Here is a 57,671-nt window from a genome sequence, read left to right as displayed (position 1 = left end):
GGCTCTCGTGATCTCTATTGCTGCTGGTACACAGATTAAATTGTTCGAAGAAAGTTTTGGTGAAAAAGCAGCCATTATCCGAACAATGCCCAATACACCTGCGGCGATCCGTCGGGGAATGATGGTTTCCTATGCAAATGAAAATGTTTCCGATCATCAGCGTAAGCTGTGCGATGTATTGATGCAGGCAATTGGTGACACCGCTTGGATTGAAGATGAAGGCCTGATGGATGCAGTAACAGGCCTCTCAGGTTCGGGCCCCGCTTATGTTTTTTATATGATCGAGTGTATGAAAGCGGCAGGTGTTGCTGCAGGTCTATCCGATGAGCTGGCATTGCAATTGGCGAAAACGACCGTTGCTGGTGCTGGAGAACTTGCTCTCGTTTCGACAGATGCGGTTGAGCAATTGCGGGTCAATGTGACAAGTCCAAATGGTACAACTGCGGCCGGCCTTGAGGTGCTGATGGCGGATGACGGTTTAAAACCCTTGATGGACAAGACCGTTAGAGCTGCTGCTAATAGATCGAAAGAGCTCGGAAAGTAACTTTAAAGTGTAAAATTTATAAAAATATACTCCTTTTTAGTGCTTAAGGAGTATGTGGTATGAAGTTTAAAACACTATTAGTTGGTTGTGGCAATATGGGGCAGGCGATGCTTCGGGGGTGGCTCAACAAAGGGTTTGCCCCTGGTTCTATTGCTGTTGTGAATAAATCACTGGATCGGTTGGGTGGATTTCAGGATGAAGGAGTCCATTGCTATGCGTCGTCAGTTGATATCCGCCGCGGGTTTAAACCCGACGCTATTGTCTTCGCTGTCAAGCCAAACCAGATCGCAGCAATCTCTCCAGAGTATAAAAAGTATGCAAAAAAAGGCTCTTTGATTATTTCTGTCGCAGCCGGGATCAAGCTTGCGGAACTGGAATCCTCATTGGACCAATCCTCTGCAGTTGTGAGGACAATGCCAAACACGCCTGCTGCCATTGGGCGTGGTATGCTTGTATCGGTCGCAAACCAAAATGTATCCGATGAGCAGAGAGAAATATGTGATCAGTTGATGGCTGCTTGCGGTGAAACAGCATGGATCGAAAAAGAAGAGCAGATGGATGCAGTCACAGGGCTATCCGGCTCAGGGCCTGCATATGTTTTTTATCTAATTGAGGCCATGAAAAAGGCTGGTGTGGCGAACGGTTTGCCTGAAGATCTGGCACTTAAACTTGCAAAACAGACCGTTCTTGGTGCCGGAGAACTCGCTTCGCAATCTGATCTGTGTGTAGGTACGCTCAGGGAGAATGTCACAAGTCCAAACGGAACGACAGCGGCGGGACTAGAGGTGCTAATGGCGGAAGACGGTTTAAAGCCGTTAATGGAGCGAACAGTTCGAGCCGCAACTACAAGATCTATCGAATTATCCAAAAACTCTTAAAGGTAGAAATAAAAGTGGCATATGCACTCTTTTAGGGAGTGCGTATGTCAATCAATGATGCGAATGGAACAGAAACCCATTTGGCTGGAAAGCTATTAATCCCCGATTTGACGGCTTTGCATGGAAGTCAGCAACACAGTTTTAAGGCGATGCAGACCGTTACTTCTGAAGTAGCAGCTGGTTTTGCTGAAATAACAAAGTCGCAGTCTTCTTTTTTGAATCAAGCATTAGCGGAATTTGAGAAAAACTTAAAAAGAGATATCGGATCTTCAAAAAACCCTGTGGACCTGAGTGCCATGCAGGAAAGACTTTCAAAAACAGAAGATCTGTCCAAGAGTATGGAGACTATATCGCAAACAGTACTCTCTATATCGAGGAAGTCCTCTGAAAATGTTATCAAGGCGGTTGAACAATCGATGGCAAAAATTGACCTAGCGGCAACTAAATTTTCGGGTGGTTAATCCTGAGCGTGTCTCTAGAATAACCCTTATTTTAATACTTAAAGAGGGTTTAATGTCTGATTTAGAGAGCGAGATAGCGTTTCAGGATTTCTTGAAAGTAGATATACGGGTGGGAAAAATTGTTGAAGCCGAGGAATTTCCGGAGGCTAGGAAACCAGCATACAAGCTTAAAATCGACTTTGGCGACGACATAGGGATTAAGAAAAGCTCAGCGCAGATTACGGTGCTATATACCCGCGAAGAACTAGTGGGAAAACGGATTGCTGCCGTTGTGAACTTTCCACCGCGCCAGATCGGACCTGTTATGTCTGAAGTCCTTGTTTTGGGGTTTAGTGATGCCAATGGGGCGATTTCTCTAATTAGCCCGGATCATGAAGTTCCTATCGGCGGTCGACTGCACTAAAGGAGAGAGGGCGGTTGGAGACAGAGACACATTTTACAATGCCACAAGCCCCTGATCTGAAGGCTCTGTTTAGGCAGCATCAGGAGGAATTGACTTCTGCACATCAAAAAGCAGATCAACTTCTCCAATCGTTACGAAAAAAAGATGAACAGACAGCCTCTCTTGTGGATGCCTATCAAAAAGAGATTGAACAGGTTCAACTGATTGCGAAAGCGGTTGTCAATCCACCCACTGCCATGGCAGCGGTTCCTGCTGTTTTAGCATTAGCAAACACGACCTCCGCCAAAGCACCGGCCTGTGACAACGGTCTACAGAAAATGTTCTCTGAGTGTATTAATGCGATAGAAGCTCACTCTACCACGGAAGGATAAGTTGAATTCGCAGTCCACCAAGTGGACTTTCCCCGAGGGCAATCTGCCCGCCATGGCTGTGAATAATATCCCTGGCGATGGTCATACCCAATCCGCTTCCACCTGTCTCTGAATTTCTGGAAGTATCCATCCGGAAAAAGGGTTTAAAGACATCCTGCCTTTTTTCTTCGGGAATACCTGGACCATTATCATCGATTGTGATGAGGATATATTCTTCTTTTGCGCTTAAGGTGACCTGAATTTCGCCCGCATAACGTCGCGCATTTTCAATCAGGTTCATCAGGCATCGTTTAATGCTATTAGGTCGTAACTTTTTAGAAATAGATCGCGGTCCTTCAAGAGAAATCAAAGCACCCTGCCGCCGGGCATTCTCGCAGACTTCACCAACAAGTTCCGCGAGATTTACCGGGCGCTCACTTTCCGCTTCCTGCCCTTTTGCAAAAGCCAAGTAGCCCTCCACCATATTGCTCATATCCTGAACATCACCGAGTAGATTATCCCTAGCCTCTTTATCGTCGAGCATCTCCAGCTGAAGTTTCATTCGGGTGAGTGGGGTGCGCAGATCATGGCTGACCCCAGCCAACATTTCAGTCCTTTGCGTAATTTGCCGGTGGATCCGGTTTTTCATTTCATGAAAAGCGATGGAGGCAAGGCGGATTTCTTGTGCGCCAGAGGGCTTGAAATCTTCAACTTCTTGGCCTTTACCAAATTTTTCAGCGGCTTCTGCTAGTTGTCGAATTGGTCGCATCTGATTGCGAAGGAAGATAACAGCAATAGCAAGCAACGTGATGGAAATTCCCACCATCCACATCACAAAGATATATGTCGTACTTGAAAAGAGGCGCTTGTCCCTAACGACAACGCTAAGAACATGATCAGGTAACTGTACGCGAATATTAACTGTTTCCAGACGATCATTAGTTTTGATGGTAAAGGCGCGACCGGGTAGGCTGTTCTGCAGTTCCCGAGCCATATGCTTCTCCAAAAACCCAAAATCATCTGAGTGGTCTTCGGGAATTCGGACTTCTGTGCCTTCTTCAAACGAAACTGTTAATCTCATTTGATCCCGTGCAATGCTCAGGATACTCTCGCGGGCTTCAACTCCTGGAAATCTGTCAGTCAATGAAATGACGCTTGCAATTTCCCCGGAAACTCCTTGAGCGAGGCGTCTTGCCACATTATTCCAATGTCGTTCATAAAAAATATAGGTTGCGAGAACTTGTAGCAAAATTGTTGGAAGCACCACGATTAGCAAGGATCTGCCAAAAAGAGTTCTTGGCATTATTTTTTTCAGGATCCCAACATATGGTGCATTTATTTTCATCAGCCGCGACCCGGTTTAATCTGCCCAAAGGACGTAACCTTCACCGCGAACGGTTTGAAGGTATCTGGGTATTTTTGGATCATCCTCGATTTTTCGTCGCAGTCTTGTAATTTGGACATCAACTGCGCGACCTTGCGTTCCGCTGTTTAAGGAAAGATCATCACGGGAAATCGGAACTCCTGGCGACGTAGCGAGGCTTTTTAAAAGGACCTGCTCGGTAGAGGTTAAGTTAATAACCTGATTATCCTTACTCAGCTCACCACGCGAAATATCGAAGCTGAAGGCACCGAAGTTTACTTCCGACACAGGTTCTTGTAAGGATCGCTTCAATATCGACGAAACCCTCAGAAGGAGTTCACGAGGTTCAAATGGCTTTGTCAGATAGTCATCTACACCGGCCTCAAGGCCATCTATGCGGTCCTCGGTTTCAGCCATAGCGGTCAGCATAAGGATAGCAATATTCTGATTAGGGCCTGTTGTGCTTCGAATAGTATGTGCAAATGACAGACCATCTTGCCCTGGCATCATTCGATCCAAGACCATTAAGTCAAAAGAAATTCCAGCCATTTTCTGGGCGGCAACTTCAGCTGTTTCGGCAACTGTAACTCGATATCCGTTGTCAGAGAGATACTTCCGGAGCAAGGACGCCAAACGCGTATCATCATCGACAACAAGAATATGAGGTGCGTTATCTTTCATAATGAACTGTCATATAGTGTCAGCAATGCTATTTTTTGAGTATCCGCTTCATGGTTTGTTCGCGATCAGACTCCTTGATCAAGCCCTCCAAGACTTTCCGGTAGCCAGCGACCGCTTCACCCCCCGCCTCTCGGAATGCTCTAGCAACCTGTTGTTGTTGAACGGTGCTGATTTCTTTTTCCAGTTTGACCCCTTTATCAGTTAAAGAAAGGAGCCTTTGGCGGCGGTCTGTAACCCCTGCTTTTTGAGCGACAAAACCACGTTCAACTAAAGCGTTCAACACACGGCTGAGGCTTTGCTTTGTAATTTGAAGAATGTCCAGAAGCTCTGAGACTGTAATCCCTGGGTTGCGACCAACAAAATGGATTACTCTATGATGTGCACGTCCAAAATTGTACTTCTTTAGGATTTGATCAGGGCCGTCTGTAAAGTCCCTGTATGCAAAAAAGAGCAGTTCAATACATTGTCTGAGTTCCTCTTCCCTAAGGAAAAGAGGATTAGTTCCTGTTTTTACATCAGCCATTTTTACTCAAACTTCTCAATACATTCGTATAAAGCATCAAATTAGGTCTTATAGCATTCCTCATGCGTTACGTTTCACAACTATAACTGAATAATTATCAAAGATGATAGGTGTTCTTTTTAGGTTTGTTTGGGGCGAGGGACCTTTTGACTTCTCAATGTGATGAATTAAGAGAGAATTAGCATATATACTGATCCAGATGGGTTGTGCCTGAAGCTCTCTTTTTCTTTTGAAAATAGGTGGTATAAAGGGTATTCATTACGTCAGTGTTGAACGAAAAAATATAGGTTAGGTCTTACTCACAATGAGATTGTTACGTACAGCTATACTGGCAGGAATGCTTGTTCTGCCGACGAGTTTGGCGTTTGCAACATATGAGGATGGACTAAAAGCGTATAACAGTGGCGACTTCAAACAAGCGGCTACGCTTTGGGAAGAGTTGGCGATCGCTGGAAACGTGAACGCACAGTATAATCTCGGTGTTATTTATGAACGCGGCGGTCAGGACCAACCAAAGGATTTGGCTGTTGCTTATGGGTGGTATCGTTTAGCTGCCGCTCAGAAGATGCCTGAAGCAGAGCAGGCGGTTTCCAGATTGCAGGAAATTCTGACATCAGGTCAGATCGAAGATGGGAACAAGTATGCGGTAACAGTTCTTGGCCAATGGTACCGTCAGACTGTGGGCTTGTCTGACGAAGATTATAAGAAAATCATTGAGGCCAGAGCAGCTCGTGAAAAGGCAAAAATTGAAGCTGAGAACCGACAAGCTGCGGAAAGAGCAAGGCGTCAACGCGAACTCATAGCAAAACGGGACGCTGACGCAAAGCTTGCAAAGAAGCTTGAAGAACAAAGTCGGCAGGCTGCTATTGAAGCTGCACGGCAACAGGCTGAAGAGGCTAAGCGCAAGGCATATTTAGCCCAGAAGCAGCGAGAAGAAGAAGAGCGGATGGCTCGCCTTCGCGCGGAGAAGAAAAAACAAGACGAGAGAAATGCAGCTCTTCAAAGGCTTGCAGAACTCAAAGCCAAACAAAAAGCGACGACACAAACTGGATCAACAAGCATGCAGTCCAGTTCGGTGACCTCGGAAGCTGCGCCGTTGACTTCTTCACAATCGACTACTTCATTGCAACAGCAAGTGCCGAAAACTGCTGTAACTAATCAGCCGGTTGCAAGAACCTCTGTTGAAAAAACAAGTCCGCCAAAACCTGTTCAATCGGTAAGCCAGGCGCCCAAGTCAGCTGAAGTTCAAGCGGATGCCCCTAAAACTGCAGCGAAACAGACTGTTGAGACCCGAAGGCAGCAGGCTACGGCATCAAAAACGACTTCTGAACCTGCTCAACCAGTGAAAGCGGCAGCTTCTGAAGCGAAAAAAGAGGAAGTTATTGCCTCCAATCCTGTTGTGGAGGCACCAAAGGTGGAAGCAAAACCAAAGGCTGCTCCAGTTACAGAAACTCAAAAAGAAAAGATCGTAACTCCAAAGGTTGAAGAGCAAAAACCTGCAACCGTTGCCGTTCTTCCAAAACCAAAGCCCGAACCAAAGCAAGAAGCCCCTAAGGCTTCGATGCCGGTTATTTCTAATGGATTGGATCAAGGAGTTGTTGCCCAGATCTTGGAAAGATCTGAAAGCACTCCTCTTGATACAGCTTCAGCCAAGGCAGAAATAGCGGCGAGCCGAAATGATATTGAAGCCTTGAAATGGTCGCTTATATCAGCAGCTCGTGGAAAAGCCGGAGCGAAAGACATGAACGAGCGACTTATGGCAAATATGTCTGAAGTGCAGATTGTAGAGGCAAATCGTCGTGCGGCAGATTGGATCTTGAAGCGTCAGGCGCGGCAGTAATCACTCCCACCTTTTTGCGGCATCTAGGTCTGAATGCCTTTCTTCTACCCAGCCTGAATTTCCATCTGTCTTTTCTTCAAGTTTCCAGAAGGGAGCCTTGGTTTTAAGCCAGTCCATCAAGAATTCTGCAGCTTCAAATGCGTCTTTTCGATGAGCTGATGCGGTAATAACAAGTACGATGGGCTCAGTGACTTCCATTCGGCCGTACCGATGGATGATGAGACAATCGTCTAACTCCCATCGTTTGCGAGCTTCTTCCTCAATCTGAGCCAGTTCCTTTTCTGTCATTCCTGGATAATGTTCCAGGGTTAAACTTGTGATCCCCGAACCATCATTAAAATCACGAACAAGACCAGTAAAGGTTACGACCGCACCAATATTCGTTGCGCCCGCGGTGAGTTTTTTGATTTCTTCGCCTGTATCAAAGATTTCAGACTGAACCCGGATCACTATCAGCCTCCTGTTACAGGTGGGAAGAACGCAACTTCTTCTGTTCCATTTAGGGGTATATCTTCCGTTACATATTCCTGATTGACAGCAATTCGAACGACGGAGAGATCTGAGAGAGCTGACTGGTAAGGCTCTCCTTTTGCTTTTAGCCAATCGATGAGCCCATAGAGAGTGTTCACTTCAGGAGGAGGGGTCACGTCTTCTTCTGGTGAGCCGATCTGCGTTCTAAGCCAAGCAAAATAAAGTATCTTCATCTATACAACTCTGACAGGGGTATGAATTTTACATTATCATCTTCTGAGACATGTGTGCAATCTGCGTCAAGTTCAATCAATCCATTGGCCCAGGTCAAGGAAGTAATCAGTCCAGATCCTTGACTGTAAAATTTTGCAACTCTGGGTGTGCCTTGTGCATCCATAGAATATTGTCCTCTCAACCATTCCATGCGTCCAGGTTTTTTCGTCATGGAAAAGGCGGCTTTAGCAATGATTGGCGTTGGCGGGCGATAGCTCTCCCCCCTGAGTTTGGCAATTATTGGCCGAATAAATTGAAGGCAACAAACCATAGCTGCAACTGGATTGCCCGGAAGCCCAACAAAAATAGCGGCTCCAATGTGACCAATTGCAAGTGGGCGCCCCGGCTTGATAGCAATTTTCCAAAAATGAAGGTTTCCTAGATTGCGAACTGCGCTCTTTACATGGTCTTCCTCACCCATTGAAACGCCCCCAGATGTGATCAATAGATCATTTTCAATTGAGGCTTCTTTGAGTTTTGATTGGAGCAGATCCGGATCATCTGGAAGAATGCCGTAATCTGTAATTTTAATGCCATATGATCTTAGGATTGCCTCAAGCATATAGCGATTACTGTCATATATGTGACCTGTTTCAAGTATGCTTCCAGGTTCCTGGAGCTCATTGCCTGTGGAAAAAAGAGCTACATTTAGAGGAGAGAAAACTGGGACTTTGAAAATCCCTAAGCTGGCCAAACGACCAATATGTGGTGGGCTCAATAATGTGCCTTTCGGGATCGCAAGCTCACCAAGTTTAATGTCTTCCCCGGCTATACGACGATTGACACCTTCTCTTAGTCCGGAAGGGAGGGTCACGGTATTTCCATCTACAGTTACGTCTTCTAACATCGCAACTGTGTCCGCGCCTCTTGGCATTTGAGCACCGGTGAATATTTTGATGCATTCGCCAGGTTGTAAATTTGAATGGGGAGCGTCTCCTGCAGCAGTGCGACCAACACATTTCAGGATGAGGTCCGAAGAGTTTTCATAGTCCGCATAATTAAATGCATAACCATCTACCGCGGAGTTATCAGCGGGAGGCAGGTTAATGGGGGACGCGATGTCTTCAGATATTATTTTACCGAGACTTTCATGTAGTGTTGAGGTTGTGTTTTCACTGATACAATTCGTTGTATTCAGAATAAGGGTTTGAGCTTCCTCTACACTGACCATCTGATCTGGTGCGGCATAGCAATCATTGATTTCTCTGGAAGGCCGTGTTTCGCTCTTTTTGTCTGCCAGGAAATCAACAATAAAATCCGCGATCGACTTTACGTTATCCAAGTCAAGAATTGGCAGGTCGGTGTCAAGCTCCCTTAATGTGGTTGCAACGGCTACAACATTCTTATTCTCTAAAAACAAGGGATCTTGGGTTCCAACACCACGGAAGACTTCAATTCTTGGAAAGTTTTCGCTTTTGAAGCCCTCTATCAAAATGAGATCAGTTTCGCTCATTGAAGTGAGAAGTTCTTTCAATGTCGCTTCGCTGGCTTCTTTGTTTTCATGCATGAGTGCCCAGCGGTGGGTTGAGGAAATTACAACTTCTTTTGCGCCCGCTAAGCGATGCTCAAAGCTATCTTTTCCCGGCTTGTCGATGTCAAATTTATGATGCGCGTGCTTGATTGTGGAGACACTGATGCCTCTTTCATTCAGCTCCGGAATAAGACGAGTAATGAGATGTGTTTTTCCATTCCCGCTCCAACCAGAAATACCAAATATCTGACGCTTAGCGACCATCCTGATCCATCATGTGCTGTAGGCCGAGCCGCAAGTAGTCATAACCAGTCCATACGGTTAAAAGCCCTGCAAGCCAAAGTAGGATATTCCCAACTAGCAATGCATCAAAACTCTTCTGAACAGCCGGGCCACCTAATAGGAAACAAAGCGCTAGAATCTGAAACGTGGTTTTCCATTTTGCCAACCGGCTAACAGGCATTCCAACCCTCAGCTCAGCTAAATATTCTCGAAGCCCGGATACCATAATTTCTCGGCATAGGATGATCACGGCGGGGATCAATTGCCAGTCAGTAATTCGATCTACACCAACCAAAAATAAGAGTGCCGCAGCGACAAGAAGTTTATCGGCTACAGGATCTAAAAATCGTCCAAGGTTTGAGGTTTGTTTATTGCGGCGTGCCAAATAACCATCGAAGAAATCCGTAATCCCAGCTGCTATAAATAGCCCCAGCGGAACCCAACTGGACGCATCGCCCGGCAGATAAAAGGATGCAAGCAAGAGTGGAATGACAGCAATGCGTGATAGCGTCAATAAATTTGGCAACCGAAATAACATGCCCAAGAACCCAACTGGAGTATTGATCTAGCGGGCAGTATAGGAGCAGGTTTTAAAGAGGGAAAGGAGTGATTTTTAAAAGATTATTCATGGAGATAATCGTGGATCTGCTTTGCAAGTTTTTTGGAGATCCCTTCAACGGACTCAAGATCTGCTAAAGCGGCGTCAAGGACACCTTTTGCAGAACCAAAATGATTAAGCAGCGCTTTTTTCCGTTTGCCACCTATGCCAGGAATTTCATCGAGAGGAGACTTCCCAATTGCTTTGGATCGTTTTGCTCTGTGGGTTGTAATGGCATAGTTGTGGACTTCATCGCGAAGACGCTGAAGAAAATAAAGGGTTGGATCATTTTGAGGTAAAGAAAAGGGTGATTTACCAGGTAAGAAAAATCTTTCCCGCCCGGCGTGTCGATCCGGGCCTTTGGCGATACCAGCAAGCTTAACATCTTGGATGTCGAGATTATTGAATACCTCAAGTGCTGCTGACAATTGACCAAGACCGCCATCAATTAGGACAAGATCAGGCCATTGCTCACGTGAGCCGGAGCCTTCGCCAATCCTATCAGGGTCTTCTTTTTGGAGTCTTGAAAACCGCCGCGACAGGACTTCCCGCATCATGCCGTAGTCATCGCCTGGTGCTAGGTCCTTGTCTTTAATGTTGAATTTACGATAACTTTTTTTCTCAAACCCTTCTGGTCCAGCGACAATAAGGGCGCCTACCTGATGAGAACCCTGGATATGGCTGTTGTCATAAACTTCAATTCTTTGCGGTGCTTTTTCCATTTCAAAAAGCTTTCCTACCGCCTCAAGCAGCCGTTTCTGAGATGCATTTTCTGCGAGTTTACGCTCCAACGCTCCCCGTGCATTCAAGAGAGCATGATCAAGCATTTCCCTCTTTGGGCCTCGTTTGGGAGTGGAAATTTCAATCTTTTTCTCCGCTCTGACGGAGAGAGCTTCGCTTAGTAGAGTCACCTCGGACGGTGTGTGGCTAACCCAGATATTCTTGGGCGCTGGATGCGTGTCGTAAAACTGCCCAATAAATGCACCCAGGACTTCTTCTGGGCCTTCCTCTTTTGTATGGCTTGGGTAGTGAGCTCGGTTTCCTAAGTTTTGGCCGGATCGAATAAAGAAGACCTGAACGCATGTTTGCCCACCTTCCTGGTGAGCCGCAATTACATCTGCTTCATCAATATTGGGAAGATTTATGGTCTGCTTGGCCTGGATATGGGCCATCGCTTTGAGGCGATCGCGTAAGACTGCAGCTAGTTCAAAGTCCAGATTGTCACTAGCGGTTTGCATCCGATCTGCCAGCTGTTGCTGGATGGCGTGGCTTTTTCCGGAAAGAAAGGAGCGCGCCTCATCAACAATCACTTTGTAGTCCTCTTCGGAAATTCGGCCAACGCAAGGCGCGGAACATCTTTTGATTTGGTATTGCAGACAAGGACGTGTACGCGTGTTGAAATCTGAGTCGCTGCAGGAGCGCAATGGGAAAAGCCGTTGGAAAGTTGCTAGAGTATCGTTGACGGCGCCGGCTGAAGCAAAGGGACCAAAATATTCCCCTTTTCGATTGCGAGCGCCACGATGTTTTGTAATTTGCGGCCAATCATGATCGCCTGTTATCAAAATGTAGGGGAAGGATTTATCATCTCTCAGGATGATGTTGTAGCGGGGTTTCAGCTTCTTGATTAGGTTTGCTTCAAGAAGTAGGGCTTCCACTTCAGTGTGCGTGGAGACAAACTCCATCGCATAAGTTAAGGAAACCATTCTCAGGATGCGGGATGATTGTCCTGTTATTTTTGTGTAGCTGCTGACCCTGTTTTTTAGGTTTTTGGCCTTCCCTACATATAGTACCTGCTCATTCTTATCGAGCATCCGATATACGCCGGGTGTGGACGGAAGTGTTTTCAAAAACCGCTTAATGACGTTTGAACCTCTGGCAAAAGAGGATTCTTGGTTTTCGAGTGCTGATTCTGTCATTTCCTATTGATTCAACGCTTCGTTTTAAGGGTCAAGATGAAAGGTTACTTTTAACAAGTTGGTCTAAGCTACTTAATAACAAGACACATTAGCGTTTATGTTATTTTTTAAAATTCTGAGTTTACAGTTTTTTGACACTATCCACCGAACCTGTGGATAACTTTGTGCGTAAGTCTGTGGGATTGATCTAAACCCCCTATAAACCTTGACGTTGCTCCTTGCTGCCTAATTTTTAGTCAATAATGTAAGTTATTGATTTTATTCAGTTATTTAAAAGTCAAGGATCGCAAACCAAGATTTGTTACTTTTTTCAAACTGTTTTGCACTGTTTCATGGGCACTTCTGGTTGCTGTGCACAACTATAGCTAAGTATTAAGAAAAAACTGGATTTTTGAGTTGCTAATCACGTGTTCTTGTGATTTCGACACCAACGCTTCCAGCATTCTGCAAAGCCTGCAATTTCTCTACTTTTACAGTCACACTCACTATTCGCCGATTCTTGAAGCAGATATCAGTGATCTTTTCGGCCAGTGTTTCAACAAGGTTGATATGTTCTTCTTTTACGAGCTTCTCAACCGCTTTTGCGATTGTTTCGTAGCAGATGACATTACGATAGTCGTCATTGATCGGCCCGTCATGATTTTCAACTTCAAGCACAATATTTAGTCGGACAGGTTGCTCGGCAAGTTTTTCATGCTCATAAACCCCGATCAGCATAGTGACTAGTAGGTCATGTATAAATACGCGGTGAGTTGAGGGTGCCGATACTGCTATGGGAAGATGTGTTACTTCCTTGGGGTCCATCAGGCTCATGTTACTCTTCCTCGGTCATAATCGTGTACGGTAAGTGTTGTCCGCCATCCATGGCAAGGAACTCACCGGTAATTGATCTGCTTTTTAGCAGAAACTGAACGCCTTCGGAAATTTCTTCTGGGCTGGCCCCTCGTTTCAGGGGTACTTGCTCGATTTGCCGCTTGAATTGTTCAGGTGTCTGGCGTTTGCTTGGCAAAGTGGGACCCGGGCCGATCGCATTTACGCGTATTGCCGGCGCGAGTTCCATTGCTGCCGTTTGGGTAAAAGTCCATAGGGCTGATTTACTAAGCGTATAAGACATAAAGCCAGGTCTCAGGTTGAAAACTCGCTGATCAATGATGTTGATAACAGTCGGGTCTTCTAACTGATCCAAATTGTCCTGGGAGGCAAACGCTTGTGTAAGGAGAACCGGCGCTAATAAATTTGTTTGCATATGGTTTGTGAAAGACGTGTCAGTGAGACTGGGAAGATCATCTTTATCGAACACGGATGCATTATTAATCAGCGTATTTATAGGGCCCAGCTTTCGAGCAGCATTTTCAAAGCAGACTTTAATTTCGTCCGAATTGGATAAATCAGCGGGTGCAAGCGCCGCTCTGACACCTATTTCTTCCAACTCGGATTTCAGGCTAAGAGCATCATCAGCAGATTTGTTGTGATGTATTGATATATTCCAGCCATTGCGAGCCAAGTTAAGTGCAATAGCTTTTCCGATCCGCTTTGCTGCGCCGGAAATGAAAGCATGTTTTTCCATTTGAAATATGGATCTCAGTCTCTGTTGTTATTTCTGGTTCGATGAGGCGAAGCTCTAGATGCTTGCCACTGAATAAACACCAGACATACCATAAAATTGAGAAAGAACATATGCTACATAGCCAAACAAAAGGCCTATCCCTGCAATGCGGCCAATTGGCTTTTTCAAGAAAAAGAGGCCAATTAAAAGAGCTGATGCGAGTAGCATTACAAAGAGGTCAAAAGAGAGGATCTGCTGAGGTGCCGTCATCGGCTTGATCATGGCTGTAACCCCAATAATCCCAGTGATATTAAATAGATTCGATCCAAGCACATTTCCGATCGCAACATCGCCATGGCGTCTGAAGGCAGCAATCAGGGACGTGGCAAGTTCCGGTAAAGAAGTCCCAAGGGCAACAAGTGTCAAGCCGATGATTTCTTCTGAAACGCCAGCCGTAGTCGCAATATTAACTGCGCCAAGCACAAGGAGACGGGAGCCCAGAACAAGGCCTGCAAGGCCACCCAGAATGAAAAGGAAACTGACCCAAGGGGTTTTGGGCATGTTTTCCTCATATTCTTCCAACGCCTCATCAGCTGCAAGATCTCCTTCTTTTTTCGCCCGCCGATACGCCATATACATGACCGCAACCAGGACACTTGTCAGTATAAAACCCTGCCAGAATGCGATGGCGCCGGTCCAAGCCAGAACTGTGAAAAGAAGAGAGCCACCGATTACAATAAGGGTGTCCCGGATTGCAGATTGATTGTCACAGGTTAGGGGATAGATGATTGCAGGTGCACCTAGCACAAGAAGAATATTGGCAATATTACTGCCCACGACATTCCCTACAGCAATGCCTGAGGCGCCATCAAGAGCGGCTTGCACACAGACAACAAGCTCCGGAGCGGAAGTGCCGAATGCGACAATGGTAAAGCCGATAATCAGTTTGGAAATATTAAACTGCTCTGCCAGAGCAACGGATCCTCTGACCAGTAATTCGCCGCAAACCAGCAAAACGACCAGACCTGCAGCAACCTGAAGATACATCATGATGTAAGCTTACCTAGATCCTTCATTTAAACTCCTGAGACACTGTATCACCGCTGCGAGGGCACCAGAGTATATAGACATGCTAAGAAGTCAGTAAAAGGGGTAATTCCACCTTTCGCACTATTTGTGGCGTTTATGCGACAGTAAGTTTCAGTGGCTAATTTGGATCTAAAAACGGCGACGTAGAGAATAGCCTTTAATTTTCAGTAGGTTAAGAATTCCGCGCTCTCCGGGTAGGTGTAGCGCACCTACGGCCACAAAGCTAGAAGATGTTTCGAGTTTATCAATCATCCGCTTCGTCATGGTTTCATTTCTTTTCAAGATAAGACGCTCTTCAAGAAACTCGACAAGTTCGGGACTGGCGCTTTGCAAGTCTTCCTCCATGTTGCAAAAGAACCAGTTGATCTCACCCCGAAGATAATGCTGGGTGAGGGTTTCAAGTTCTGAATCTAAATCGGGATATGCTTTGATTGCTGCGTCCAGGAGTTCCAATTGAGCTTGTTCTGTCAGGTTATCAAACAGTCCTAACTGTTCTTCGGCGGTTTCAAGTGGATGGATGGCTTTTCCTTGAGATTGGGCGAAACGTTCCAGTTCCCGATCTAAAAGTGTGAGTTGTCCTTTGGAAACTGACTTGCTGCTTGGAGGTTGCGACAGAATTGAGGCAATTGCCCAGATTTTGAATTGTTCAATCGATTTTATGGTCATGCCATAGTCTCGCATAATGGGCTTGAGGGCATCGTGTCGCTCTGGACCAACCAGCTCCCTTAGGTTTTGACCAAATGGCGATAACATTAACTGGCGGCTTTTTTGTACATTTTCACGAGTAAGTTGCGTCTCAAGTATGAAGGTATCTGATTTGTTGAGGGCTTGCATCACAACCCCAGGGAGGTGAAGAATTCGCGGATCTTTCGAATGCATGGTCCCAAACACGTAGCTCTTGGGGCCATTATCCTTTTGAATCTCCCATAATTTTCCTTTGCCAAATGGCATGTTTTGGCATTCGGGTTGAGCCTCTGACCGAACAGGAGAAATGAGAACAAGGAAGGAAATGAGGCAAATTGTTAGATTGAGAAGTGAATACTTGCGCTGAAATTTCATCGAACCTACCCTTTGTCTCATCTAGCATACCTCGTTATCTTATGATTAAGATGTGTTGGATCTAAGGCAATACCTAAAATCTGGGTGGTGCCGGCGCGCTGGCAGGAGCCTTAGGGATGCGAGTTGTTTTACCATTAATCTGTTTGATATTCAGTTTTGCGGTAACCGCCTTTTCGAATGAGCGGGAAGGCCCCCTTATTTTTGCCGCCGCGAGTTTATCAGCCCCCTTGACCGAGGTAGGTTTGCTTTACGAAAGGGAAACCGGTCAAAAAGTTCGTTTTTCTTTTGCAGGGAGTTCAACCTTGGCCAAGCAGATTGCCGCTGGCGCTGAGGTAGGGCTTTATATTTCAGCAAACCGGAAGTGGGTTGACTATTTGATTGATCAGGGCAGTGTTGCTGCGAATAGAACCACCGTTCTGTTTTCAAATTCGCTTGTTGTTATTGCTCCTGTAGACGAGGAAAAAGACAGTCATCCGAAACAACTCAGTGATCTAGCCAATTGGCTTGAGGGAGGCAGGATTGCGGTGGGTGATCCAGATCATGTTCCTGCGGGTAGTTATGCAAAAGAAGCAATGATCAGCGCCGGTGTCTGGCAGGTGTTGAGGGGTAGACTTCTTCGTCAGCCGAATGTGAAAAGTGCATTGGCCCTGGTTGTTCGGGGGGAAGCTGTGGCCGGAATAGTTTATGAAACTGACGTCGTCGGAATTTCAGACGTAAAGAAGCTGTTTAGTATTGATCAGACCCTGCATACACCTATTAGGTATGTCGCAGCCGAAATCGGCCAAAGTCTTTCTGGAAGTGTGTCAGAATTTTATCAGTTCCTGAAAGGGGACGGTGCCAAAAAGATTTTTAAAGATTATGGATTTATAGTCTTTTAGTGGTCAAATCGAGACACCAGAGGAAATAACTACTTTCGTCCCCGTTTGCCGCCAAGTGTTTTTCCGCTGCTAATCCGGCCAGCGGTTGAACGGCCAAGGGGTTGCCCTTTGCCAGAATCGCCAATTCCAAGCTCCCGATCTTGGAGTTGTTTGATTTCGTCTCGTAATCTTGCAGCCTCTTCAAATTCCAAATCGGCGGCTGCATCTCGCATTTTCTTCTCAAGTGCCTCAATATGGGCAGTGATATTGTTGCCGATCAGGTTGTTTGCATCAGACAAGCCAATATCCACATCATGGTGATCCTGCTCGTAAACACTCTCCATAATGTCATCGATGTTTTTACGGACAGATGCTGGTGTAATGTTGTGCTCCAGGTTGTACGCCTGTTGCTTCTCACGGCGGCGCTGAGTTTCATTTAACGCCCGTTCCATGCTGCCTGTCATTTTATCGGCATAGAGGATCACGCGGCCATCCACATTTCTGGCGGCTCGGCCAATGGTCTGGATGAGAGAGGTTTCCGAACGCAGGAAACCTTCCTTGTCTGCATCCAAGATGGCAACCAATGCACATTCAGGAATATCCAGCCCTTCGCGAAGGAGGTTGATCCCAACCAGAACATCAAAAGTTCCGAGTCTAAGATCCCGAATGATTTCTATTCTTTCTAACGTGTCGATATCTGAATGGAGATACCGAACCTTAATCCCATTTTCATGAAAATATTCTGTAAGGTCCTCGGCCATTTTCTTGGTGAGGGTCGTGACCAGTACACGTTGCCCTTTGGCGGCAGCCTCTTTGCATTCACCCATCAAATCATCGACTTGGCTTTCAACGGGTCGAATTATACATTCCGGATCAATGAGGCCTGTAGGTCTGATAACTTGTTCAGAGAAGGTGCCGCCCGTTCTCTCCAATTCCCAGTTTCCAGGAGTGGCTGAGACAAACATGGTCTGAGGACGCATTAAGTCCCACTCCTCAAATTTAAGAGGGCGGTTGTCCCGGCAAGATGGCAGACGGAAACCATAATCTGCCAAAGTAGATTTCCGGCTTGCATCCCCTTTGTACATGGCTCCAAGCTGGCTGACGGTGACATGGCTTTCATCCACGACAAGCAGCGCATTATCTGGGAGATATTCGAACAAGGTCGGTGGTGGATCGCCGGGATTTCGGCCAGACAGGTACCGGGAATAATTTTCAATACCGGCGCAGGTTCCTGTTGCTTCCATCATTTCCAGATCGAATGTTGTTCTTTGCTCAAGGCGTTGTGCTTCCAGAAGCTTATTTCGAGTTTCAAACTCGGCAAGGCGTTCCTTCAGCTCGGCTTTTATCTTGGATTGGGCCTGACGCAGTGTGGGCTTAGGGGTTACATAATGGCTGTTTGCATAAACGCGGATTTCATTTAGTTTCCCCGTTTTTTCACCAGTCAGTGGATCGAATTCGATAATTTCTTCTAGCTCATCTCCAAACAGGGAGAGCCGCCATGCCTGGTCTTCAAGGTGAGCAGGAAAGATTTCGATTGTGTCGCCGCGTGCCCGGAAAGTGCCTCGTGTGAAACTGGCGTCATTTCGCCGATACTGGATTTCAACCAGATCCTTTAACAATTTCTGACGATCCAGCATTTGACCTTTTTTTAGGGTCATCGTCATTTCACTATATGTTTCGACCGAGCCGATACCATAGATGCATGACACAGAAGCCACTATGATAACGTCATCTCTCTCAAGTAAGGCACGGGTGGCTGAGTGACGCAGCCTATCGATTTGTTCATTGATAGACGCATCTTTTTCAATGTAGGTGTCAGTGCGAGGGACGTATGCTTCTGGCTGATAATAATCGTAATACGAGACAAAATACTCAACGGAGTTATTCGGAAAGAAAGCTTTCATCTCTCCATAGAGCTGCGCTGCTAGTGTTTTATTGTGTGCCAGAATAAGAGTGGGGCGTTGAACTTGCTCAATAACTTTCGCCATCGTATAGGTCTTGCCAGACCCGGTTACACCCAAGAGGACCTGATCTTTTTCGCCCTGTGTTATTCCTTCGCACAACTCCTTTATAGCCTGGGGTTGATCCCCGGCGGGTTCAAATTCCGAAACGACTTGAAATGCAATGCCGCCTTCCGACTTTTCTGGGCGTTCCGGTCGGTGTGGAATGAACTCGTTTGATGTTGCGCTTTTGTTCTCTTGGGCCATAGCCCTTTTATAGGGTTAAATGAGCAGGTTGCCAACCGAAATCGACATTAATAAAATTTAAACGAAAAGAGGCGCCAGTTAAGTGACGCCTCATGCGGGGGTGCCATCTGAAGAACCAATGGACAGGAAGGTTTTTTGCTCCAGATGGCTTGGGAACTTTTAGGCTTGCCAGAAAGGCTTCCGGCATTCGTCTTGAACCATTGCAGATGTCAGACCCATATCTTCAAGGCTGCGTGAATCCAATTCAGACAAATTGCGGCGCATTTCGGAGCGTTCTTGCCATGTCAACACTGTACTTGCCAACGCTTCAAAGAAACTTGGCTTTGGTGCCTGAGGCTTAACTGAAAAGTGCCCTGTTTGCTTTGCATTGATCATTTTAGTAGACATGTTTAACTCCTTTCGTGTCTGGGAGCTCAAGATCATAAATCTCTTATCCGTTTCGATGATGCTGTTTTCGCAAAATTTATGCTTGAAGACAAACGATTGATTCTAATAAGATGGATTAGGAAAACTAAACTGAAATTAATCTGTCATGAAACTTCCACCATTAAATAATTTAAGAGTTTTTGAAGCTGCAGCGAGACATCTGAGTTTTTCCAAGGCCGCTGAAGAGCTTTTTGTCACACCAGCTGCGGTCAGCCATCAGATTAAAAGTCTTGAAGAGTGGTTGGGAATCCCCCTCTTTCGGCGCTTGAACAGGGCCGTAATGCTTACGGATGAAGGGCAATCTTATCTCGTGGGTGTGCGCGAAGGGTTAGAAGCTTTAAAAATTGCGACTGAAAAGCTGATGGCGCAGGGTAACAGTGGTTCATTGACTGTGAGTACCTTGCCGTCATTTGCTGCGCGCTGGCTGTTACCTCGCTTAAGTCGCTTTCAAGCGAAGCATCCCGAAATAAGTGTGAAGGTAGAGGCAACTGATATTCTCACTGATTTTAACAGGCAAAGTGTTGATTTGGTTCTGCGATATGGGTCCGGGAATTATCCTGGCCTGCACTCAGAACTTCTGTTGCAGGAAGACAGCTTGTTTCCGGTTTGTAGCCCAGAGCTTGTTAGTGGGCCTCACCCTTTGAAGACGCCTGCGGATCTTGCTCACCATACTCTACTTCATGATGACTTGCGTGTTGATTGGGAAACCTGGTTGAGTGCAGCAGGTGTTTCTGGTGTCGATCCGAAAAGAGGGGTTAGTTATAACGACTCATCCATGGTTTTGTCTGCGGCGATGGCCGGACAAGGTGTTGCGTTGGGGCGAAGCACGCTGGCGGCTGAGGATTTAAAAGCAGGACGACTTGTGAAACCTTTTGATATCGAACTTAAAGGGGATAGTTGCTACTACATAGTTTGCCCACTTGAGGCAGTTGGACGGCCGCAGATTGTTGCCTTTCGAAATTGGTTGTTTGAAGAGGTCGAAAATGACCCCGGTCGCTTCATGTTCGTCCCAGAAAGTTGACCATTTCATCAAGAGTGTTGCCAATCAGGCTTTTTCTAAAGGATTCTTGTAAAAACCAGTCCTTTGCTGTTGAAACATGGAAATTGTGGGCTTAGGTTTGCCACTGCAAATATTTTGCAGAAACAAAATTTAATTTTGAAAGAAAAGGTCATGTCGATTATTGCAGAAAGTCTGGGTCGCATTAAACCCTCACCGACAATTGCTGTAACAACTAAAGCTGCTGAACTTCGGGCTGCCGGACGGGACGTTATTGGTCTCGGCGCAGGTGAACCTGATTTTGATACGCCGGACAATATTAAGTCTGCTGCGAAAACGGCGATAGACGAAGGCAAGACCAAATACACGGCTGTAGACGGTATCCCTGAATTAAAGCAGGCAATTTGCGAAAAGTTCAAAAGGGAAAACGGATTGAGCTACGAGCCATCACAGGTCACTGTTGGCTCCGGCGGTAAGCAGATCATTTACAATGCGATGGTGGCAACTCTGAACCCAGGTGATGAGGTTATCATCCCTGCACCTTATTGGGTATCCTACCCTGATATGGTTCTTTTAGGTGGTGGTGAGCCGGTGTTTGTTGGTTCGAGCGCTGAAAATGGTTTCAAAATGAAACCAGAAGATCTCGAAGCAGCTATTACACCCAAAACCAAATGGCTGATTTTCAACTCCCCTTCCAACCCATCTGGCGCTGGATATAACCGCGAAGAGTTGAAAGCACTGACAGATGTACTGGTTAAGCACCCGAATGTCTGGATCCTGACTGACGATATGTATGAGCATCTGGTCTATGATGATTTTGAGTTTGTGACACCGGCTCAGGTGGAACCTTCACTCTATGACCGGACGCTGACAATGAATGGTGTGTCAAAAGCATATGCTATGACAGGCTGGCGGATTGGGTATGCTGCAGGTCCTCAGGAACTTATCAAAGCGATGGCTAAAGTTCAGTCTCAAAGCACATCAAACCCTTGCTCCATCAGCCAGTACGCTTCTGTTGAAGCGTTGAACGGGCCGCAGGATTTCCTTGCAACCCGGGCAAAAGCTTTTGAGGAACGCCGGGACATGGTTGTGCAAATGCTGAATGACGCTGAAGGGGTCTTTTGTCCAAAGCCAGAGGGCGCTTTTTATGTGTATCCATCAATCGAAGGATGCATTGGCAAGAAAACCCCATCAGGCAAGGTGATTGAAAACGATCTTGATTTCGTGAGTGAGCTTTTGGAAGCTGAGGGCGTTGCTGTTGTTCACGGCGATGCGTTTGGTTTATCCCCTTATTTCCGGGCATCATATGCGACATCTACCGAAGCTTTGAAAGAAGCTTGCACACGGATTCAAAAGTTTTGTGCAAGTCTTAGCTAAAGTCTTCTGCCAAAATCCGAAAAAGAAGCGGTCGTCGATTCGGCCGCTTTTTTTGTTTCTGGAAACAGTGTTTTACCTGAAAGAGTTTAAGTGTTCCCAAAATCTATAAAAACTCAACGGTTTGGAATCCCAGTTTAAAAATCTCTTGCATGGAACAAGAAACCTACAGAACATTAGGTTATTCTTACATTTATGAGGGAGGAGGATATGACGATGAAAAAGCCGTCTGGTCCTCGGAGTGTCGCGCTCGTCGGGCCATACTCCAGTGGGAAAACATCACTAATGGAGGCAATGCTCCATATTTGTGGTGAGATAAGCCGAAAAGGCAAGGTCGAAGAAGGTACAAGTATTGGCGATAGCAGTCGCGAAGCTAGAGATCGAAAAATGAGCGTTGAGGTCAACTCCGCTCATTTTTCTTTTATGGGGGATGAATTTTCAATTTTAGATTGCCCTGGCTCTATCGAGTTTCTTCAGGAAAGCCGAAATGTACTCGCGGGTGTGGATGCTGCAATTTTGGTTTGTGAACCGGACCCCGCCAGAAACATGACGATGCTGCCTATTTTGAAGATGCTAGAAGAAATGAATATTCCCACCTTTATTTTCGTGAACAAAATAGATCGCGCGAAAGGGAGCGTTCATGACTTGTTTCAGGCGCTGGAAGAAGTATCAGGTCGTGATTTGGTTCTGCGGCAGGTGCCAATTGTGAATGATGGCACGATTACAGGCTATGTGGATTTGGCTTCTGAACGGGCATATGTCTACAAAGATGGTCAGGCGTCCCGAATTATTGACATGCCCCCAGATGTTGCCGAGATGGAAGGGACTTCGCGGTTTACTATGCTGGAAACACTGGCCGATTATGATGACCATCTGATGGAAGAACTACTGGAGGATATTGAGCCAGAGCAGGAAGAGATTTACGAATTACTGCAGGCAGACTTGCAGCAGGGCTATGTGGTTCCTGTTTTTCTAGGGTCCGCTGCTTCGGATCATGGAGTGCGCCGTCTTTTAAAAGCGCTCCGACATGAGGTCCCATCCAACGCAGTTTCCGCAAAAAATCATCAACTTAACATCGCAGCCAATAAACCTGCGGCCCAGGTTCTAAAAACATACATATCTCCACAAGGGGGGAGGTTGTCTCTGGTTCGGATCTGGTCAGGAGATCTCAAAGATGGTGACAAATTCTTCTTAGGGCGACTTTCTGGCATGTACAAAATGATGGGCTCGGAGCTAGAGAAAATTACGTCAGCATCAGAGGGAGATGTTGTTGTTTTAGCAAGGCTTGATGATATTCAAACGGGTGAAATTTTTACAGATACGGAAAAATGGCAGGCCGCTCACGTGGCTCCATTGGAGCCTGTGTATGACTTCTCTCTTTCTGCGGAAAAACATGAGGAGGATGTTAAGCTTACAGCTGCTTTAACCAAAATGTCAGAGGAAGACCCCTCACTTCTTTCGGAGCACAGGCAAGAAACTCAGGAGTTGTTGCTAAGGGGGCAGGGAGAGATTCACTTGAAAGTGGCGCTGGACCGGCTGAAAAATAAATTCGGTCTCAATGTGACAGCCAAGCCTCCCAAAATTGCATATCGAGAAGCAATTCGAAAACCAATTGTGCATCACGCCAGATTTAAAAAACAAAGCGGCGGTCATGGGCAGTTTGGCGATGTGAAAATCGAGATTAAGCCTCTTGAGAGGGGTAAGGGGTTTGAGTTTCACGAAACGGTTGTAGGTGGTTCCGTTCCCAAGCAGTACATACCGGCAGTGGAAACGGGTGTGAAGGAGTATCTGGGTGAGGGGCCGCTTGGCTTCCCGGTTGTTGATATCTCGGTCACGTTGTTGGATGGTCAGCATCATGCTGTCGACAGTTCGGAAAATGCCTTTAAATCTGCTGCTCGGATTGCCATGAGTGAAGGAATGCCTAAATGCTCTCCCGTTCTCTTGGAGCCAATTTGCCGTGTTGAGATTGCCATGCCTTCTGATTACATGGCAAAAATTAATGGCATAGTCAGTTCTCGTCGCGGGCAAATTTTGGGTTTTGATAGTCGTGAGGGATGGTTTGGTTGGGATGTTTTGACAGCCTATATCCCGGAGCAGGAATTGAGGGATTTGATTGTCGATATACGTTCAGCCACGCAAGGAGTTGGGACCTACAGTGCAAGATTTGATCATTTGCAGGAACTGACAGGAGCGCTTGCGGAAAAGGTTGTTACCCAAAAAGATACTGAGCTTCACTGAAAGCTAGCCGGGTTCACAGACTGTTGATTTGAGTTTGATCCATGGTCGCACAATCCTGTTAGGATAGACAGGAATTGAAATTAGGTGCGCTAAATGTTGATCAAACTGAAGAAGGCCTGGGAGCTATCTGAAAATCATGTGCTGGATGAAAGCAAATATCTTAATCGGCGTGCAATTTTGAAATCGATGGGGATTGGAGGTTTGGCCGCAGGCGCAGCCTTTTCCCCCTTCGGGCGCCCAGTGTTTGCTGCAGAAGATCCAAGTGCCCATCTCTACCCTGTTGCCAGGAATCATGCTTATGTGGGTGGCCGGGAACTAACTCCAGAAAAAATCGCAACGACCTATAATAATTTTTATGAGTTTGGATCTCACAAAGAAATTCATACTGCTGCCCAGGCTCTAAAAATCCGCCCTTGGTCTGTGAAAATTGATGGGGCTGTTGAAAAAGAGATGGAAATCGACATAGATGATCTGTTGGCAAAAATGTCTCTCGAGGAGCGAATTTACCGGCATCGATGTGTGGAGGCATGGTCGATGGTGGTTCCCTGGAGCGGCTTTGCTCTAAAAGAATTTGTCAAGTTCGCCAAGCCAACATCTAAGGCAAAATATTTAGTCATGCAGACTTTTGAAGATAAGAGCATGGCAACAGGTCAGCGCCAGTTCTGGTATCCTTGGCCCTATACCGAAGGGCTGACAATGGCCGAGGCAACAAATGATTTGGCTTTTATGGTGACTGGATTGTATGGAAAACCATTGCCCAAACAGAATGGCGCTCCGCTGAGACTGGCTGTGCCTTGGAAGTATGGATTTAAGCAAATCAAATCCATTGTAAGATTTCACTTCAGTGAGACACGGCCTAAGAGTTTCTGGGAAGAGCTAATCGCAAGTGAATATGGATTTTGGGCAAATGTTAATCCAGAAGTGCCCCATCCCCGGTGGTCGCAAGCAACTGAACGAGATATTGCCACGAACAAGCGTATTCCGACCCAAATTTTCAACGGTTATGGTGATGCCGTAGCGCATTTATATGAAGGAATGAGCAAGCGAGAGCGGCTCTTTATGTAAAAAAAGTCAGCCCCTAGAGGCTGACAATTTTACAGGGTTGGCGCTTTTTAAAAAGCGCTGCCGATCCAACAGGGAGATATAAGACCGACTAAAATGAGGGAGTAATATTCGGGGGGAATGGTACTCAGCCCTCATGCTCAGTATATGGTTTTGCTTCGAAGAATTCCCATTAGTGAATTGACATGGCAGCTATGCAGTAGACTCATGACAAAAAAAGACCAGCCTCTTCGCAGAGGCTGGTAAGTCTAACAGGGAGGTATATCATCCGAGGATGATACGCTACTCGCAACTGGGAGGAAGGCGAGTAGCTGAGAATATCGATAAAGGGGGTCGATATTCTGATCAATGCTGCATTGCAACGTTGATGAATGGAATATAGGCAAATGCACTTTTTATTGCCACTCTTTTTTTTGCAGTGCACCCATGCAGTTACTGCATGGCTTCTCACAAGGTTAATGTCACTCCAGTTTGAAAGCCTAGTTCAGTATGGTTGAAAAAAAGAAGGCCAATCCTTGGGAGGAAGGATTGGCCTTAGCTAACAGGGGATGTCATGAGTGTGTCATGACGGCTGCTTGATACTGGGAGGAATACAAGCAGCAATGTTCACGAAACATATGGGAGACTGTCGTGAAACAGAGAGTGTTGCGTTGCAACAATCAATGCCCGTCTTTTAAGAGATCGCTCGGTGAAAGAGTAGTCGAATATTGTCAAAGCGGATATGCGCCAGGTGCATGGCTAAGCAATTATGGGACAATATGAGGTTTTTGTTGTTTTTGGGCCAAGTGCCTAAAAAACAGACTCTGAAACTTTGCGGATTAGGAAGTCCCGAAAAATCGTGACCCTTTTAGAGTTTCGAAGTTCCTCAGGATATACATAGTAAGCATCAAATTCAGGGCCTTCCAGTTCCGGCAAAACGCGGACAATTCCTTTATGGCCCTGTGTGATGTAATCAGGCAGGCTGCCGATACCCAGGCCGCTTTGAATAGCCAATAGGAGGCCATAAACGTTATTCACCTTGAATATGGGCTGAATATTTTCATCAACCTCTTTCAACATGTCGAGTATCCAATTAACACTCGCAATACTGGAGGGGGCTTCTTCGCCATAAACTAGGATTTTTCGATCAACCAGATCTTCAAGCGATTTCGGTGTCCCGTTTTTTTGAATGTATTCTGTAGAAGCATAGAGATGGTGCTTCACAGTCATCAGTTTCCGCATGATCAAGTCAGGCTGCACTGGCTCTCTTAACCGAATAGCGACATCAGCCTCTCTCATGGCAAGATCAAGTTCCCGATCTGCCAGAATAAGGTTGACCGTAATGTCTGGGTAGAGATCGATAAATTCCCTGATCCTCGGAGTTAGCCAGTTAGAACCCACTCCGACAGTCGCGGAGACTTTAATCTCCCCAGTTGGCTTGCTTTTGGTGTCTGCAAGCATCGCCTCGGTCATCGCTAGCTTTGCAAAAACCTCATGGGCTGTCTGGTAAAGGAGTTCTCCTTGCTCAGTGAGAAGCAAGCCTCTTGCGTGGCGGTGGAAGAGTGGCAGTTGAAGGCTTTCTTCCAGGGCACTAATTTGTCGGCTTACAGCTGATTGGCTTAAGTGCAAGGTTTCACCTGCGTGAGTGAAGCTGCCTGCCTCCGCAACCGCATGAAATATCCTGAGCTTATCCCAATCCATGGCTGTTCCGTGTTTTGTCCAAACCTTACATTAATCACCAATTGAATAATGTAAGGTCCAGATTCCGAATTCTGACAACCAAAATGGAATTTGATCTACAAAATCGGGGTTAGCGTGGCAAAAGTGTTACTTCATTCATGTTCAGCGATGAAGCGCTCGGCTTCGAGGGCAGCCATACAACCGGTTCCAGCAGCGGTAACAGCTTGCCGATAGATTTTGTCCTGTACGTCACCGCAGGCAAATATTCCGGGAATGTTGGTTGCTGTGGAATCAGCTGCGGTGAGGATATATCCCTCTTTATCCATGTCGATCTTGCCCTTAAAAATATCTGTATTAGGGCTGTGACCAATTGCTACGAAAACACCATGGACATCTAATTCAGACGTTTCATTTGTCTTCACATTTTTCAGACGGACTGAAGTAACGCCCAAAGGCTGTTCATCCCCTAGAATTTCATCGAGGACCGTATCCCAAAGCACCTCGATTTTGTCATTCTTCATCAAGCGATCGATCAGGATTTTTTCCGCACGGAACTCGTCACGCCGGTGGATAACGGTAACCTTTGAAGCGTGGTTAGTTAGATACAAGGCTTCTTCAACAGCCGTATTACCGCCGCCCACAACAAGCACTTCTTTGTCGCGGTAGAAAAAGCCATCGCAAGTCGCGCAAGCGGAAACGCCGAAGCCCATAAACTTTTCTTCAGATGGCAACCCGAGCCACTTTGCAGAGGCGCCCGTAGAAATAATTACGCTATCGGCAACGTATTTGGCTCCACTATCTGCTGTAGCCACAAAAGGCCGCGTGGAAGTGTCTAGATCGACAATGATGTCATAGTGGATTTCAGTACCAACATTTTTAGCCTGAGCTTCCATTTGCTCCATCAGCCAAGGGCCTTGAATTGGATCTGCGAAGCCGGGGTAATTTTCCACATCCGTCGTGATCGTAAGTTGGCCCCCCGGTTGAAGTCCATGGACCATTATTGGTTTGAGGGCTGCGCGAGCAGCATAGATAGCAGCGGTGCAGCCAGCTGGGCCGGAGCCAATAATCAATACGTTGGTTTTGTGTGTATCTGCCATCAAGAACTCCTTGGCCAAATTTTAGCTTCGATCACCCTTCAGAACTGCTTTATGTATTATGACCCTCAAAACCTTGCAAGAGGCATATATAGACAAAGTAGAGATAAGATTTCCCAAATGTTGTGTTAAGGACTAGGGCGATCTTGATATTTTTGTCGGACGATTTCCGCAACTCTTTGAGATTCCCGAAGAACTGGCTGGTCCCAGCTTGGGAGTGAACCTTCAAATGCCCGCGTATAATTTTGCTTCTTCATTCTGTCGTGAAAATAATTGAATTTTCGATTACCACCTTCTAGATCGAAAACAAGTGTTGGTTTGCCTGCGCTGACAGCCTCGCAGACCATGTTAACAGAATCGGCTGTTACGATTATGGCGTCAGCCTTTTCCAGAAATGCAAAGTAAGGATTGTCTCCGGACCCATCCCAAAAATAGTGGGGAAGTTTTGAGAGGGTTTCCTTTAAAGTCACCGTATTTTCATCGCCAGTCCGCCTGGAAGCGGTAACTAAAAAAAAGCATCCTGTATGTTGGTGAAGCTTTTTCAGATCATCGCATAGTTTTTTTACGACAGGTGCTGTCATCGAGTAGCACCTGTTACTGCCACCCACCAATACGGCAACAATCGGGTGAGGGACAGCCGGGATTATATCTGGAAATTGATTGCTCTCTGTTTTGAGTTTTTCAGGAGTTATGCGCGTTAGGGAACCCTCACTTACAATCACATTGGGTCCTCTTAGTCGGTCATGTTTGGGAACGATAACCAGATCGAAATGAGAAGGTGATGTATTTGGTGTTTGTATATGGACAGTGAAAGTTTTGCCCTTACTGGCTTTTTTGATCGCAATACTCATGGGAATGGCCTGACGACCGCATGAAATAAGAGTATCCGGCCAAGGGGGGGCCAGCTGATCACCATCAGTTTTTAGTTGCTGGAGCGGAGAAATCCAAAGCTGTGGTGGTAGCCAGCGCCAAGGCTTTTTTGTCTTTATCCGTTTGATTTCCGGATCAAGGCTCATGGCTTCCGCCAAACCGATGCACTGGTTTTCCATTCCAGCGCTTCCATCAGTGACAATCCAACAGGTTGGTATTTTGCGATTAGATCCCATTTAATCTCGGTGCTTGGCTTAGGTTTTTCCTGTTTGAACTATTCCTTTCAATTCTTTCAGGTCAAGAAATTTAATTACGTAAAAGGGTATAACAAGGCTTGGAGAATTACTCTCTTTGTAATATTATTGCGCAATACAGTTAGTTGGAGGCAATGTATGCAACGAGTAAAACTCGACGATATTGATCGGCGGATCCTGCATGATCTGCAAGAAAATGGCCGAATTACGAATGTGGAGCTTGCAAAAAACGCTGGAATTTCAGCGCCTCCATGCTTACGGCGTGTTCGGGCCCTCGAGCTTTCAGGTTACATTGAGGGCTATCATGCGCAATTAAATTCTGAAAATCTGGGGTTTGGCGTAACTGTCTTTGCACTGGTTGGATTGCACAGCCAAGCAGAAGCTGATTTGAGTGCCTTCGAAGAAAAAGTTCAGCATTGGGACATGGTTCGTGAATGTTACATGTTGGCTGGTGAAAATGACTTTATTTTGAAGGTGGTGGCGAAAGACTGGGATTCATACCAGCATTTCCTGACACATGAATTGACTGCGGCTCCGAATGTGGAACATGTGAAGACTTCTTTGGGGATTCGGGTCTCAAAGTTTTTACCGGGTGTCCCTGTAGATTTGGGTCAGGAATAAGACTTTTGGGGATTGCGTCCAATTAAAAATCTAAGCAATCGCGTTCTGGAGGAAGCATGAGCATCTATGAAGCTGGTTTGTCGGCGAATGCGGCAAACTATGAGCCACTTTCACCTATTACATTTCTCGAGCGTTCGGCGTCGGTTTATCCTAATCATACAGCGATGATCCATGGTGACTGGAGCTACTCTTATCAAGAGTTCTATGATCGCTGTCGGCAATTGGCGAGCGCTCTCAGCCAGCGGGGAATTGGGAAGGGGGATACAGTTTCCATTCTTGCCCCAAATATTCCGGCTATTCTGGAGAGCCATTTTGGTGTCCCGATGTGCGGTGCAGTTTTAAACGCTTTAAATACTCGGCTGGATGCATCAACGATCGCGTTTATTCTTGACCATGGCGAAAGCAAATTAATCATGGTCGATCGGGAGTTTTCAGGTCTGGTGCGTGAAGCGCTTCATATTGCAAAATGTGATCCTATTGTTATCGACATTGATGATCCATTGGCTACGACAGGCGAGCTGATCGGAGAAACGACTTATGAGGAATTTCTGGCGACAGGAGATCCCGAGTTCGATTGGACCGGGCCAGATGATGAATGGCAGGCAATCGCACTGAATTATACCTCAGGAACGACAGGCGATCCGAAGGGCGTTGTATATCATCATCGCGGCGCATATCTCGCAGCGACGGGGAATACACTGTCTTGGGGGATGGGAAAGCATCCTGTTTACCTATGGACTTTGCCTATGTTCCATTGCAACGGATGGTGTTTCCCTTGGACCATAACAGCTGTTGGCGGAACGCATGTTTGCCTTAGGAAGGTAGAGGCAAGCCCGATTTATGAGGCTATGGGTAAAAGTAAGGTAGACCATTTGTGTGGCGCTCCTATCGTTCTGTCCATGCTGATTGATGCTAGTGAAGACGATAAGAAGAAAGCTAATCCCGGTATTAAAGTCATGGTTGCTGCAGCACCGCCCCCCGCTACTGTTTTGGCTGAAATGGATCGTTTAGGCTTTGATGTTACTCATGTTTACGGGCTTACCGAATGTTATGGCCCTGCTGTTGTGTGTGACTGGAATGAAGCCTGGGATGAGAAATCCGTTGAAGACCGGGCTGCGTTGAAAGCCCGCCAAGGTGTTCGATATCATGCACTTGGTGGTCTCGATGTGATGGATCCTGAAACCATGGAGCCTGTTCCAAGGGACGGGAATACAATGGGCGAAGTCATGATGCGTGGAAACATGATCATGAAAGGGTATTTGAAAAACCCGTCCACCACGGAGAAATCTTTGAAAGATGGTTGGTTCCATACAGGTGACCTAGGGGTCTTGCATGAGGACGGGTATCTTGAACTTCGTGATCGGTCGAAGGATATTATAATTTCCGGCGGTGAAAACATTTCAACCATTGAGGTGGAGGGGGTGCTTTACAAGCATCCCGCCGTTTTAGATGCGGCCGTTGTGGCTCGCCCGGACGACAAGTGGGGGGAAACACCCTGTGCCTTTGTGACTCTGCGATCAGGTAAAGATGCAACAGAGGCGGAACTTATTGCTTTTTGCCGAGACAATATGGCCCATTACAAATGTCCTAAAACAGTTGTTTTTGATGAGTTGCCTAAAACATCAACAGGTAAGGTGCAGAAGTTTGTGCTTCGGGAGCGAGCGAAAAACCTTTAGTTGATTAGAACTGCTTAATTATAGGTTTCTTAACTAAAATGGGTGAAAGCTTAGCCGAGGAAACGTTTAGTGCTTTCTTGGGAGAAGCTGATGACCCACTTTTTGGTGACTGAAGAAAATCCAACTGGTCATAAGTTGGAAGACGTTTTGGGAATGGTTCGTTCTGACGTCATCCATAGATGTACTCGAATTACAGATGACGCCCGTCCTGAGGCACAGGCTGTGTTGTCCAATAATATGAGAGTACTGGCTTTACTGACTGAAGCGATTGATATTGCAACTGACAGCACTCGGATTTTGGATAAAGCTTTTGGTCCAAGCCAAGCTGGTAAAGGTGGTCCGCCGCGCATCGGAACGTGACGCGCGGCTGAGGCTGTCTTACATGAAGTCAATCAAGGCTTTGCGAACGTCTTCAGCCTTTTCAATCATCTGCATATGACCACAATCTTTCAGTAATACAGTTTTTGATCCGGAAATACTGGCGATCAGTTTTTGGGCTGCACGCGGCATGGTCATCATGTCTTTGTCGCCGAGAATAAAGAGGACCGGACATTTCAAGTTTTCCGCAGCCTCAAAACCACCTTCGTAGGTGGAGCAGAGAGATAGTCCTTTGTAAAGGGTCCCATCACCAGCTCTTTCAACAGTTCGCAAGGCATTGCCGATCATCCACAAGCCTGGAACTTCTGCCTGCCCGACATGCGAAGGGCGGGCATGTGACCAGTCAATCATCATTAGATAGGCAGAGGGATCATTGGCTTTAGCCCTGTTCAAAAAATCTTCCCCAACCATCATCGGGAAAGCTGTTCCGATCATGACCAGTTTATCGATCCGATCAGGGTAACGTCCTGCAGCTGAAAGACCTGTCAATGAACCCATGCTGTGCCCGACAAGGGTGGCTGATTTAAGGCCAGCACTATCCATAAAGGCAATGACACTATCGGCCATCTCATCAATCGAGCCCGGAATGTCGCCTTCGCTTTTGCCATGTCCTGGTAAATCTAATGCAAAGACATTAAACCCGTGATGAGCCATGTAACGGCTTTGTAGGGCCCAGGCTGTATGGTCCATAGCAGCCCCATGGAGGAAAATAATGGATGGCTGGTTTGGATCAAACTCTTTGCCACCTGTTGCCGCGAAAAGAGAAGCATTATTTACAGTAGCGTACATGTTAGGGCCCCTCCTTAAGCTGAAGCTTTTTCTGCAATTTTTGCAGCCGCCCGAAGGCCGAGTTTAAGATCTTTGATAAGATCGTCCGCATCCTCAAGCCCAACAGACAGTCTGATCATACCTTCTGAAATACCTGCATTTTCCAACGCTGCTTTATCCATCTGTTGATGGGTTGTCGAGGCAGGATGGATAACAAGGCTTTTCGCGTCCCCCACATTTGCAAGATGTGAAAAGATCTGCAGTTGTTCGATGAAGGCTTTGCCAGCTTCGCGTCCCCCTTTGACGGTGAAGCTGAAAATGGAGCCGCATCCTTTTGGCATTATCTCCTTTGCGAGTTCATGATCAGGATGATTTTCAAGCTCAGGATAGGAAACATGCTCGACAGCATCATTTCCGGATAGAAACTCGATAACCTTCCTGGCGTTTTGAACGTGCTTCTCCATTCTAATGGATAAAGTTTCAATGCCCTGCAAGATATGAAAAGAGTTGGTTGGGCTGATACAGGCGCCAAAATCCCTAATACCTTCGGTACGAGCCCGCATTAGGAAGGCAAGTGGCCCAAACTCTTCCTCATATTTGATGCCATGGTAACCTTCGTATGGTTCGGTGAGAGTTGGAAACTTACCGCTTTTAGCCCAGTCAAAGCGTCCTCCATCAATGAGGGCGCCAGCCATGGCAATACCATGACCGCCGAGAAATTTGGTTGCAGAATGCATGACCAGATCTGCGCCATGGTCTAACGGACGGCAGAGGTATGGCGTGGCAAAGGTATTATCGATCAAAAGCGGGATGCCAGCTTCATGTGCAATATCGGACACTGCCCGGATATTTGTAACTTCAAGGCCTGGATTGCCTAAAGTTTCTGAGATCACGAGCCTGGTATTGTCCTGAATAGCAGACTTGAAAGCATCCAGATCCCGAGGGTTTACAAAAGTCGTTTCAATTCCAAAACGAGGCATTGTGTGCTTCAAGAGATTATAAGTTCCCCCATAAACTGATTGCGAGCAGACAATATGGGATCCTGCGCTCATGAGAGTTACAATTGCGAGATGAAGTGCTGCATGCCCGGAAGCTGTGCAAATGGCACCAATTCCTCCCTCAAGGCTAGCCAGTCGTTCTTCTAATACTGCTGTGGTGGGATTGGAAAGACGAGCATAAATGTGACCAGTTGTTTCCAGATTGAAGAGGGATGCTGCATGATCAGAGTCTTTAAAGACATATGATGTTGTTTGGTAAATAGGGACTGCACGCGCACCAGTGGTTGGATCCGGCTTATGGCCAGCATGTAGACTAAGGGTATCGAATTTAAGGAAATTTGGATCTGCCATTTAACACACTTCCCTGTTGGATTGATTATTTGTCGGGGAGGCTATACTGGCAGTCAACAGAGGTCCAGCCGATTTCTGTTTGATGTTGGAAATAGATTTTTATGAAGATGGTCAAAAAGTGAGGGGGCTGCTACGGATAGCGCCCCCTTCATTTGGTTTGATACCTCAACCTGTCAGACTTGACCTGTTGAAAGGAATAAACTCTGATTCTTTGTGTGAGTCAAGTTACAGAACTCTAAAAAGTAACAAAAATGCAAAAAAATAGGGCTTGACAGAGGGCAAAAAAAGAGCCGCCTTTTGGGCGGCTCAAGTCAACAGGGAGGCGTCAAACAGATTGGATGAGATCCAATCGACAACCCATGACGGGGTTGCTAATACTTAATTTAAGCTTATTTTCTTAAATTACAATTAACGAATACACAAAATTACAATTTTTTTGCAGAAAAATGTACCCGGCCAATAACCGAGGTGTTTGTAAGCGGATTTCTTAGGCGCTTTTACAACTCATTTTTTAAAGAAACTATCAGCACTTACATGCGCAGCCTTTTTCTTTTCAATAAAGCTCTCGGCAGTTTTTATCTCTTGTTCCAGTTGCTTTATGTAATCTTTAAGTTCTTCAACGGACATCGTTTCAAAATTCACAGAGTGAGAAGTTGGCATTGGAATATCATTCTCGTCACTTGTCATTTTGGCAAACCTCCATATTCTGTAGCTCTTATTGGCATCGCACGAACACTAATACTGAGATGCCACCCATACAAGAGCATAGCCTAAAGACAACGAAAAATGGGAGATAGTGATGGTTTCTGTGCCCGCTAATATGACAGCGATTGAAATCAAAGAATTTGGTGGACCTGAGAATCTAGTGCCAACGACACGCCCGGTTCCACAGCCAAGTCATGATGAAGTTTTGATCAAAGTTGCTGCGGCCGGAGTTAATCGGCCAGATGTATTGCAGCGGATGGGCGGTTATGCTCCGCCGCCTGGCGCATCAGATCTTCCCGGACTGGAAGTGGCGGGTACTGTGGTGCAGGTGGGCAGCGGTGTTTCTAAGTTCAAAGTCGGTGATAGTGTTTGTGCGTTGGTAGCAGGTGGGGGCTATGCTGAATATTGCGTGGCGCCCTGGGCTCAATGCCTGTCGATACCTGACGGCTACGATATGATCAAGGCAGCAGCTGTTCCTGAAACCTATTTTACTGTTTGGACGAATGTTTTTGACCGTGGTCGTTTGACAGGCGGTGAGACGTTTCTTGTCCACGGTGGCGCCAGCGGTATTGGAACGACTGCCATTCAGCTTGCCAAATCTTTTGGGGCTCGCGTTTTCGCGACAGCATCGACTGATGATAAATGTCGTGAGATTGAAAAATTGGGTGCTGAACGCGGCATCAACTACAAAACAGAAGATTATGTTGAGGTTGTCCAGGAGCTCACTGACGGTAAAGGCGTAAATCTGATTCTGGATATGGTTGGTGGTGATTATATTCAACGAAACATTTCGGCATTAGCTGTAGAAGGTCGCTTGGTATATATCGCGTTTCTAGGAGGACCCAAAGCAGAGGTTAATTTTGCACCTGTTATGCTGAAGCGCCTTACGATAACAGGCTCGACTTTGCGTCCACAGTCTGTTCAGGCGAAGGCGGATATTGCAAATAGTTTGGAGACGAAAGTCTGGCCTCTCTTGAATGCTGGAACAGTTTCTCCTGTTATTGATAGTGTTTTTCCACTTGAAGAGGCTGCAGCTGCACATAAGAGGATTGATGACTCTGGGCATATTGGCAAAATCATGCTAGAGGTCGGCTAAGGTTTAGTCGCGCAAGCAGGTTTGGACTGGTAAAAACAAACGTCTATCTGTATTCCAAGCCCTAGACTTAAGCAGATTTTTCATCCATATATACAGCAAAGATATGTGAGATGGCCGAAAAGCGGCCATCATGTGAGGAGAAGAAATGTCATCACCATTGATGCCAACCGCAACAGCCGTCTGGTTGATCGATAATACAGGTCTGACTTTTAAGCAGATTGGTGAGTTTTGTGGTATGCACCCTGCGCAAGTTCAAGGCATTGCCGATGGTGAAGTTTCCGTCGGTATTGTTGGCCGTGATCCAATTGCAAATGGCGAGCTTACTCAGGAAGAGATTGACCGTTGTCAAAAGGATGAAAATGCTCGTTTGGTCTTGAGCAATCCTGTCGCTGACGTCCCGCAACCGCGTCGTCGTGGAGGGCGCTACACGCCAGTGTCTCGTCGAGGCGATCGACCAGATGCGATTGCATGGTTGATTAAGTTCCATCCAGAGTTACCAGACAGCAAAGTCGGTAAGCTTCTCGGTACGACAAAAGCAACTATTATGGCGGTTAGAGACAAAACCCACTGGAACAGCCAGAACATTAAGCCACGGGATCCAGTTAGTTTGGGAATTTGTACCCAGATGGAGTTGGATGAAACCGTTAAGGCCTTCTCCCACCTTCGGAACGAAGAAGATACCGATAAGCTTATGGAAGAGGTGAAAGCTTCCGTCGCTGCTGATGCGGCATCTGTTCCGTTGACACCCTATGAGCTGAAAAAGCAAGAGATGCAGAAGGAAGAAGCCTACGATCATCGTGCTGAGGCTGAGGCCGTTTTCGGCAAGTCGTCTGAAGAAGAGACAGATGAAACTGATGCCAAGGCTGACGCTGTTAAAGACTTTGAGAATTTGTTTAAGTCTAACGACTAACAATCCATTTAAAGAGTTCAAAAAAGCCGTGACTATATGCCACGGCTTTTTTTGTGAGTAAACGTTGATAAACCGGACTTCTCAGAGCATTATGAGTAAAAAATAAATTCAAGCTTCATATGACAGGGAACAGTTGGAGGGAACGGAAATATGCCAACTTTTGAAGAGGATTATGCGTATTCGCTTCGTGATCCGGAGGGATTTTGGGCCGATGCTGCGGAAGGGATCTCCTGGTACAAAAAGTGGGACCGTGTGCTTAACGCTGAAAATCCACCCTTCTTTAAATGGTTTGAAGGGGGCGAACTGAACACATGCTACAACTGTCTAGATCGGCATGTTGAAAATGGACGAGGGGAGCAGGCCGCCCTGATATATGACAGCCCAATGACGGGCCAGGTTAAATCTTATACCTACAAGGAATTAACAGACTTGGTGGCTCGTTTCGCTGGTGGGCTGGCTAAGTTGGGTGTGACCAAAGGTGATCGTGTTATTATTTATATGCCAATGGTCCCTGAAGCTGCTATCGCTATGTTGGCATGTGCTCGGATTGGCGCGATTCATTCTGTTGTGTTTGGTGGTTTTGCTGCGAAAGAGTTGGCGACCCGGATTGACGATGCGAAACCTGTTGCAATGATCGCAGGGTCTTGCGGTTTGGAGCCGGGTCGGACCGTCGAATACAAACCGTTATTGGATAAGGCAATAGAGCTTTCAGACCACAAACCATCACACAGCATTATTCTGCAACGTCCGGAATGCCCGGCGGACTTATCTCAAGCCCGCGATGTTGACTGGAACGTTTTGGCGTCCTGTGATGAGCCGGCTGAATGCGTGCCTGTCAAAGCAACAGATCCACTCTATGTTTTGTATACTTCAGGTACTACAGGAGTTCCCAAAGGAGTTGTCAGGGATAACGGTGGACATGCGGTTGCACTGAATTGGTCCATGAAAAATGTTTATGATGTTTCACCTGGAGAGGTATTTTGGGCTGCGTCGGATGTTGGCTGGGTCGTCGGCCATTCATATATTGTCTATGCTCCTCTCATGTACGGAGCGACAACGATCCTATTTGAAGGGAAGCCTGTCGGAACGCCGGATGCAGGAACTTACTGGCGGGTAATTCAAGACCATAACGTATCTGTGCTTTTTACAGCTCCCACCGCATTTAGGGCGATCAAACAGCAGGACCCTAAAGGACAGCTGATCCACGATTATGATCTAAGCAGGTTTCGTATTCTATTTCTGGCGGGTGAGCGAGCAGATCCTGATACGATTACATGGGCTCAGGATCTACTTAAAGTCCCGGTTCTAGATCATTGGTGGCAAACCGAGACCGGATGGCCAATGGGGGCTAACTGTGCCGGATATGGCATTAAGCCCGTTAAACTGGGAAGTCCAACTATGCCGGTGCCAGGATATGATATTCATATCATCGATGAAGCGGATGGACGGACAGAGATGGAAAGAGGCAAGATCGGTGAGATTGCTGTTAAGTTACCCTTGCCCCCTGGTGCCCTTCCAACTTTGTGGAATAATGATGAAGGGTTCAAGAAATCCTACATGGCTGATATCCCGGGTTATTATAAAACGGGTGATGCTGGTTTTATTGATGAAGATGGGTATCTCTTCATTATGGCGCGGACGGATGACATTATTAATGTCGCAGGCCACCGTCTTTCCACCGGTGGTATGGAGGAGGTCCTTGCAGGGCACCCTGACGTTGCCGAATGTGCAGTTATTGGTGTCGCAGACGAGTTAAAAGGGCAAATTCCTTTTGGTTTTGTTGTGATGAATGCAGGGGTGGACCGGGATAGTGCTGATATAGAGAAAGAGTTAGTAGCCCTCGTTCGCGAAAAAATTGGGCCTGTAGCAGCTTTTAAACATGCCTTGCCAGTAAAACGCTTACCTAAAACGCGATCAGGTAAAATCCTTAGAGCGATCATGCGAAAAATTGCTGATGGAGAAACCTATAAAGATCCGGCAACTATCGATGATCCTGTAATCTTGGATGAAATTAGAGAAGTCCTTGCTAGTGTTGGATATCCTAAGAAACAATCTTAGTTTTTGAATAGAATCTTTTAGAAAAACCCTCTTAAAGAGGGTTTTTTTGATTCTATTTTACTTAAAAGAGGAAGTTGGACCACTCAAATTAACCATAATTTGGAAGTTTGTAACGAAAATGTTCCTAAATTCAAAATCAGTGATTTCATATATTTAAATGGTTAACGTGTAAAATTTTGTAGAAATTAGAAGCAGTTTTCTTGACAAATATGAGAGAATTATGGAATTGAACACTTAACGAGTTGTTTACTATTTAATCACGTAGGGAAGCCAAGGAGCGGGGGTATTGCTCTTTTGGTCTTGAGTTCTATGAAAAAAATCACTTCAATTGCTGTTGCACTTGTAGGCGCAACACTGCTTTTTGCAAATCCATCACATGCAGCTACTTATTGGGCAACATCTGTATATGCCGATCCCGGTGTTCGTACAGATGGTAACGATAACCAATCGGGTCGTGACAACCCGTCTAATGCACTTGGTGAAACTGATGATAATTTCTGGAGCATGGGCCAGGGCGGTATTGCCGTATTTGCCTTTGATCCACTCGAAAGCTTTAACAGTGCAGTTATGGCAATTGAAGAAACGTACAATTGTAATTCCGTAACGGCGGAAGGAAACTGCAGTCACTATACGGAAAGTGCTGAATTGTATGTTTACAGCGGTCCTGCTGTTGATTTTTCCGCGTATGAAGATGGTACTTTTGGGCCAAATAACGAAACTGTTTATGATTTGGATGATTGGTTTAACGGTCTCGGATTGGCCGCAATTGATGTCATTAACAACGGCGAAGCCAATGAAGGAAGCGGTGGTTATACCTATGACTTAACAGGTCTTGGTGGAAACTATCTCTATGTTATTTTGAAAGATCTCTCAACTACACCGGATGGGTTTGATATCAAGAGTGTTTCTGTTTCTGCGGTTCCATTGCCGCCTGCAATTCTAGCCTTTGGCGCTGCTTTGGGCTTGATGGGCTTTATTGGTCGCCGTCGTAACAAGGTGTAAGTGAGCCCCAGATCTAGTCATTCCGACTAAAGACAGAAAAACGGCGCTGGAAACAGCGCCGTTTTTTTTGAAAGAAAACGTTTTGAAAGATCAGACGTATTTCACTTCCAGAATTTCATAGGCTTTGGAGCCACCGGGTGTCGTCACTTCGACACTGTCGCCCTGTTCTTTGTTCATAAGTGCCCTTGCCAACGGCGCTTTCAAGGATAGTAGTCCTTTTTCAATGTTGCTTTCATCCTCGCCGACGATTTGGTAGGTGGATTCCTCGTCAGTATCTTCATCAACCACCAGAACTGTTGCGCCAAACTTGATTTGGCTGCCTGTGATGGAAGCAACGTCGATGACTTCACTTCTGCCCAATTTATCTTCGAGCTCTGCAATGCGGCCTTCGATGAGAGACTGCTGTTCTTTCGCCGCATGGTACTCAGCATTTTCTGAGAGGTCACCGTGCTCACGTGCCGTTGCAATCGCTTCAATAACTTTTGGGCGGGCGTTGTTTTTCAGTTCCTTTAGTTCGGCTTCCAGCTTTGCATGGCCTGCCGCTGTAATTGGTAGTCTTTCCATCAATTTCTCTCAATGCACTTTTGCGCAGTTAATAACCAATGATGCCCGGCAAAGCCGGGCATCTTAATTCTCGTTTTCTTTCGCTCAAGTTTTTAAGAATAGGATTGAAGCGGGTTAACTTCAAGGGTTCCTGTCTTAATTTTCTCAATTGCTTGTGCCGTCGCACGTGCACCCGCGATTGTTGTAGAGTATGGGGTCTTCATGACGAGAGCAGTATGACGGATGTCATAACTGTCTTTCAATGCCTGAACCCCTTCAGTTGTATTGATAACCAGATCAATATCACCGTTTTTCATAAGGTCGACGATATTCGGGCGGCCTTCCATTACTTTATTAATCCGCTCAACCTTCAGGCCTTTGTCTTGAAGGTAACTTGCGGTCCCTGAAGTTGAAATCAGTTCGAAGCCAAGGGAAAGTAATTTTTCTGCTACATCCAGAACTAGCGGCTTGTCTAGATCCTTCACGGAAATAAAGACTTTTCCTTCAGTTGGCAGTTTCACCCCTGCCGCCAGTTGAGATTTCAAGAAAGCAGATGCAAAGTCTTTATCGATACCCATCACCTCGCCGGTAGATCGCATTTCAGGGCCTAAGACAACATCAACGCCAGGAAAACGGTTGAAGGGGAAAACGGCTTCTTTAACAGTGATATGGTCATGAACCCGATCTTCCAGATTAAAGGACGCGAGTTTTTCTCCAGCCATGATCCGAGCTGCGATTTTTGCAATTGGGTAGTTAATGCTTTTCGCAACGAATGGGACAGTCCGACTCGCTCTGGGGTTGACTTCAAGAATGTAAACTGTTTCGTCCTTGACCGCGAACTGAACATTCATCAGGCCGACAACATTAAGTTCGAGGGCAAGGGCTTTCGCTTGACGACGGATTTCTTCAACAATATCGGAGTCGAGAGTATGAGGCGGCAGAGCACAAGCACTATCGCCGGAGTGAATTCCCGCTTCCTCAATATGCTCCATAATGCCGGCAACGAATACATCTTGTCCGTCGCACAGACAGTCAACATCCACTTCAATGGCATTTTGAAGATATCCATCGACCAGAACCGGGGTGTCTCCAGAAACTTGGACAGCTTCATTCATATACCGGTCCAGCTGGTCGCTACTTCTAACAATTTCCATCGCACGGCCACCCAGAACATAAGACGGGCGCACGACCACAGGGTAGCCAATTCTCTCTGCGATATCGAACGCCTGTTCAACAGATCGGGCAATGCCATTGTCAGGTTGGATCAGGTTCAGTTTGTGTAGCAGTTGTTGGAACCGTTCCCGATCTTCAGCAAGATCAATTGCATCTGGAGAAGTACCAAGGATCGGGATCCCTGCAGCTTCAAGTCCAGCCGCAAGCTTTAGAGGGGTTTGTCCACCAAACTGAACGATTACACCATGCAAGGTTCCACGAGATTGTTCTTTTCGCAAAATTGCAATCGTATCTTCGACAGTAAGCGGTTCAAAATAAAGCCTGTCAGAGGTGTCATAGTCAGTTGATACTGTTTCTGGGTTACAGTTGACCATAATCGTTTCATAGCCAGCTTCTTCCAGGGCGTAGGCAGCATGAACACAGCAATAATCAAACTCGATACCCTGTCCGATCCGGTTGGGGCCACCACCGAGAATGGCAACTTTTTTCCGATCACTTGGATCTGCTTCACATACAGCCTCGTCCCACTCATTTCCTTCATAAGTAGAGTAAAGGTAAGGTGTTTGGGATGTAAATTCACCCGCGCAGGTGTCGATCCTCTTATACACAGGGCGAATCCCAAGCGTTTCTCTAAGCCCGGCAACTGTTGAGGCTTTTTCACCTGTCAGTTCCGCGATCCGTTCATCACTGAAACCCATTTTTTTCAAGTGAAGCAAACCACCCTTGGTTCTGGGAAGACCGTTTTCCCGAACGATCGATTCAATCGCAACCAAGTTTTCAATTTGTGAGAGAAACCAAGGTTCAAACTTGCTGGCACGCTGAATGTCTTCAAGGGATAAACCTTTTCGGAAGGCTTCAGCGATGTTCAATAGACGGTTCGGCGTGCTTTGCGCCAGCAGGCTCATAATTTCCTGCTTATCATCGCTCATCTCTTGTTCATTCAAGCCTGTGAGGCCAGTTTCCAAAGAGCGTAAAGCCTTCTGTAGAGACTCTGCGAATGTCCGGCCCACGGCCATTGCTTCCCCCACAGATTTCATTGCAGTTCCCAGCGTTGCCTGAGCACCTGGAAATTTCTCGAACGTGAAGCGTGGGATCTTAGTAACCACATAATCAATAGTGGGTTCAAAAGATGCCGGGGTTACACCGGTAATATCATTATCTAATTCATCCAAGGTGTAGCCAACGGCAAGTTTCGCAGCAATCTTGGCAATTGGGAAACCTGTCGCTTTAGATGCCAACGCACTGGAGCGGGATACACGCGGGTTCATTTCAATAATGATCAAGCGACCATTTTCTGGATTTACGGCAAACTGAACGTTCGATCCGCCCGTTTCCACACCGATTTCACGCAACACGGCAAGTGATGCGTTCCGCATGATCTGATATTCTTTATCCGTGAGTGTTAGTGCAGGAGCGACCGTAATCGAATCCCCTGTATGGACACCCATAGGATCCACATTCTCGATGGAGCAGATGATGATGCAGTTGTCCGCCTTGTCACGGACAACCTCCATTTCATACTCTTTCCAACCGACAATGCTCTCTTCAATGAGAACTTCTGTGGTTGGAGAGGCATCCAGGCCAGAGGAGACAATCGTCTCAAACTCTTCCTTGTTGTAGGCGATACCACCCCCAGTTCCACCAAGGGTGAATGAAGGGCGAATAATGCATGGAAGGTGCACGTCTTCCAGAGCCGTCCATGCTTCATCCATGGAATGAGCAATACGGCTAACAGGCATATCGAGCCCAATTTTTTGCATGGCTGCCCGGAATTTATCCCGATCTTCAGCTTTCTCAATTGCTTCGCGGTTTGCACCAATGAGTTTGACGCCCAGGCGATCCAGCGTTCCCATGTCATCAAGTGCTAGCGCTGTATTTAGCGCAGTCTGTCCACCCATAGTGGGAAGCAGCGCATCCGGGCGTTCTTTTTCAAGGATCTTCTCAACAACTTCCGGAGTGATTGGCTCAACATATGTTGCATCAGCCTGTTCCGGATCTGTCATAATCGTCGCTGGATTAGAGTTCACAAGGATTACGCGGTAACCTTCTTCTTTCAGCGCTTTACAGGCTTGTGTACCTGAATAGTCGAACTCACAGGCCTGACCGATAATGATGGGTCCGGCACCAATGATCATAATGGACTTGATATCTTCACGTTTAGGCATTTGCGTCCACCATATCTACGAAGCGTTGAAACAGATAAAAACTATCTTGCGGGCCAGGGCTGGCCTCGGGATGGTACTGAACTGAAAAGACAGGTTTGCCATCTAGGCTAATTCCTTCTACCACACCATCAAACAAGGATTTGTGGGTTTCGGTAACACCTTCAGGAAGGCTTTCACGCTTTACAACAAAGCCATGGTTCTGAGAGGTTATCTCTACTTTTCCAGTTTGTAGATCCTTGACAGGTTGGTTCGCGCCGCGGTGACCTTGGTGCATTTTCATAGTCTCTGCGCCAACGGCAAGTGCCAGCATCTGGTGACCCAGGCAAATACCAAATGTAGGAATTCCGCTCTCAATACATTGCTGAATGACGGGTACAGCGTATTCACCGGTTGCTGCAGGATCACCCGGACCGTTCGCCAAGAAGATGCCATCAGGTTTCAGCGCAGCAATGTCATCAAAGCTCGCTGTCGCTGGGACAACAGTAATTTCACAGCCAAGAGAAGCGAGGCATCTCAGAATGTTTTGCTTCACACCATAGTCAACCGCAACAATATGGCGCTTCTTGTCAGTGACCTCTCCGTAACCACTTTCGATCTGCCAGCTTGTCTCAGACCATTTATATGTCTCTTTTGTCGTGACTTCTTTGGCGAGATCCATGCCTTCCAGACCCGGCCACTCGGCGGCTTTCTTCTTCAAATCCTCAAGATCAAACTGACCATCTGATTTATGAGCGATAATGCCGTTGGGTGCCCCCATTTCGCGGATCACATGGGTAAGTCTTCGAGTATCGACGCCTGAGATACCCACCAAATCTCGTTCAACCAACCAGCCATTAAGATTGTCAACCGCCCGCCAGTTCGCGGGGTCAGTAATGTCAGCCCGGATAATTAAACCGTTTGCCGCAATTCCCTTGGTTTCAATATCTTCATTGTTGAAGCCAACATTCCCGATATGAGGGAAAGTAAAGGTTATCATCTGGCCAGCAAAGGATGGATCCGTTAGGCTTTCCTGATATCCAGTCATTGAGGTGTTGAAGCAGACCTCGCCGATGGTTTCGCCTTCTTTTCCGATGCCAAATCCGTGAAACACGGTGCCATCACTCAAGACCAGGACAGCAGTTGGTGTCCGATCTTCATATAAATCTTGTGCGCTGATTGATTTAGACATGCCTTTAGGGACCCCCTGCAGTAATTGCTGGGCCTCAATCCTTCTGCCGATATGAATGTTGACGCGGGAAGATAGGGTAAAGTTGGTGCGACGTCAAGTTCTTACTTATAAAAATAATCCTTTAAAATCAATAACTTAGACAAAAAATTTGGTTTGCTAATTTTGGACTGTTGAGTTACTATGGCCGCTTTCCTTGGCGACAATGTAAGTGAATATGTTACGTACCCAATTGAAAGATTCCCTAAAAGAAGCAATGAAATCAAAGGACAAGCGGAAGATCTCTACTTTACGTTTGATCCTGGCAACGCTTCATGATCGTGATATTGCAGCCCGAGAGAAGGGCGATGGCGAGGGAATCGGTGATGACGAAATTCTGCAAATGCTGACGACGATGGTTCGTCAGCGTAAAGATTCTATTGCCGCATATGAAGAGGGCGGCCGTATTGATCTTGCCACTTCCGAACAGGAAGAGATTGACGTGATCACTGACTTTTTGCCCAAACAGTTTGATGAAGGCGAAATGAAAGCAGCGATCCAGGAAACAATCTCTGAAATTGGCGCAGAAGGCCTCAAGGACATGGGGAAAACCATGGGGGCCTTGAAGAGCAGATATGCGGGCAAGATGGACTTTGCAAAAGCAAGTGCACTTGTGAAAGCAGAGCTGGGTGCTTAACATTGCTTTCTTTGCGCAAAGAGGTTGGGCAAGCGTAAAGGTTAGCTAATGGCTTTTCCGCCACAGTTTTTGGATGAAATCAGGAATAGGGTCAGTCTGTCAGAGCTTATTGGCAGAAGGACTAAGCTTGTCCGCAAGGGGCGGGAATATACTGGCCTGTGCCCCTTTCATAATGAGAAAACCCCTTCCTTCACAGTTAACGAAGAAAAGGGTTTTTATCATTGTTTTGGGTGTGGTGCCCATGGCGATCAGGTTGAGTTTATCAAACAAACAGAGGGTGTGGAGTTTCGCGAGGCAATCGAACGCTTAGCGGATATGGCTGGTATGCCTATGCCGGTTGAAACGCCCAAAGAGCGGCAACGGCAGAAACAGGCAGCGACGCTCCATGATGTTATTGAAATGGCAGCGAGCTGGTTTGCTGCTCAATTATCTGGTCAGTCTGCGAAACATGCTCGTGATTATTTGGAACGGCGACAAGTTTCACCAGCTGCAACGGCTGAGTTTCGGTTAGGGTTTGCCCCTAATTCACGGACAGCTTTGAAGGAAGCTTTGCAGGCGCGAGGGGTTTCAGAAGATTTGATGCTTCAAGCAGGTTTGATTATCAAGCCTGATGATGGCCGCCCGACTTATGATCGGTTCCGCGAGCGGCTGATGTTTCCAATCGTGGATCGGCAGGGACGAGTTATCGCTTTTGGCGGCCGGGCGCTTGGCGATGCGCCAGCGAAGTACCTAAACTCTCCTGACACGGTTTTGTTCCATAAGGGTCATGTTCTTTATAATATGCCAGCAGCCCGAAAGGCGGCATATGATGCAGGCGCTGTGATTGTCGCAGAAGGCTACATGGATGTGATCGCGCTTTCTGAGGCCGGTTTTACCCATTCTGTTGCGCCTCTTGGAACTGCTGTCACTGAAGATCAGTTGCAGATCTTGTGGAAAATGGCACCGGAGCCGATCATGTGTCTTGATGGCGATACTGCTGGTTGGAGGGCGGCGCTTCGAGCAGCGGAGCGGGCTTTGCCACTCTTAAAGCCTGGGTATTCTTTGCGGTTCGCTCTGATGCCTGAAGGAGTGGATCCTGATGACCTGATTAAAAGTGATGGCCCTGCGGCCATGAAGGGTGTTTTGGATCAGGCTCTGCCCTTGTCAGAGTTGCTTTGGCAGAAGGAAATTGAGAATCGTCATGTTTCAACGCCTGAGCAAAAAGCCGCTTTTGAGACTGCTTTATCAGAACTGACATCTTTAATCCATGATCCCACAGTAAAGAGCTATTATCAGCGGTATTTTAAAAACCGGTTATGGGAATGGAACCGCGAACAGGGGCGTAATCAAGCTGGAAGCGCTCTAGTGAAGTCCGCCCATACCAGATTCGATAGATTCGCGAATCAAAATTCCCGATTCGATAAAAAAACTGGATTTAGCCATTCTCTAAAGCGTCCGGAAAGTTGGGGGAGAGGGGAGAGGCTACTGGTGCTGACGATCCTCAATCACCCGGAAATACTGGATAATTACTTTGAGCATTTCGCTGGGTTAAAGCTTTCTAGCTCAAATCTTGACAGGCTAAGGCGGGCAATCATAGAAATTGCTTCTTCCGAATCAGAACTTGACTATCCGCTGTTGAAGCACCAACTAGTGACAGGTGGTCTATCTGAAGAGGTAGCGATGCTGGAAAAGTCTGCAGATCAATCTCTTGATTGGTTTGTTTCCATGGAGGCTGCGACAGAAGATGCGATTAAAGGTTGGATGCATCTAATGGCGCGCCATAAGCGGGAAGAGTTGATAGCAGAACTGAAAGCAGCAGAAGAGAATTTAGGGGTGGAAGTAACACCGGCGAACCTAGAACGTCTGAAATTGGCTAAGCAGGCCCTGCAAAGTGCAGAGGGCACCGAGACGGAACTGGATGGCTTTGGGATTGCTTCGGGTAGAAATACCGAATTTTGATAAGATTGTTATTCTGGCAGATTTCTTACTGATAAGCGCTGCCGGTATTCAGGAGTTGAAGCTATATGGCAACGAAGAATGCAGAAGCTGCAGAGGTACAAGATCAAAGAGAAGATGCGCCTGACAGCCCTTTGATTGATGCTTCTCAAGCTGCAGTTAAAAAAATGCTCGCCAAGGCAAAGGAAAAAGGCTTTGTCACTTTTGATGAGCTGAATGACGTTCTGCCTCAAGATCAGATGTCTTCCGAACAGATTGAAGATACAATGTCTCTTCTGTCTGAAATGGGTATCAATGTTGTCGAGAATGATGAAGCAGGTGAAGATGCTGCTTCTGATGACGACGATGATGATGGCGCCGAAGAAAAAGGCGTTGAGAAAACAACAGAAAAAGCATCCACATCTGGTGATCGGACCGATGATCCAGTTCGCATGTATTTGCGGGAAATGGGTACAGTCGAACTGTTGTCCCGCGAAGGTGAGATTGCGATTGCAAAACGGATTGAGGCTGGCCGCGGCAAAATGATTGGTGCGATCTGCGAAAGCCCATTGACGATCCGTGCCATTCTCAATTGGCGTGAGCTGATGTTGCAAGAGCAGCTCTTACTACGTGACGTGATCGATCTGGATGCAACTTATGGCGCAGGAGCTGCGGCCGAGAAGGCCATTCAGGAGGGTTATGACGCCGATAGCGAAGATGATCTTCCGGCTAATGATCTCAGTGCCGATGATGACGATGATGATGACGATGACGACGATTCCAGCGAGCAGGAAGTGGATGAAGACGGCAATCCAATCGAGCGCGATGACGACGACGATGATGATGATGCCGAAGAAAACACCATGTCTTTGGCGGCCCTGGAAGAGACACTCAAGCCTCAAGTCTTTGAGCGGTTTGATGAAATCGCAAAGACATATAAAAAGTTGCACAAACTTCAGGAAGCTCGCCTGAATGCTGCGCTGGAAAATGATACTATTCCGAAGGCTCAGGAAAAGAAATACGAGAAACTGAAAGCCGAACTGGTTAAGTTGATGGATGATGTCCATTTGACGAATAACCGTATTGAGGCGCTGGTCGATCAACTTTACGGTATTAACCGTCGTCTGATGAGCCTGGAAGGTAAACTGCTTCGTCTGGCAGAGAGGAATAAAGTTTCCCGTGCCAGTTTCCTTGAAAACTATTTTGGCTCCGAATTGGATCCAGGTTGGATCGAAAAAGTTGGTAAGTTGAAGGCCAAGGGCTGGAAAGAGTTTATTGAGCGGGAAATCGACTCTATCAATGACACTCGGAGTGAAATTATCAAGATTTCCTCAGAGTTTGGTATGCCGATGACCGAGTTCCGTAGGATTGTTTCAGCTGTTCAGACAGGTGAGCGTGAGGCAAGCCGTGCGAAGAAGGAAATGGTGGAAGCGAACCTGAGATTGGTGATTTCCATTGCGAAAAAATATACCAATCGTGGCTTGCAGTTCCTGGATCTGATTCAGGAAGGTAACATTGGCTTGATGAAAGCGGTTGATAAATTTGAATATCGCCGTGGTTACAAGTTCTCAACCTATGCAACCTGGTGGATCCGTCAAGCGATTACGCGTTCAATCGCGGATCAGGCGCGGACAATCCGTATTCCAGTTCATATGATTGAGACTATCAATAAACTTGTACGTACATCCCGTCAGATGCTGCATGAGATTGGTCGTGAGCCAACACCTGAGGAGTTGGCGATCAAACTTGGCATGCCGCTCGAAAAAGTGCGGAAAGTGATGAAGATTGCCAAAGAGCCTATTAGTTTGGAAACGCCAATTGGTGACGAAGAAGACAGTCATCTCGGCGATTTCATTCAGGACGAAAATGCGGTCCAGCCATTGGATGCGGCAATTCAATCCAACCTTCGCGAAACTACCACGCGGGTTTTGGCGTCCTTGACCCCACGTGAGGAACGCGTTCTGCGGATGCGATTTGGCATTGGTATGAATACGGATCACACTCTGGAAGAGGTCGGGCAGCAGTTCTCAGTTACCCGTGAGCGGATTCGTCAGATTGAGGCCAAAGCTTTACGTAAACTCAAACATCCAAGCAGATCCAGAAAGCTTCGCAGCTTCTTGGATACTTGATGGTCTGTTGCGAGGGAGAGGATATTCCTCTCCCTTTTTTTATGGATAAATCAAATTTCCTGTTTTCTCCAATTGCCTCCTGGTCTTTAACAGTATAAATAGTCACGACTTGTATAAAGCTGCGTCATTCGGATAAGTTGAGATGCATCTTGTGGGCCTGTAGCTCAGTTGGTTAGAGCCGACCGCTCATAACGGTCTGGTCGCAGGTTCGAGTCCTGCCGGGCCCACCATTCTCCCCCTTCCCTTATAGAACATTAAGGGGGTCTTACATAAAACAATAATAATGTATTAAGCATTTACTTCTATCTTTCTCCTACTGAACAACACTGTGAAAACAAAAATGTAGTGAAAGCAGAGGGGACGCTTTTTGGTGAGGGGCTGGATTAAGAAAATTCAGGAAAAAGATCGTTGGAAGTTGGGGTTCGTTGCGGCCGTATGCCTGCTTGTCTTCATATCCGGTTGGTTGTCACTACAAGCGCAGAACATCCTTCTGCACGTGGAAAAATCATCCCCAGATTTGCTTGTTTCTCAAGCCGGATCAGTAGATGGGCTTATTATAAAATTCGGGGATGAAATTGTATCACTTAGCAATTCATCTACATCAATTACGGTAGCAAAAAAGAAGTCGGTTTCTGAGCTTCTCAATTTGACTTCAAATGTCATTGAGGGGTTTTTGAGCCAAAATGAGAAGAGTTATGTGGACTTAGGAATAAGTCAGCTTCTTTTTGAGTTAAATGAAAAATCCAAGGGCTTGAGTCAAGCGTTGTTATCTGACCGTGCAGAGTTGCCAACTCAAGATCTACGGGGCCAGATACTGATCTATTTATATGATTTGAGAGGCACCTTGCGGGAAATTAGGGATCAATACAGTTCCTACAATGACTCACAGATCTTGGTGCAAAAGTCCAACCTCTATACCTTCAGATGGTTGCTAATTATCACTTCGGTTACAATTGTTGCTCTGGTTGTCGCTCTGTCCGTTATTTTGTATCGGAATACGCAGATCAGTCATGGCAAAAGGATCAGCGACATAAAATTGAAGCGTTTGTTCAATAATGTATCTGAGGGAATTTATCGAATTGATTTTGACGGTAATCTGCTGGAATGCAATCCAGCGTTGGCATCTCTACTGGGATACGCAAGCGTTAGCGACCTAAAAGGGAATGTTGTCGATGTTGCGAGTGAATTTTATACCAGTCAGTCTCTTTCTAAAGAACATCTTGAACGCTTGGTTAGCGGCAATTTCATTTTGAATGAAATGTGTCAATGGCGTCATAGGGAAGGTCATCTGATTTGGGGATCTATCAGTGCTTATCCCGTTTTCGATGATGATGGTCATCCCCTTTATATCGAGGGAATTCTTGTCGATATGAATGATCGAATAGAGGCTGAATTGAATCTTCGAAAAGCCAAGGAAACAGCGGAGATTGCCAATCGGGCAAAAACTGAATTTTTGGCGAATATGAGCCATGAACTCAGAACGCCTCTAAATGCTATTATTGGGTTTTCTGAAATTTTGCGCACTGAAGCGTTCGGCAAACTCGGTCATGACAATTACAGAGATTATGCTTCAGATATACATTCGGCAGGTGCGCATCTCTTACAGGTTATCAACGATATTCTTGATGTAGCTAAAATCGAGGCAGGTCAGATTCAACTCTATGAACGAGAGTTTGATCTTCGCAATGTCATTGCTTCCAGCATGCGGATGCTATCAGTGCGCGCCATGAGTGGTGAGGTGAAACTGAAAGACGTCGTGGAAGAGGGGCTGCCAAATTTGTATGGGGATGAAACCCGGGTAAAGCAAGTTCTTGTGAACCTGGTTTCCAATTCAGTGAAATTCACAAGTTCCGGTGGGGTTGTAACCGTAAAGGCCTTTGTTAATTCGAATGAAGAACTGGTTCTGCAGGTTATTGATACAGGAATTGGTATCGCCGAGAAGGATTTAAAGCATGTGCTGTCCCGATTTGGTCAGGCTCAGGCAAGCTATGCACGTAATAATGAGGGAACAGGACTTGGTTTGACGCTTGTTCAGCTGATTGTGGATATTCATGGGGGTACCTTCGATTTGCAGAGTGTTGAAGGGGTTGGAACTACTTGTACAGTTGTTTTCCCCAAGAATAGGGTCGTGCAGCTTCGCCATGCGGGTTAGTCCAAAACATTCCGCTTTGCCACACTGAAAGCCCAACTATTATCAACATAGCCATAGCCATGGACTGGTTTATTCGTTTTAATTTTTCTGGTGATTCTACAAGTCGTGCCAGCATCTCTCCCCCGGCGCACCACACAGAGTTCAAAGTAAGCCCTGTTACTTGGAAGATCGACTGAATTATCAGGAATGTCATCAGAGGGGATAGGCTTTCCGGAGAAAACTGAGAATAAGCTGTGATCATCATCGCCCAGGCTTTAGGGTTGAGCGGGTGAATGAATAGACCAGACAAATATCCAGAGCGCACTTCTCTTGCGCCATTTTTTACTGATTGAAAAGCGATCTTGTAGGCAAGATAGATAAGGTAGGTTGCAGACAGGATCAGGAAGGTTATCCTTAAGGCGGGGAAAATCTCAAAAAGAGCGCCTATACCTGCTGCAACCCCCATTCCGACAAGTAAAAATCCTGAAGCCGTCCCTAACAGAAAGGGGATGGATTTCATATAGCCATAGCGGGCGCCCACAGCCATTAGCGCCATGTTTGCTGGCCCGGGTGATCCAATCATGGATATTGCAAATACGACAATTAGGAAAATTGTGTCGATTGTCATGGTAATTCCTTGATACAATTAAGTGGTAATCGTATATTGTATCTAAAATGTACCCGTCAAATGGAGTATTGTACTCGATACAATAAAGTTGCAATGAAATCCGATGAAGTTGTGAGTTATGTTCAAAAGCAAATTCAAGCAGGTCAATTGAAGTCAGGTGATCGCTTGCCTACGCATCGGGAAATGGCTTGGGAGCTTAATTGCAGTGTTGGGACTGTAACTCGAGCTTATGGAGAGTTGGAACGTCGTGGTCTCACCTTTGGACAGGTTGGGCGTGGCACTTTCGTAGCCCCAACGAGAAACGATGATGTCTATGAGAATGCTCTCAGCTCTTTTGATCCGAACAGATTTGCCGCAGGAGCGGCCGCAGACTTATCGCTCAACCGGTTTTTCCATCCAGAGACGGGGTCCGCTTTTGCTAATGCTTTTGCGTCATTGTCAGAACGCAAGCCGCCCCCAAGCTACTCAGACTACATAGAGACGAGGGGTCGGGACACAGATTTGCAAATTGCTGAGGATTGGGTGTCGCAGTTAATAGGAACAGTGGACAAAAGTCATATTGTTGTTTGCCAAGGGACGCAGTCCGGCCTTTATCTCACAATGAAATCCATGACCAAGCCCGGCGATACAATTGCTGTAGAGGCTTTTGGGTATCCTGGCATTAAGGCAGCGGCCATGGAGAATAGACTGAAAACAGCACCTGTGGATATGGATGATGGGGGTATTGTGCCATCATCGTTCGCAGAACTAGTGCAGCGTCACAAAATCAGAATGTTGGTGACAAACCCAACGAACCAGAATCCAACGGGGACCACCTTATCTCTTGAAAGGCGACATGAAATTGTGAAGATCGCTAAAGAGAATAATATCCCTATTGTCGAAGATGGAGTCTATGCCCCTTTTCAACATCAATCTATTCCGAGTTTTTATGAGCTTGCGCCTGAGATTTCGATTTTCCTGACAAGTTTTTCTAAGGTGTTTAGTCCGGCGCTTCGAGTAGGTTATATCGTTTCACCACATCGATTTATTCCCAAGCTGATCTCGGCATCGAAGGCGATCAACTGGACAACATCTACTATCTCTCTCGATGTTGTTGCTGAATTGGTGCAGTCGGGTGTCGTGGAAAAACATCGACAGGAATTGATCCGGGAGGGGAGGAAACGGTTCCAGGCGGCAACCTCTTATCTGGAAAACTGGATGTCTCCATCGCTAACAGCGCATTCTGGTTTTCTCCCTCAACTTTGGCTCCGCCTTCCCGACACATTAACGCCAAGTGAATTTACGGAAAGAGCCCGGCAGCAGGGCATTATAGTAATTGGCGGTGACCGGTTTGCTATGAGTCGTCTTCTGGATGATCATTATGTTCGGGTTTGTCTGATGGCAACTCAATCCCGTAACGAACTAGAAAGGGCGCTTGTCCAATTGAAATCAATCTTCGAAACGGCGGATGCTCAACCTCTCATTCCTTGATAGTATCTGCGCTTGACAGAGAGAATAGATGGGTAGATTTTCTGACCCCATGAAAAAGCGCAAAATTATTATTGATTGTGATCCAGGGCAGGATGATGCTGTTGCTATCCTACTGGCTTTAGCCGCTACAGAAGATATTGATCTTCTTGGTATTACGACAGTCGCCGGAAATGTGCCGTTAGCTCTTACTGAAAGTAATGCACGTCGCATATGCGAACTTGCAGGTCGTGCAGATATTCCTGTGTTCGCAGGTGCAAGTCAGCCTTTATTCCGCAAATTGGTCACTGCCGAGTGGATCCACGGTAAAACTGGTCTTGATGGCGCTAACCTGCCGGATCCCCAAATGCCTTTGCAGGAAAAGCACGCCGTTTCTTTTCTTGTTGATACGTGTCTTGCCGCGGAGGATAATTCTATTACCCTTTGCCCGATAGGGCCGATGACTAACGTCGCACTCGCGATTATGCAGGCGCCACAGATTATTCCAAAAATTAAAGAAATTGTCTGTATGGGTGGAGCTGTGCAGGAGTTTGGAAATACGACCCCTGCTGCTGAATTTAATATCTATGTTGATCCGCATGCTGCCAATGTGGTTGTTGAATCCGGTATCCCGATTGTCATGATGCCTTTGGATGTAACCCATAAAGCTCTGGTAACGCCGGAGCGTTTGCAAAAATTCAAAGACATGCAAACGCCTGTTGGAAACGTTTGTGGTGGTATGTTGGATTTCTTTAATCGGTTTGATATGAGCCGTTACGGATTTGCCGGTGGCCCACTACATGACCCTTGCGTTGTCGCCTACCTTATTGATCCACATATTTTCTCAGGGCGATCCGTAAATCTGGCCATTGAGGTGTCTTCGGAGCTCACAATTGGTCAGACTGTCGTCGATTGGTGGGATATTCAGGAAAAGCCAAAGAACGCATTTGTATGTGATAGTTTGGATGATGATCGGTTTTTCGATCTTTTATTCACTCGTCTTGGCCGGTTGTAATTTTTGAATAGGGCGTTGGCTTGGACGGCTTATGATAAAACCGGCTCCTATGGCCATGAGTGCCAACATGCCAGTTAAGCCATACCAAGGGGTTTCTGTCAGGGTAATGACTAGAGACGCGCTTGCAGCCATGGTGATCAAAGCAACAATTTTCGCTCGCATGGGAATGACCCCATAGTTTTCCCATTCCTGCAAGGGCGGGCCAAAAATCTTATGGTGAAATAGCCAGCTATGGAACCTGTCGGAAGACTGAGAGAAAGCCCACAGGGAAATTAGTAGAAATGGTGTTGTCGGTAAAACGGGAAGCACAACTCCAACCGCGCCAATGGCGACAAAAAGCCACCCAATAGTAAGCAGAAGTATTTTACGGCTGTGTTTACGCATGCTGTCCTTTTTCCACGCCTTCCAATAGCAGTATGCCCTCTCAAAATCTAATCCTTTGTTAATCTACTCAAAAGCAGTTTTGGGAAAATGTAATTTAAAGGAGCTAAAAAGTATTATTAATCAATTTTAGCGAGAATATTTACGTAACGTCATTATAAAATTTATTAGTTTTCTTTGCTTAAATTATAAGCAGAGAGAGGATAGTGAGCTTCCTAATTATCCAGTAACTCTTTATAGAACAGAGGCTTATTATAGAAATATGTTTTATTTAAAACAAATTTGGCCTTTTTGGAAAATACGTATCCCTTTGGTTTTTTGGTTGAATTTTTTGTTTGTTGAAAATTATACTCCTTTTTAGCTTAGGTCGCTAACAGGGAAGAAAACAGACTTAGCACTACATATCTGAACAGATTTTGGGAAGATCTGTAACCAAATGATAAGTCCGTTGAACTCTTCAAAATAATATGACCGGCTCAAGAATGGTTGAATAACCCATAGTGGGAGGAAAAATTGAAAATCAAATCCGCAATTATTGCAGGTGCAGCGCTTGCTGTCGTTTCCGCATTTTCTGCAAATGCAGCTGATGCTATTAAGATCGGTTTTATTGATCCGCTCTCAGGTCCATTTGCTGCTACCGGAACAAACGGTTTTTCCCAGTATCAATATGCTGCGGATACACTCGTGAATGAAAAAGGTGGCGTTCTTGGTGGCCGGAAGTTTGAAATTATTGGATACGACAATAAAATCAGTCCAAAAGAAAGCCTGGTGCAGTTGAAGCGCGCTATCGGTGAGGGTGTTCATTACATTGTTCAGGGGAACAGCTCTGGTGTTGCTAATGCCCTGACAGATGCGATTAACAAGCATAATCGCAGGAACCCTGACAACCGTGTTCTATTCCTGAACTACTCCGCTGTCGATCCTGCTCTGACAAACGAGAAGTGTAACTTCTGGCATTTCCGCTTTGATGCGAACGCAGACATCAAAATGAACGCTCTGACGGACGCGATTAAAGCAGAATCCGGTATCAAGAAAGTTTACATTATCGGTCAGGACTACTCCTTCGGTAAAGCCGTTGCTGCTGCAGCTGTGAAATTCCTGGGTGAGAAACGTCCAGATATCGAAATTGTGGGCAATGAACTTCACCCAATTGGAAAAGTGAAAGACTTCACACCATATGCAACAAAGATTCGGGCATCTGGTGCAGACGCAGTTATTACCGGTAACTGGGGCGCAGACATGGTTGGTCTTGCAAAAGCGATTGGTGATGCGGGTATCGATGTACCAGTTTACACTTACTATGCTGCAAACGATGGTATTACCAAAACAATCGGTGCCGCTGGTAAAAACAAAATTCGCCTGGTTCACGAAGGACCTGCGAACCCACCAAGCACTGAAGAATATGCTGCGTATCACCGTGGATTTAAGGCGAAATTCCCTGAAAAAGATATTTCACAGTTCCGGATTGCTAACGTAATTCAGATGCTGGCCGCTGCCATGGAAAAAGCAGGTTCTGATAAGCCGATCGATGTTGCAAGAGTTCTTGAAGGTATGGAATTCACTTCATTGCACGGTGAGAAGCTGGTCATGCGCGCTGAAGATCACCAGTTGATCCAGCCGGTACATATCTCTGTTCACACAGATGAAAACATTACTTTCGACAACGATAACTCTGGCTTCGGTCTGGTTACCGAAAGTACAGTTTCTGGTCCAGATACAGCACTTCCATCTACATGTAAGATGAAGCGCCCAGAATAAGTGTGCTGACTACCGGAACCATTCGATTGAATGGTTCCGGACTTTTCTAAGCAGACGATAGATCTGCAGCTGCCTCCACGTGTGATTACAAGAGATTCAAATCATGTTTGAATTGGTATTCTTTTCCCTTCTGAATGGGATTGTCACGGGACTCTTGCTGTTTATGCTTGCAAGTGGTTTGACGCTGATTTTCTCGATGATGGGAGTACTCAATTTCGCGCATGCCAGCTTTTATATGCTGGGTGCTTATTTTGCCTATACGGTTAGTCTATATTTAGGATTTTGGGTTGGCTTGTTCGTTGCCCCGATCCTTGTCGGTATCCTGGGAGCTCTCGTTGAGAGATACGGACTTCGTTATGTCCATAGATGGGGACATGTCGCCGAGCTTATCTTCACCTTTGGTCTGGCTTTTCTTATTGAAGAAATTGTGCAGTTCATCTGGGGTAAAGACACAAAAGCTTACCATGAACCAGAAATTCTACAGTTTCCACTCTTCACCTTCTTTGGTCAGGATTTCCCAGCTTACAAAGCCTTCATGCTGGTAGTCTCCATCGGAATTTTTGTTGCTCTGCTGCTGGTTCTGACCAAATCAAGAGTCGGCCTGATCATTCAAGCTGCTATTACAAAACCCAATATGACAGCTATGCTGGGTCATAACGTGCCGCTGGTTTTCATGGGCGTGTTTGGTGCAGGTTGTGCGCTGGCAGGCCTTGCGGGTGTTATTGCGGGACCAGCACTCGGAACATTTCCGGGGATGGCAGTTGTCCTCGGCAGTATTGTCTTTGTGATTGTGGTTGTTGGTGGCCTTGGTTCGCTTGGCGGTGCGTTTATCGCTTCGCTGCTGATCGGGCTGTTACAGACCTTTGCGATTGCGCTTGATTACTCGGTGAATGATCTGCTGATGGTCTTCAATATTGAAACCGATGTTGATAGTGCTTTGAGGGATCTTTGGACATTGTCGTTGCCGCAGGTGGCGCCAATTCTGCCCTATCTGCTATTGGTCCTGATCCTCATCTTCCGTCCAACCGGTTTACTTGGGAAGCGTGAAACATGAGTGAAGTTGTTAATTCCCAAAATTCCAGTTCTTCATCAGCCATCTTGCGGAGAGTTATGCCGTGGGTAGCTGTGCTGGTCGGACTTGCGGTGCTGCCACAGATTTTCAGCAGCAACTTGTCTGTTTACACCATGAACCTCATGG

The 57,671-nt window shown here is 46.3% G+C and carries 52 protein-coding genes and 1 tRNA gene (2 of these 53 cut by a window edge); 28 read left to right on the top strand and 25 right to left on the bottom strand.

The window, feature by feature from the left end:
• The 5 genes in view from proC (HH301_RS16510) to HH301_RS16490 are tightly spaced (at most 59 nt apart) and all read left to right on the top strand, a layout consistent with a single transcriptional unit that may run on beyond the window.
• On the top strand, window positions 1–544 hold the 3' portion of the coding sequence (gene proC, locus HH301_RS16510; protein ID WP_169570148.1) for a pyrroline-5-carboxylate reductase. The gene continues 269 nt to the left of window position 1, outside the view; 544 of the gene's 813 nt are visible here — the last part of the coding sequence; the start codon falls outside the window, past its left edge; its stop codon occupies window positions 542–544.
• A gap of 59 nt (window positions 545–603) precedes the next feature.
• Entirely contained in the window at window positions 604–1,422 is an 819-nt protein-coding gene (gene proC, locus HH301_RS16505) for a pyrroline-5-carboxylate reductase (protein WP_169570147.1), read from the top strand.
• Between the two features lie 44 nt (window positions 1,423–1,466).
• Window positions 1,467–1,883, top strand: coding sequence for a hypothetical protein (locus HH301_RS16500; protein ID WP_169570146.1), 417 nt, complete (start codon window positions 1,467–1,469; stop codon window positions 1,881–1,883).
• Window positions 1,884–1,935: 52 nt separating this feature from the next.
• Entirely contained in the window at window positions 1,936–2,286 is a 351-nt protein-coding gene (locus HH301_RS16495) for a tRNA-binding protein (RefSeq protein ID WP_169570145.1), read from the top strand.
• Between the two features lie 14 nt (window positions 2,287–2,300).
• Entirely contained in the window at window positions 2,301–2,657 is a 357-nt protein-coding gene (locus HH301_RS16490; RefSeq protein ID WP_169570144.1) for a hypothetical protein, read from the top strand.
• Here the strand turns inward: HH301_RS16490 and HH301_RS16485 are convergent.
• Genes HH301_RS16485 through HH301_RS16475 form a run of 3 tightly spaced genes read right to left on the bottom strand, consistent with a single transcriptional unit; the run spans window position 2,641 to window position 5,203 of the window.
• The gene (locus HH301_RS16485) at window positions 2,641–3,981 is read right to left on the bottom strand and encodes an ATP-binding protein (RefSeq protein WP_169570143.1); all 1,341 of its coding nucleotides are present in this window, start codon (window positions 3,979–3,981) and stop codon (window positions 2,641–2,643) included. The two genes, HH301_RS16490 and HH301_RS16485, sit on opposite strands and share 17 nt — an antisense overlap.
• A 15-nt stretch (window positions 3,982–3,996) precedes the next feature.
• Window positions 3,997–4,680, bottom strand: a complete 684-nt coding sequence (locus tag HH301_RS16480; RefSeq protein ID WP_169570142.1) for a response regulator — start codon at window positions 4,678–4,680, stop codon at window positions 3,997–3,999.
• Between the two features lie 28 nt (window positions 4,681–4,708).
• Window positions 4,709–5,203 (bottom strand): MarR family winged helix-turn-helix transcriptional regulator, encoded by a 495-nt coding sequence (locus HH301_RS16475; protein ID WP_169570141.1) that lies wholly within the window; start codon window positions 5,201–5,203, stop codon window positions 4,709–4,711.
• Between the two features lie 304 nt (window positions 5,204–5,507).
• On the opposite strand from HH301_RS16475, the gene HH301_RS16470 reads away from it, so the two are divergent.
• Complete coding sequence (locus tag HH301_RS16470) at window positions 5,508–7,043, top strand: SEL1-like repeat protein (protein WP_169570140.1); 1,536 nt, start codon at window positions 5,508–5,510, stop codon at window positions 7,041–7,043.
• Here HH301_RS16470 and HH301_RS16465 read toward each other — a convergent pair whose 3' ends face one another.
• From HH301_RS16465 to HH301_RS16425, 9 genes are all read right to left on the bottom strand, one after another.
• On the bottom strand, window positions 7,044–7,493 hold the full coding sequence (locus HH301_RS16465; RefSeq protein ID WP_338091387.1) for a molybdenum cofactor biosynthesis protein MoaE: 450 nt from the start codon (window positions 7,491–7,493) through the stop codon (window positions 7,044–7,046).
• Between the two features lie 2 nt (window positions 7,494–7,495).
• Window positions 7,496–7,747, bottom strand: coding sequence for a molybdopterin converting factor subunit 1 (gene moaD / locus HH301_RS16460; protein WP_169570139.1), 252 nt, complete (start codon window positions 7,745–7,747; stop codon window positions 7,496–7,498).
• Window positions 7,744–9,522 carry a bifunctional molybdopterin-guanine dinucleotide biosynthesis adaptor protein MobB/molybdopterin molybdotransferase MoeA gene (locus HH301_RS16455; protein ID WP_169570138.1) on the bottom strand — a complete coding sequence of 593 codons (1,779 nt, stop codon included), beginning with the start codon at window positions 9,520–9,522 and terminating at the stop codon, window positions 7,744–7,746. The genes moaD and HH301_RS16455 overlap by 4 nt, the downstream gene beginning before the upstream one ends.
• Entirely contained in the window at window positions 9,512–10,078 is a 567-nt protein-coding gene (gene pgsA / locus HH301_RS16450; protein ID WP_169570137.1) for a CDP-diacylglycerol--glycerol-3-phosphate 3-phosphatidyltransferase, read from the bottom strand. Before pgsA ends, HH301_RS16455 begins: the two co-directional genes overlap by 11 nt.
• Before the next feature lie 83 nt (window positions 10,079–10,161).
• Window positions 10,162–12,054: an excinuclease ABC subunit UvrC gene (gene uvrC, locus HH301_RS16445; RefSeq protein WP_169570136.1), complete on the bottom strand. Its 1,893-nt coding sequence runs from the start codon at window positions 12,052–12,054 to the stop codon at window positions 10,162–10,164.
• A gap of 399 nt (window positions 12,055–12,453) precedes the next feature.
• Window positions 12,454–12,867, bottom strand: coding sequence for a dihydroneopterin aldolase (gene folB, locus HH301_RS16440; RefSeq protein WP_169570135.1), 414 nt, complete (start codon window positions 12,865–12,867; stop codon window positions 12,454–12,456).
• Between the two features lies 1 nt (window position 12,868).
• Window positions 12,869–13,621, bottom strand: a complete 753-nt coding sequence (locus HH301_RS16435; protein ID WP_169570134.1) for an SDR family oxidoreductase — start codon at window positions 13,619–13,621, stop codon at window positions 12,869–12,871.
• A gap of 54 nt (window positions 13,622–13,675) precedes the next feature.
• The gene (locus HH301_RS16430; RefSeq protein ID WP_169570133.1) at window positions 13,676–14,650 is read right to left on the bottom strand and encodes a calcium/sodium antiporter; all 975 of its coding nucleotides are present in this window, start codon (window positions 14,648–14,650) and stop codon (window positions 13,676–13,678) included.
• Between the two features lie 168 nt (window positions 14,651–14,818).
• On the bottom strand, window positions 14,819–15,748 hold the full coding sequence (locus HH301_RS16425) for a TraB/GumN family protein (RefSeq protein WP_169570132.1): 930 nt from the start codon (window positions 15,746–15,748) through the stop codon (window positions 14,819–14,821).
• A gap of 116 nt (window positions 15,749–15,864) precedes the next feature.
• Between HH301_RS16425 and modA the strand changes: the two genes are divergently transcribed.
• The gene (gene modA, locus HH301_RS16420) at window positions 15,865–16,626 is read left to right on the top strand and encodes a molybdate ABC transporter substrate-binding protein (RefSeq protein ID WP_169570131.1); all 762 of its coding nucleotides are present in this window, start codon (window positions 15,865–15,867) and stop codon (window positions 16,624–16,626) included.
• A 29-nt stretch (window positions 16,627–16,655) separates the two neighbouring features.
• On the opposite strand, the gene uvrB is transcribed toward modA, so the two are convergent.
• Both uvrB and HH301_RS16410 read right to left on the bottom strand, forming a co-directional pair.
• Window positions 16,656–18,812: an excinuclease ABC subunit UvrB gene (gene uvrB / locus HH301_RS16415; RefSeq protein ID WP_169570130.1), complete on the bottom strand. Its 2,157-nt coding sequence runs from the start codon at window positions 18,810–18,812 to the stop codon at window positions 16,656–16,658.
• A 159-nt stretch (window positions 18,813–18,971) separates the two neighbouring features.
• The gene (locus HH301_RS16410) at window positions 18,972–19,199 is read right to left on the bottom strand and encodes a DUF1127 domain-containing protein (protein WP_169570129.1); all 228 of its coding nucleotides are present in this window, start codon (window positions 19,197–19,199) and stop codon (window positions 18,972–18,974) included.
• Window positions 19,200–19,344: 145 nt separating this feature from the next.
• On the opposite strand from HH301_RS16410, the gene HH301_RS16405 reads away from it, so the two are divergent.
• The 4 genes from HH301_RS16405 (at window position 19,345) to msrP (ending at window position 24,912) form a co-directional block, all read left to right on the top strand.
• The gene (locus HH301_RS16405) at window positions 19,345–20,259 is read left to right on the top strand and encodes a transcriptional regulator GcvA (protein WP_169570128.1); all 915 of its coding nucleotides are present in this window, start codon (window positions 19,345–19,347) and stop codon (window positions 20,257–20,259) included.
• A gap of 150 nt (window positions 20,260–20,409) precedes the next feature.
• Window positions 20,410–21,612, top strand: coding sequence for a pyridoxal phosphate-dependent aminotransferase (locus HH301_RS16400; protein WP_169570127.1), 1,203 nt, complete (start codon window positions 20,410–20,412; stop codon window positions 21,610–21,612).
• A 207-nt stretch (window positions 21,613–21,819) separates the two neighbouring features.
• Window positions 21,820–23,847 carry an elongation factor G gene (locus HH301_RS16395; protein WP_169570126.1) on the top strand — a complete coding sequence of 676 codons (2,028 nt, stop codon included), beginning with the start codon at window positions 21,820–21,822 and terminating at the stop codon, window positions 23,845–23,847.
• Window positions 23,848–23,940: 93 nt separating this feature from the next.
• A complete protein-coding gene (gene msrP / locus HH301_RS16390; RefSeq protein ID WP_169570125.1) occupies window positions 23,941–24,912 on the top strand; it encodes a protein-methionine-sulfoxide reductase catalytic subunit MsrP in 972 nt (323 codons plus the stop codon).
• Between the two features lie 786 nt (window positions 24,913–25,698).
• Here the strand turns inward: msrP and HH301_RS16385 are convergent.
• From HH301_RS16385 to HH301_RS16375, 3 genes are all read right to left on the bottom strand, one after another.
• A complete protein-coding gene (locus HH301_RS16385) occupies window positions 25,699–26,589 on the bottom strand; it encodes a LysR family transcriptional regulator (RefSeq protein ID WP_169570124.1) in 891 nt (296 codons plus the stop codon).
• 131 nt (window positions 26,590–26,720) lie between these two features.
• Complete coding sequence (gene trxB / locus HH301_RS16380) at window positions 26,721–27,665, bottom strand: thioredoxin-disulfide reductase (protein WP_169570123.1); 945 nt, start codon at window positions 27,663–27,665, stop codon at window positions 26,721–26,723.
• Between the two features lie 125 nt (window positions 27,666–27,790).
• Window positions 27,791–28,711 (bottom strand): mitochondrial fission ELM1 family protein, encoded by a 921-nt coding sequence (locus tag HH301_RS16375; protein ID WP_206378392.1) that lies wholly within the window; start codon window positions 28,709–28,711, stop codon window positions 27,791–27,793.
• Between the two features lie 213 nt (window positions 28,712–28,924).
• Between HH301_RS16375 and HH301_RS16370 the strand changes: the two genes are divergently transcribed.
• From HH301_RS16370 to HH301_RS16360, 3 genes are all read left to right on the top strand, one after another.
• Complete coding sequence (locus tag HH301_RS16370) at window positions 28,925–29,407, top strand: Lrp/AsnC family transcriptional regulator (RefSeq protein ID WP_169570121.1); 483 nt, start codon at window positions 28,925–28,927, stop codon at window positions 29,405–29,407.
• A 56-nt stretch (window positions 29,408–29,463) separates the two neighbouring features.
• Window positions 29,464–31,083 carry an acyl-CoA synthetase gene (locus HH301_RS16365; RefSeq protein WP_169570119.1) on the top strand — a complete coding sequence of 540 codons (1,620 nt, stop codon included), beginning with the start codon at window positions 29,464–29,466 and terminating at the stop codon, window positions 31,081–31,083.
• Between the two features lie 90 nt (window positions 31,084–31,173).
• The gene (locus HH301_RS16360) at window positions 31,174–31,443 is read left to right on the top strand and encodes a histidine kinase (RefSeq protein ID WP_169570118.1); all 270 of its coding nucleotides are present in this window, start codon (window positions 31,174–31,176) and stop codon (window positions 31,441–31,443) included.
• 18 nt (window positions 31,444–31,461) lie between these two features.
• Here HH301_RS16360 and HH301_RS16355 read toward each other — a convergent pair whose 3' ends face one another.
• From HH301_RS16355 to HH301_RS16345, 3 genes are all read right to left on the bottom strand, one after another.
• Complete coding sequence (locus HH301_RS16355; RefSeq protein ID WP_169570116.1) at window positions 31,462–32,250, bottom strand: alpha/beta fold hydrolase; 789 nt, start codon at window positions 32,248–32,250, stop codon at window positions 31,462–31,464.
• 14 nt (window positions 32,251–32,264) lie between these two features.
• The gene (locus HH301_RS16350) at window positions 32,265–33,578 is read right to left on the bottom strand and encodes an O-acetylhomoserine aminocarboxypropyltransferase (RefSeq protein WP_169570115.1); all 1,314 of its coding nucleotides are present in this window, start codon (window positions 33,576–33,578) and stop codon (window positions 32,265–32,267) included.
• 504 nt (window positions 33,579–34,082) lie between these two features.
• Window positions 34,083–34,265, bottom strand: a complete 183-nt coding sequence (locus HH301_RS16345) for a DUF1192 domain-containing protein (RefSeq protein WP_169570113.1) — start codon at window positions 34,263–34,265, stop codon at window positions 34,083–34,085.
• A 112-nt stretch (window positions 34,266–34,377) separates the two neighbouring features.
• Between HH301_RS16345 and HH301_RS16340 the strand changes: the two genes are divergently transcribed.
• The 4 genes from HH301_RS16340 to HH301_RS16325 all read left to right on the top strand — a co-directional run bounded on the left by HH301_RS16340 (window position 34,378) and on the right by HH301_RS16325 (window position 39,349).
• Window positions 34,378–35,379 carry an NAD(P)H-quinone oxidoreductase gene (locus HH301_RS16340; protein WP_206378391.1) on the top strand — a complete coding sequence of 334 codons (1,002 nt, stop codon included), beginning with the start codon at window positions 34,378–34,380 and terminating at the stop codon, window positions 35,377–35,379.
• Between the two features lie 145 nt (window positions 35,380–35,524).
• Entirely contained in the window at window positions 35,525–36,289 is a 765-nt protein-coding gene (locus tag HH301_RS16335; RefSeq protein ID WP_169570112.1) for a DUF1013 domain-containing protein, read from the top strand.
• A 150-nt stretch (window positions 36,290–36,439) separates the two neighbouring features.
• Complete coding sequence (locus tag HH301_RS16330; RefSeq protein ID WP_169570111.1) at window positions 36,440–38,347, top strand: propionyl-CoA synthetase; 1,908 nt, start codon at window positions 36,440–36,442, stop codon at window positions 38,345–38,347.
• A 309-nt stretch (window positions 38,348–38,656) separates the two neighbouring features.
• Entirely contained in the window at window positions 38,657–39,349 is a 693-nt protein-coding gene (locus tag HH301_RS16325) for a hypothetical protein (protein WP_169570110.1), read from the top strand.
• Window positions 39,350–39,439: 90 nt separating this feature from the next.
• Here the strand turns inward: HH301_RS16325 and greA are convergent, their stop codons facing one another.
• The 3 genes from greA to carA form a co-directional block, all read right to left on the bottom strand.
• On the bottom strand, window positions 39,440–39,913 hold the full coding sequence (gene greA / locus HH301_RS16320) for a transcription elongation factor GreA (RefSeq protein ID WP_169570108.1): 474 nt from the start codon (window positions 39,911–39,913) through the stop codon (window positions 39,440–39,442).
• 92 nt (window positions 39,914–40,005) lie between these two features.
• Window positions 40,006–43,230 (bottom strand): carbamoyl-phosphate synthase large subunit, encoded by a 3,225-nt coding sequence (gene carB / locus HH301_RS16315; RefSeq protein ID WP_169570106.1) that lies wholly within the window; start codon window positions 43,228–43,230, stop codon window positions 40,006–40,008.
• Window positions 43,223–44,398 carry a glutamine-hydrolyzing carbamoyl-phosphate synthase small subunit gene (gene carA / locus HH301_RS16310; protein WP_169570104.1) on the bottom strand — a complete coding sequence of 392 codons (1,176 nt, stop codon included), beginning with the start codon at window positions 44,396–44,398 and terminating at the stop codon, window positions 43,223–43,225. Before carA ends, carB begins: the two co-directional genes overlap by 8 nt.
• Before the next feature lie 214 nt (window positions 44,399–44,612).
• Between carA and HH301_RS16305 the strand changes: the two genes are divergently transcribed.
• The 5 genes from HH301_RS16305 to HH301_RS17910 all read left to right on the top strand — a co-directional run bounded on the left by HH301_RS16305 (window position 44,613) and on the right by HH301_RS17910 (window position 51,266).
• The gene (locus tag HH301_RS16305) at window positions 44,613–45,071 is read left to right on the top strand and encodes a GatB/YqeY domain-containing protein (protein WP_169570335.1); all 459 of its coding nucleotides are present in this window, start codon (window positions 44,613–44,615) and stop codon (window positions 45,069–45,071) included.
• A 48-nt stretch (window positions 45,072–45,119) separates the two neighbouring features.
• Window positions 45,120–47,009, top strand: coding sequence for a DNA primase (dnaG, locus tag HH301_RS16300; RefSeq protein ID WP_169570103.1), 1,890 nt, complete (start codon window positions 45,120–45,122; stop codon window positions 47,007–47,009).
• 65 nt (window positions 47,010–47,074) lie between these two features.
• Window positions 47,075–49,114, top strand: a complete 2,040-nt coding sequence (rpoD, locus tag HH301_RS16295; protein ID WP_169570102.1) for an RNA polymerase sigma factor RpoD — start codon at window positions 47,075–47,077, stop codon at window positions 49,112–49,114.
• Between the two features lie 153 nt (window positions 49,115–49,267).
• Window positions 49,268–49,344: transfer RNA gene (locus HH301_RS16290), tRNA-Ile, on the top strand.
• Window positions 49,345–49,484: 140 nt separating this feature from the next.
• Window positions 49,485–51,266, top strand: coding sequence for an ATP-binding protein (locus HH301_RS17910; RefSeq protein WP_169570100.1), 1,782 nt, complete (start codon window positions 49,485–49,487; stop codon window positions 51,264–51,266).
• Here HH301_RS17910 and HH301_RS16280 read toward each other — a convergent pair.
• The gene (locus HH301_RS16280; protein ID WP_169570098.1) at window positions 51,208–51,873 is read right to left on the bottom strand and encodes a LysE family translocator; all 666 of its coding nucleotides are present in this window, start codon (window positions 51,871–51,873) and stop codon (window positions 51,208–51,210) included. The genes HH301_RS17910 and HH301_RS16280 overlap by 59 nt on opposite strands.
• 93 nt (window positions 51,874–51,966) lie before the next feature.
• On the opposite strand from HH301_RS16280, the gene HH301_RS16275 reads away from it, so the two are divergent.
• The gene (locus HH301_RS16275; protein ID WP_169570097.1) at window positions 51,967–53,343 is read left to right on the top strand and encodes an aminotransferase-like domain-containing protein; all 1,377 of its coding nucleotides are present in this window, start codon (window positions 51,967–51,969) and stop codon (window positions 53,341–53,343) included.
• A 28-nt stretch (window positions 53,344–53,371) separates the two neighbouring features.
• Window positions 53,372–54,334: a nucleoside hydrolase gene (locus HH301_RS16270; protein WP_206378389.1), complete on the top strand. Its 963-nt coding sequence runs from the start codon at window positions 53,372–53,374 to the stop codon at window positions 54,332–54,334.
• Here the strand turns inward: HH301_RS16270 and HH301_RS16265 are convergent.
• The gene (locus tag HH301_RS16265) at window positions 54,308–54,718 is read right to left on the bottom strand and encodes a YbaN family protein (protein WP_169570096.1); all 411 of its coding nucleotides are present in this window, start codon (window positions 54,716–54,718) and stop codon (window positions 54,308–54,310) included. The two genes, HH301_RS16270 and HH301_RS16265, sit on opposite strands and share 27 nt — an antisense overlap.
• 510 nt (window positions 54,719–55,228) lie before the next feature.
• Between HH301_RS16265 and HH301_RS16260 the strand changes: the two genes are divergently transcribed.
• The 3 genes from HH301_RS16260 to HH301_RS16250 all read left to right on the top strand — a co-directional run.
• Complete coding sequence (locus tag HH301_RS16260; protein ID WP_206378388.1) at window positions 55,229–56,473, top strand: branched-chain amino acid ABC transporter substrate-binding protein; 1,245 nt, start codon at window positions 55,229–55,231, stop codon at window positions 56,471–56,473.
• Window positions 56,474–56,576: 103 nt separating this feature from the next.
• On the top strand, window positions 56,577–57,527 hold the full coding sequence (locus tag HH301_RS16255) for a branched-chain amino acid ABC transporter permease (RefSeq protein WP_169570094.1): 951 nt from the start codon (window positions 56,577–56,579) through the stop codon (window positions 57,525–57,527).
• On the top strand, window positions 57,524–57,671 hold the beginning of the coding sequence (locus HH301_RS16250; protein WP_206378387.1) for a branched-chain amino acid ABC transporter permease. The gene runs 1,151 nt beyond the window's last position; only the first 148 of its 1,299 coding nucleotides appear in the window; the start codon lies at window positions 57,524–57,526; its stop codon lies off the right edge, out of view. Before HH301_RS16255 ends, HH301_RS16250 begins: the two co-directional genes overlap by 4 nt.

It is taken from the genome of Sneathiella limimaris (assembly GCF_012932565.1).
Lineage (GTDB): Bacteria > Pseudomonadota > Alphaproteobacteria > Sneathiellales > Sneathiellaceae > Sneathiella > Sneathiella limimaris.
The sequence above is the reverse complement of the archived record's forward strand: the minus strand, read 5'-3'. Positions and strand labels throughout refer to the sequence as shown.

Bases quoted from the DNA above. Each gene is read 5' to 3' on its own strand.
- proC (WP_169570147.1), top strand. From the start codon at position 604: ATGAAGTTTAAAACACTATTAGTTGGTTGTGGCAATATGGGGCAGGCG.
- HH301_RS16500 (WP_169570146.1), top strand. From the start codon at position 1,467: ATGTCAATCAATGATGCGAATGGAACAGAAACCCATTTGGCTGGAAAG.
- HH301_RS16495 (WP_169570145.1), top strand. From the start codon at position 1,936: ATGTCTGATTTAGAGAGCGAGATAGCGTTTCAGGATTTCTTGAAAGTA.
- HH301_RS16485 (WP_169570143.1), bottom strand. From the start codon at position 3,981: ATGAAAATAAATGCACCATATGTTGGGATCCTGAAAAAAATAATGCCA.
- HH301_RS16480 (WP_169570142.1), bottom strand. From the start codon at position 4,680: ATGAAAGATAACGCACCTCATATTCTTGTTGTCGATGATGATACGCGT.
- HH301_RS16475 (WP_169570141.1), bottom strand. From the start codon at position 5,203: ATGGCTGATGTAAAAACAGGAACTAATCCTCTTTTCCTTAGGGAAGAG.
- HH301_RS16470 (WP_169570140.1), top strand. From the start codon at position 5,508: ATGAGATTGTTACGTACAGCTATACTGGCAGGAATGCTTGTTCTGCCG.
- moaD (WP_169570139.1), bottom strand. From the start codon at position 7,747: ATGAAGATACTTTATTTTGCTTGGCTTAGAACGCAGATCGGCTCACCA.
- HH301_RS16455 (WP_169570138.1), bottom strand. From the start codon at position 9,522: ATGGTCGCTAAGCGTCAGATATTTGGTATTTCTGGTTGGAGCGGGAAT.
- pgsA (WP_169570137.1), bottom strand. From the start codon at position 10,078: ATGTTATTTCGGTTGCCAAATTTATTGACGCTATCACGCATTGCTGTC.
- uvrC (WP_169570136.1), bottom strand. From the start codon at position 12,054: ATGACAGAATCAGCACTCGAAAACCAAGAATCCTCTTTTGCCAGAGGT.
- folB (WP_169570135.1), bottom strand. From the start codon at position 12,867: ATGAGCCTGATGGACCCCAAGGAAGTAACACATCTTCCCATAGCAGTA.
- HH301_RS16435 (WP_169570134.1), bottom strand. From the start codon at position 13,621: ATGGAAAAACATGCTTTCATTTCCGGCGCAGCAAAGCGGATCGGAAAA.
- HH301_RS16430 (WP_169570133.1), bottom strand. From the start codon at position 14,650: ATGATGTATCTTCAGGTTGCTGCAGGTCTGGTCGTTTTGCTGGTTTGC.
- HH301_RS16425 (WP_169570132.1), bottom strand. From the start codon at position 15,748: ATGAAATTTCAGCGCAAGTATTCACTTCTCAATCTAACAATTTGCCTC.
- modA (WP_169570131.1), top strand. From the start codon at position 15,865: ATGCGAGTTGTTTTACCATTAATCTGTTTGATATTCAGTTTTGCGGTA.
- uvrB (WP_169570130.1), bottom strand. From the start codon at position 18,812: ATGGCCCAAGAGAACAAAAGCGCAACATCAAACGAGTTCATTCCACAC.
- HH301_RS16410 (WP_169570129.1), bottom strand. From the start codon at position 19,199: ATGTCTACTAAAATGATCAATGCAAAGCAAACAGGGCACTTTTCAGTT.
- HH301_RS16405 (WP_169570128.1), top strand. From the start codon at position 19,345: ATGAAACTTCCACCATTAAATAATTTAAGAGTTTTTGAAGCTGCAGCG.
- HH301_RS16400 (WP_169570127.1), top strand. From the start codon at position 20,410: ATGTCGATTATTGCAGAAAGTCTGGGTCGCATTAAACCCTCACCGACA.
- HH301_RS16395 (WP_169570126.1), top strand. From the start codon at position 21,820: ATGACGATGAAAAAGCCGTCTGGTCCTCGGAGTGTCGCGCTCGTCGGG.
- msrP (WP_169570125.1), top strand. From the start codon at position 23,941: ATGTTGATCAAACTGAAGAAGGCCTGGGAGCTATCTGAAAATCATGTG.
- HH301_RS16385 (WP_169570124.1), bottom strand. From the start codon at position 26,589: ATGGATTGGGATAAGCTCAGGATATTTCATGCGGTTGCGGAGGCAGGC.
- trxB (WP_169570123.1), bottom strand. From the start codon at position 27,665: ATGGCAGATACACACAAAACCAACGTATTGATTATTGGCTCCGGCCCA.
- HH301_RS16375 (WP_206378392.1), bottom strand. From the start codon at position 28,711: ATGGAAAACCAGTGCATCGGTTTGGCGGAAGCCATGAGCCTTGATCCG.
- HH301_RS16370 (WP_169570121.1), top strand. From the start codon at position 28,925: ATGCAACGAGTAAAACTCGACGATATTGATCGGCGGATCCTGCATGAT.
- HH301_RS16365 (WP_169570119.1), top strand. From the start codon at position 29,464: ATGAGCATCTATGAAGCTGGTTTGTCGGCGAATGCGGCAAACTATGAG.
- HH301_RS16360 (WP_169570118.1), top strand. From the start codon at position 31,174: ATGACCCACTTTTTGGTGACTGAAGAAAATCCAACTGGTCATAAGTTG.
- HH301_RS16355 (WP_169570116.1), bottom strand. From the start codon at position 32,250: ATGTACGCTACTGTAAATAATGCTTCTCTTTTCGCGGCAACAGGTGGC.
- HH301_RS16350 (WP_169570115.1), bottom strand. From the start codon at position 33,578: ATGGCAGATCCAAATTTCCTTAAATTCGATACCCTTAGTCTACATGCT.
- HH301_RS16345 (WP_169570113.1), bottom strand. From the start codon at position 34,265: ATGACAAGTGACGAGAATGATATTCCAATGCCAACTTCTCACTCTGTG.
- HH301_RS16340 (WP_206378391.1), top strand. From the start codon at position 34,378: ATGGTTTCTGTGCCCGCTAATATGACAGCGATTGAAATCAAAGAATTT.
- HH301_RS16335 (WP_169570112.1), top strand. From the start codon at position 35,525: ATGTCATCACCATTGATGCCAACCGCAACAGCCGTCTGGTTGATCGAT.
- HH301_RS16330 (WP_169570111.1), top strand. From the start codon at position 36,440: ATGCCAACTTTTGAAGAGGATTATGCGTATTCGCTTCGTGATCCGGAG.
- HH301_RS16325 (WP_169570110.1), top strand. From the start codon at position 38,657: ATGAAAAAAATCACTTCAATTGCTGTTGCACTTGTAGGCGCAACACTG.
- greA (WP_169570108.1), bottom strand. From the start codon at position 39,913: ATGGAAAGACTACCAATTACAGCGGCAGGCCATGCAAAGCTGGAAGCC.
- carB (WP_169570106.1), bottom strand. From the start codon at position 43,230: ATGCCTAAACGTGAAGATATCAAGTCCATTATGATCATTGGTGCCGGA.
- carA (WP_169570104.1), bottom strand. From the start codon at position 44,398: ATGTCTAAATCAATCAGCGCACAAGATTTATATGAAGATCGGACACCA.
- HH301_RS16305 (WP_169570335.1), top strand. From the start codon at position 44,613: ATGTTACGTACCCAATTGAAAGATTCCCTAAAAGAAGCAATGAAATCA.
- dnaG (WP_169570103.1), top strand. From the start codon at position 45,120: ATGGCTTTTCCGCCACAGTTTTTGGATGAAATCAGGAATAGGGTCAGT.
- rpoD (WP_169570102.1), top strand. From the start codon at position 47,075: ATGGCAACGAAGAATGCAGAAGCTGCAGAGGTACAAGATCAAAGAGAA.
- HH301_RS16280 (WP_169570098.1), bottom strand. From the start codon at position 51,873: ATGACAATCGACACAATTTTCCTAATTGTCGTATTTGCAATATCCATG.
- HH301_RS16275 (WP_169570097.1), top strand. From the start codon at position 51,967: ATGAAATCCGATGAAGTTGTGAGTTATGTTCAAAAGCAAATTCAAGCA.
- HH301_RS16270 (WP_206378389.1), top strand. From the start codon at position 53,372: ATGGGTAGATTTTCTGACCCCATGAAAAAGCGCAAAATTATTATTGAT.
- HH301_RS16265 (WP_169570096.1), bottom strand. From the start codon at position 54,718: ATGCGTAAACACAGCCGTAAAATACTTCTGCTTACTATTGGGTGGCTT.
- HH301_RS16255 (WP_169570094.1), top strand. From the start codon at position 56,577: ATGTTTGAATTGGTATTCTTTTCCCTTCTGAATGGGATTGTCACGGGA.